This window comes from Bacillus cereus (assembly GCF_002561295.1).
Classification (GTDB): Bacteria; Bacillota; Bacilli; order Bacillales; family Bacillaceae_G; genus Bacillus_A; species Bacillus_A cereus_S.
In genome coordinates, this window is the sequence record NZ_NTUG01000005.1 from 1 (window position 1) to 57671 (window position 57671).

The window sequence follows — 57671 nt, forward strand, 5'->3', positions numbered from 1 at the left end:
ACAAAGGGTACAGATTAGAAAGGCTAGGATCTTTTTTATTGATAATATGGCGAAATCATTAAATACACGATAACACCTGAAAGGCTTACATATAACCAAATTGGCATCGTCCAACGTACAATCTTACGGTGACGAGTCAATTGATTTGTAAAACCATATACAAGTGCAAATAATGCAAGTGGTACAATAATTGCTGCAAGGAAAATATGCGTAATTAAAATAAAGAAGTACACATATTTAATAATCCCTTCCCCGCCGAAATGCGTCGCTGGTGCCAAATAATGATACGATAAATATGAAACACAAAATAGCAATGTTGTTGTAAATGCCGCAAGGATAAAACCTCGGTGCATCTTTACATTCTTTTTAATAATAGAAAATAATGCTGCCAATAAAAAAACAAATGTAAAACTGTTAAAAATTGCATTTAACATCGGCAATATTGTTACATCAAAATGTACTTCTCCCTTGTACCCAACAGGTCCAAAAAACAAAAATAAAATAATCGCATTGACGATCACAGAAAGCGTTATCACAATAGGAGCATAGCTCTTCTGATTATTTAATCGATCCGTCAAATTGTTCACTCCCTTTTCCTCTTCTACATATGTATAGTTAACCTCACTATTTTAACATATTATTCATAGTGCAAATGTGACAATACTTTGACACCGTCAAAGTAAACAAAGAAAAAAATCCTTCTTAATCATACTTCTTAAGAAGGATTTTATCGCTTTATTATTAAAATAGCAATTCGTTTAGTTTTTGTTAAAAAACATGTCACTATATGCTTGATAAATCTCTGATACTTGATATCCCATTAAAGAAATCGCTGTTAGCGAAAAGAAACCGATCATAAAAAAACGAAACCACATAGTATTTTCCTCCTTGTATTTAGCTTATAAACAATACGCTGCATTACAAGTCGGATCGCAATCTCCTTCTTCAGCTTCTCTTTTCTTAACGATAGCCGTTATAAATCGAATCATAAAAAATGTAATAAATGGAAATTCCGTCTGTTTTACATTGGTATAGCTGAGCACCGGCTCCCGTTCTAAATCGGACAGAGATGAAAAGGAATAGAACGTCCCTTGCTCTTCCATATATACAATTACGATTTTTAAACAAAATAAAATTCCAAGAAATGAAACAATATCTTGCCACTCTGTTGTATACAATACATTATAAAGATCCAATACGTACTCTTCCATTATCATCCCCCCTTCCTTTTTTACCATTTTCCTCGCCTGCATATAAAAAGTCAAGAAAAATGTTTTATATACACTGTGTCAATAGTGGTTACATGATTTCTACCCGTACTTCTTGTTCTTGTAATATTTGAACGACTAGCTCCAGCACCATTTTTTGCAACAATTGATACCTAACTGATTCGTTACTTTTCTCATTAGAACCTCTCACTATATATTCAATGCGCTGCACAACATAGCCTTCTACCAACAATTTCCCCTTTTCAATTGTTACTAAATGCTCTTTGGCTTTTAAAACCTTTCGAGTGAAAAATTTACTATCTGTCACAACAATCTCTTGTGATACTTCTTTAATCTCTACTTCTTCTTGGAATATCACTCTTTCTTCTAAACTAAATTCCGTTTTATACTTACCTATTTCAACTGGCAACCTCGTCGTTACATAGTTGCTGCTTTTCTTGTCGTTTTTCTGCTTTACATTCAAATTGTGTATAGGAACCCATACAGATTGCTCTAACTGATTTTTCCCGCTATATTTTATATAAGTCTCACTCAAAAATTCTAGAAAAACCCTCTTTTCAAAAAGTTTTGAAGAAATGAAACGACAATATGGCTGTTCGTTATAATGACGTACTGTAGCTAACAACTTTGTGTCTAACTCACGAAATGTTTCATTCACTTCGTTTTGAAACGCAAATACTTCTTCATTCGTGTTACCCAAAATAGGCGGGTTTACAAAATCAGTCACTTCAGCGATTGTGGAAAAAGGGATTCTAACTATCATAAAGCGTGTTATCTTTCCTACTTTTATTTCAGGAGGTGAATTACCTTCTTCCTCGATCTCTGAAGGTGACTTTTCCTCTACCCCATCCAAGGATAAATTTTCTTCTACCTCCATCTCTGAAGATGAACTTTCCTCTCCCCCATCCAAGGATAAATTTCCTTCTACCTCCATCTCTGAAGGTGAACATTCCTTCATCTCATGCTCTAAGGACAGATTTTCTTCTACCTTCATCTCTGAAGGTGAACATTCCTTCACCCCATGCTCTAAGGAGAGATTTCCTTCTATTTCCATCTCTTTAATCCTTTTATGCTCAGAAAAAATTTTATCTATCATTTCATTTCCAATCCATGGCTTATTCATCGTCAATCACTTCCTAACTGATGAATTGAAAGACACATGTATTTTATGAAACCCATAATCGTGTCAACATTATATATGTTTTATAACAATAAAAAAGACATCATCTTTCGTATGAAAGATGATGTCTTTCTATTAAGAAACTTCTACTTGTTGAACTTGTAACACTTTCAAAGTAAGATCTAATACGATTTTTTCACGAATTTCAAAAAACTCCTCATTTAAAGGTGTAGGGCATGGTGAAAAATCTAGTTCATAGAAATCTGCACGTATTAATTCACAATACGGTTGTTCATTATAGAAAGTAGTATTTTCAAAGAAAAACTTGTCCAAACGAGGTAAATCACCGTTTTTCGGATTAATGAATTGTGATCTGCTTGCTGCGCCAGCAGCAAAAAGTGGAAGAGTTAGGAAATCATCTTCAGTTAAGTCAACAAAACCATGGAAGTGGACATTTGCAGTTGTAAAGCGAACTTCTCCATTACAGTCATCAGTAGCATATTCGATATTTTTACGAATATAGCCTTCTACAAATAATTTTGCTCGTGTTACTTCACGGTATCCTGTTTCATTAAAATCTTCGAACGCAACAGGTACAAGTTTACATTGTGTTAAAAATACATCTTTTAGCACTCGTTTAATCTCTACTGCTCCATCTTCAAGTTCAATATTTGCTTCTACGACAATTTGAATTACTCGCTCTGCCAAAACAACTGGGACTTTCACCCGTGCACTTTGTCTAACAATAGCTGGTGCATCTGCATCGTTCAGTTGAGTTTGAGTTTTTGCTGGCACCTGACATGGTACATTAATTGGACATTGTTCACTCATATTTTACATTCTCCTTTTTATAACATTTTTTGAGTTTTAAAAACTCGTTATGCTATAACTTATGTAAGTTTTCTATTAATGGTGTAGGTTTGTATAATAGTCAGTTTTATTATTTTTGCGAGAAAATAGACTGCTTATAGTTATTTACATATTAAATGAAAAAATTATATATCTATCATTTTTTCATTTAATATGCTAGTTTCCATTCGACCTATTTACCATGAATTGACAAAATTATTCAAATTATGTAACATGAATTTATCGACATGATATGCAATGCATATACTTTTTATTGATATTTTATTGTTGATAAAAGATTCTACAGAGCTACTCTAAGTAATTTTTACTTTTACTTACCAAGATGAGGATCATTTTTGGTATTTTTGTGTTCATTCCGAAAAAAGCCTCATCTTCATGTTCTGAGAACAGAAAATGCTTAATCGAGGGATTTTTCTCGTTCCCCCGAATTTATCAATTTAACCATTAATGAGACAGAAAAATTCATTAATGGAAATGGAGTAATGTATCAAAATATGGAGGGGTTATTTATGTCTGTCTATGCACCACAAGAAATTGCTGAATTGGCCGCGAGTTCAGGTCAAAAAAAAGCGCTTTTACCACTACTATCTATGTTGATTTTAGGTTTTTTTGGCGGCGCTTTCATCGCACTAGGTTATTTACTTGATATTCACGTCATTGGAACAATGCCCAAATCCTGGGGATCCTTTACTAGTTTTCTAGGAGCCGCTGTTTTCCCAATTGGCCTCATTCTAGTTATTCTTGCTGGTGGTGAACTAGTGACCGGTAATATGATGACCGTATCAATCGCGTGGTTTTCAAAAAAAATCGCTTTCTCTAAAGTATTAAAAAATTTACTAATTGTTACAATAAGTAATTTTATTGGTGCTGTATTTGTAGCTTATTTTTTTGGCCACATCGTTGGACTAACAGAAGGACAATTTTTAGCAAAAACTTTATCTATCGCTCAAGCAAAACTACATGATACGCCATTGCAAGCATTTGTTTCTGCTATCGGTTGTAACTGGCTTGTTTGCCTAGCCGTTTGGCTCAGTATGGGTAGCAAAGAATTTGCAGGAAAAGTGATTGGTATTTGGTTTCCTGTTATGACTTTCGTTGCAATTGGCTTCCAACACGTTGTTGCAAACATGTTTGTCATTCCAGCTGCTATCTTTGCGGGGCATCTAACTTGGATGGAATACTTACCAAACTTCATTGTGGTCTTCTTTGGAAACTTAGTCGGCGGTATGCTATTTGTAGCACTTCCTTACTTCTTGGCTTATAAGAACCGAGAGCAGTCAACGAACAAAACAACTGAATTAAAGAAGAAAACTGTAACGGCTTAACAAAAGAATTTAAAAGAAAACTTACAGTACACTTGTTCTCTTCTCTTTTATACGTTATAATAACAACTTAAATAGCATTATTTACATATGAGGTGAAGATATGAATAAAACAGAATTAATTAAAAATGTAGCACAAACAGCTGAAATTTCTCAAAAAGAAGCTACTGTAGTTGTACAGTCTGTAGTAGACTCAATCACAAATACGTTAGCTGCTGGTGAAAAAGTACAACTTATCGGATTCGGTACATTCGAAGTTCGTGAAAGAGCTGCTCGTACAGGCCGCAACCCACAAACAGGTGAAGAAATGCAAATCGCAGCTTCAAAAGTACCTGCATTTAAAGCTGGTAAAGAATTAAAAGAAGCAGTAAAATAATAAAAAGAAGCAGTAAAATAATAAAAAACCTTCTCTTATGAGAAGGTTTTTTCAATATGTCAAAAAACAAGCCAGTTAAACTACTAGCTTGTTTCATTACGCTTTTGAGAATCGCTCAAATACAGTCATTAACTCTTCGATTGCTTCATCTCCATTACCATTTTTAATAGCACCTGAAACACAATGATTCGTATGGTTTTTCAGTACACCCATACCTACCTTTTTCATCGCTGCATTAATCGCCGAAATTTGTACTAAAATATCCACACAATAACGATCATTTTCAATCATATTTTGAATACCACGAACTTGCCCTTCAATTCTCTTTAATCTATTTATAATTTGTTCTTTTTCCTTTTGTGATCTATGCGTATGCGTAGCACCTGCTTCATTTTCATTATGATTCATTTTATCACCTTCTTAAAGTTTATCTTTATCCGTATAAACATCATGTCTCCACGAGTATAACAATTATAGCATTAAATATCCACAGGAGGATACCCCATATAAGTATCAACTAATAATCTTCCTCCTCTTTGTTCATTGCTTTTATCCCGCATTAACGGATAGTGCGCCCACTGATTACAGTTTCCATTTATCAGTTTTCGCAAATACAGCTAAAAAGGCTATGAAGAGAAATTCCCCAAAGCCTTTTTGTTACTATAATCAGCATACAACCATTTCATCATGTTTAATTTTAAGAGTTTCAATAACTAATACTGCTATATGACAAATTAGATTTCAAATAGAACGAAACTATTATCAACAGATTTTTATTACTCACAAATAGTAGCATGTAATGATAAAAAAAGAATGTACCCCTCTCATAAATTACCTTAAAGGGATACATTCTAAACAAGAAAAGTTTTTATTTACATTCTTTCAAATCAAAACATCTCTTTTCGTTATGAAAATAATATATCTTTACTATATTGATTTCCAATCAATAAATCATATTGAATTAATTGATACTGTTTTAACATTTCTTTTTGCTCTGCATTTAAGTCTATCTTTTTTCCATCCCGATTCACTTTTAAATCATCTTTCATCACGGGAATTTCTTCTTGAAGTCGAGATAAAAACTGATAAAACGGCGATTTTTCCATTCCTATATAATCAAATACCATATTTGAAAAATAAATCGGACTCATCATTCCTAAGTCATCATTTTGCAATGGGAAATTAGCATAAACTAATAATGGAGTTTCTGACATTGCTAACCTTTCCTCGACCGTTTCCTCTGTATTTATATACCCCGCCTCTTTATAAATCGATTTATTTACTCCTAATGCTGGGAGATGGTCGCCAAAGAACACCAGCAAAGTTGGTTCGGATAAAGTATTTATCTCTTCAATTAAATATTGAAGAGCTTCATCTGAACGTCTTACGCCTTCTGTATATTCTTCTAATTCTGCTTTCGATGCTTCATTTAACCCTTCAATCTTTGTTCTTGTCTCTTCACCGTACTTTCCTGTAGAAAACGGAAAATGATTTTGCATAGTCACAGCATGAACAAAAGTAGGTTTCTTTTCAGCTTTTAACTCATCCATAATTTCCTTACTCATAGATAAATCGCTAATATACTCTTTTCCATCTGTTTCCGTATGCTTCATCGTATCCTCTGCATTAAATTTATCAAATCCTAATATATTATATACATACTCACGCTTGAAAAAACTCCGGTCAAATGCATGAATTGCTGTCGCATAATACCCATTCCTCTTCAGTTCACTAACGATAGATGGTACTTCCTTTTTTTTCGGAATCGCTTGCTGATATGGAATAGATCCTGGATTTAAAAAGCTCATAGAATAACTTGTTAACGCTTCAAATTCAGTATTTGCAGTATTACCACCGAATGTTGGCGAAATTGTTTGTCCTCCTGGCCACTCAGCTACATAGTGGTGAAGATTTGGCAAAGGATCTTCACTAAAAGTAAGATTTGTTAATTTCGTTGGATCCCATAGCGCTTCACTCATTACAAAAATCACATTCGGCTTTTTCTCTTGTTTCTCACTTACAACATTTTGCTTATAATTATTCTTTATATCATTTGCGATTTTGACAACGTTTTCTTTTGTATATCCTTCAGGCTCTTTAGCAACAGAGGTATCTAAATTACTTATAAACCCTAAAATGGAACCATTTTCATTATAGTTGCTCCCTTGATCCCACACAATAAAGTTTACACCCCATTTTTGAAACCATTTCCCTACTACATTATCAGCATAGTTCGCATAAACATAGATAACAAACAGAGAACTGATACTTACAATCAACCTTACTCCTATGTGAATTTTTATAGGTTTAATATGCTTACGAAGATACATGATAAGTACAATCCCAAGTATTATTCCTAATATTATTATCCATATAGCCTTTGTATTAATAGTTTCCATAACCATTGGTATTACAGATTGTAAATGAGCAATTTGGGTAAGATCAGATGGATAAAATGGATCTCCTCTGAAGAAAATTTTCAAATAATTAACTATAGCAAATACAAGAAACAAAATACTTGTAAAAACACTGCTAAAAAATAAACTACCACTCAAAGCGTACGTCAAAATATATATGACATAAATGAGTAGAAAACTAAATATAAAATGTGCAACATGTCCATATAACCAATCGATGGTCTTGAATATATCTAATTCATTTTGCATATACATAAGAAGAACACTCATAGTATGTGCCAATGTGAATAGTATAGCAAATGCATAAATTACCGATTTCACATTCTGTCTTTCACCTAGTCCTTTGTGAGAAATCATTACATAGATTGTCCCAATCCACAAAAGAATGTAACTAATACTTAAAGGTAGCTTTTGATTCATAAAAACCTTAGCTTCATCTAAGCTAAATGTCTTTAAAAATAAAAAAAGACAAACGATTGATAGCAGTGCAATCATACCGCTCACCACAAATTTTACCACTATATTTCTCTCTGGCTTACGTAACAATTGTATTCTTTCCAATGTTCCCTCTCCTCTCAGATGCGAATACACAGTATATGTATTGTACTACATATTCCCGTCACTTTAAAATTCTCGCTAACTATTACTTAAAAACTAGATGCTAAATTGTCATATCATTCTTTCAGCTGAAAACATAAAGAAAACTTTAATTAGCGGAAATAGACGCTCTATTTCATCAAACAAAAAACCCTATAGAGGAGACCATTTCAATTGTCTTCTCTATAGGGTTCATTTTATTTTCCAAATCCCTTTCTAGCCTTTTCTAACATCCATCATGTAACAAACCTTAGCGCTCTACCCAAAACTGTTGGTACTACCGATGCATGATTTTCTTCCTCAGCTTCATAAAATGCAAATCGAAATTTATTATGGTGCAAATTTAGTAACCGCTCTGATAATGTATTTGCATCTCGAACCATATGCTCTCTTTCTAATGCTCCCACTGTCAGAAAGACCCCCACTTCAGAACTCGATCTGCCCAATTCATTTATAAGCTCTGCTTCATTTTCAAGAACAGACTGGTTATTCCACCAAATAGATGGGCTACTGATAAAATAATTTTGAAAGGCATTTATATGTGTAAACAATACATGTAAAGCAAATAATCCACCAAGTGAATGTCCAAATATTGTTTGCTTTTCTCTATCAATCTCAAAATTCTGTTCGATTTGCGGCTTCAATTCCTCTTCAATAAACGCTAAAAACTCACTTGCTCCTCCTGATTTAGGCCATGGTTTCCCATCCGGTTTCGGCGGCGCATCTACCGAAGGCGAAGAAGGAGTAAAATCGTAGCATCTTTCAGAAGCCGCAAAAGTTCCTTCGATTGGATAACCAATGCCAACAATAATTGATGGTGCAACCCCAGTTTTTTCTGCCCTCACGGATTGAATCTTAATAGCTTCTTGAAACGTTTGAAAAAAAGCATTTCCATCCAATACATAAATTACAGGATAGCCCCGATCTGGCGCAGGTTGTTTTGGCTGTGAAATATAAATTCGATATTCTCGATTCCCTTTTTTCGAATATATCTTCCATTGCTCCGCACCAGAAATGGTAACATCTGTTTTTTCCATACTAAAATTCATATATCGTTCTCCCTCCTTTTATTATTTTAACTCGTTACATAGATTTCAGTATTCTCTTCTCGCAATACACTATCGTAACCAAAACATACAGGGGCACCATTATATGGATCTATCATGACCCGCGCATCAATATGAAATACATCTTTTAACACTTCATTTGTAATAATGTCTACCGGACTTCCTGTTGTAACGATTTTCCCTTCTTTCATTGCAATAATCTCATCTGAAAATCGTGCCGCATGATTAATATCATGTAAAACCATAATAACTGTACAATTATGATCCCTGTTTAATCGTTCAACGATTTGCAATACTTCTAATTGATGAGACATATCAAGGTATGTAGTTGGCTCATCTAATAATAGAATTTCCGTTTTTTGCGCTAAAGCCATTGCTAGCCATACTTTTTGTCTTTGTCCACCTGATAAATTTCCGATTTGACGCGTACGAAAAGCAGATGTTTTTGTAATATCCATCGCCCATTCAATGATTTCTTTATCTTGAGATGATATTTTATTTACATTGTTACGATGTGGATATCGCCCGTAAGAAATTAGCTCTTCCACCTTCAGTTCTCCTGGAGCAATTGGATTTTGCGGAAGTAATGCTAGCTGCTTCGCAATCTGTTTTGTAGGAATTGTATGTAAGTCCTGTCCTTGCAAATATACTTTTCCATTTTTTTGTTTTAAAATTCGGCCCATTGTTTTTAACAAGGTAGATTTCCCGCATCCATTCGGTCCAATAATTGTCGTTACTTTTCCTTCTTGTATTTCTACATTTAAATCACGAAACACTGTCAATTTCTCGTATCTTGTTTCTAAATTCTTTGCACTTAGGACATTCACTTTCTATCACTCCTTTTACGCCTTCGCTTTATATAACAAATAAAGGAAGTATGGTACACCAACAATGGAAATTACAATCCCAACAGGTAATTCAGCTGGTGCAAAAATAGTTTTTGCAATAAAGTCCGAAGCAATTACTAGTAGCATGCCAATTGCTCCACATACAGGAATGACATGATTATGATGAATACCCACCAAACGTTTCGCAATATGTGGTGCCATAAGCCCAATAAATCCAATGCTTCCTGAAACAGAAACACAAGCACTCACTAACCCAATACTACTTAATAATAAAATCGATTTTTCTCTTTCTACCGAAACTCCTAAACTCGTTATACTTGATTCCTCTAATTGAAATAAGTCTAGTAAATACGCCTTCCTTTTAATAATGGGAACTAAAATAATAATCCAAGGTAGCATTGCAATAATATACTTCCAGTTTGCATTATATATACTTCCCGAAACCCATACGGCAGCCATTTCAAAGTCAGTTGCTTTCATTTTCAATGATAAATACATGGAAAATGCTCCGAATCCTGAACCTATTGCAATCCCTGTTAACAAAAGACGTTGTGAATCTAATTTTCCATTTCGCCACGAAAACATATAAATTAATATAGCAGCGCCTAATCCGCCGGCTAGACCAAATAATGGCATCATCATGATAGAAATCCAATCTGTGCTTTTTATTTGTCCTTGAAAGAAAAACATAAAGATGACAACTGCAGTTCCCGCTCCTGCATTAATCCCTAAAATACCAGGATCAGCTAATCCGTTTCTTGTAACCCCTTGAATAACAGCACCAGCAATTCCAAGTCCTAATCCTACTAATCCTGCGATTATGATTCTCGGAAGCCTAAAATCAAATATAACTAAATCGTGTTCAGGTACAGGATCAATTCGAAATAGCGTTCGAAATACATCTGTAATCGTCATATCAAATGTACCATTCGTTAAACTAATATAAATTGCGCTCAAAATTAATAGTATGATAATCCCCATCGTTATTACATAACGCGACAGTGAGCCTCTAAGCATGCTTTTCTCCTCCTCTTGTTCTAATTAAGTAAAGGAAGAAAGGAATTCCAATTAATGATGTAACGACCCCTATTGGTGTTTCAAATGGATAGTTTACAAATCTACTTAACACATCACATAAAGCTAGAAAGATTCCACCAATTACACCCGCACAAGGTACAATCCATTTATAATCAACCCCTATTAAAAAGCGAGTAATATGAGGAATAATGAGTCCTACAAAACCAATTTTCCCAACTAAAGCGACCGCAGTTCCTGTTAAAAACACAACAGACAAAATCGCAATAGCCTTTACAAGCTTTGTACGCTGTCCTAAATTAATAGAAACTTCTTCTCCTAACGATAGGATCGTAATAGATTTTGAGACAAGAAGTGCCAGAATAACGCCCACTAAACCAAAAGGAATCGCTAACTTAAGTATATTAGGATCTACTTGATGTAACTTCGCGTTATACCAAAAACTAATGTTTTGAGAAACTTGAAAATAAGATGCAATTGCAGCTGAAATACTGCTTAAAAATGTACCTATAACCGTTCCAATAATCGCTAACCTAACAGGTGATAATCCATTGCGGAGTAATGAACCAAAACCAAAAACAATTCCAGCGCCTAATGCTGACCCTATCATAGAGCATAGAATCATATTTACTGAAGACATTCCTGGCAGAAACACCATACAAATTGTAATCATAAAAGCTGAGCCATCTGTCACACCCATAATAGAAGGGGATGCAAGATAGTTTCTTGTCATCCCCTGCATAAGTGCTCCTGATATGGCTAGAAATGCTCCTACTAAAAGAGCCGCAACTACCCTTGGTAAACGAGAAGTAATAATAATATTATGATCTACATTGCTTGAATCGAAATGAAATAGTGCATTCCAAGTTGTTTCAAAATCGATATTTTTCGCCCCATATAAAATAGATAACATAACTGTAAGTAAAATAAATATGGGTGCCAAACATAAAATGATCATTGGTACTGAATTTATTTTCCGCATATCATTCAACGCACCTTACTTATTTAGATAAATTTTTCACCGCTTCTTTTAAGAAAGCTGTTTTACTCCAAGCAGTGCCACCTTGCGCCATAGGATCAACAGAGTTTACAAATACGTTTTTATCCTTTACAGCATTCATACTTTGCCAAATTGGATTACTTTCTAATTCTTCTAACGCTTTTGGTTTATCTTTATTTTCACTTGCTTCAAATTGCAAGAAGATATAGTCTGGATTGCTTTCAGCTAATTTTTCTAACGAGATTGCTTCTTGTGCTTTTACAGCTTTAATTTCTTCCGGAACCGTTAATCCTAAATCTTTATAGATAACAGGATTGAAGTATACGCCTTCTGGATACAGATACAAGCTACCCGCTCTCAGTCTCACTACAAGAACTTTTTTATCCTTTAACTTATCTCCAATCTTTTCTTTAGCTTTTTCTGCATCCGTTTTATAATCCTTAATAATTTTTTCTGCTTTATCTTTTTTACCAGATAGCTCTCCCATTAACTTCAAGTTCTCTTCCCAATTTGTAGAAATATGTGATACCGGGAACGTTGGAGCTACCTTCGCGAATTTTTCAGCCGTTTCTGGTGGGAATTTTGAACTAGATGTAATTACATCTGGTTTTAATTGAAGTAACGTTTCAAAATCAGGTTGCATTTTCTCACCAACAGATTTTGCCCCTTCCAAATCTTTCGCTAAATAATCAGGCAATTTCCCACCTACTGTAATAGCTCCTACTGGTTTAATACCAAGCACCGCTGCATCTTCCATAGATTCTAAGCTAGCAGTTACAATATTATTTACTTTTGCAGGCACTGTATATTCTTTACCTAAGTATGTAATCTTTTGTTTCTCATCTTTCTTCGTTTCAGTTGCTTTCGTTTGCTGTTTTTGTTCTCCTGAACTTTTATCTGCGCTGTTACATGCTGCAAGGCCTACGCTTAATACTGTAACCATTCCTAATGTGAATAATTTCTTGTTCATACTTATAAATACTCCTCTCTAAATTAACAACCTTTAAATATATTATTTTAATAAAATCCTCTTTCTGTTTATGTATCCACTTACAATACATCTATTTAAAATTAAAACTCATTTACTTCACTTCCCCTGATACTAAATTATCTTCCACCACCAAACGATAATCATTATCATTGATAATGATTATCGTTATTAAGTATATAGCTATAAATAAATTATTTCAAGAATGATTTGAAAAATTTTAACAAAATAAAAAAGTCGTATCTATCTTGAGAATAGATACGACTTTTTATTTTTTCTAAAGTTCCATATTCAATTCTACAGGACAATGATCCGATCCCATTACTTCACTATTGATTTTCGCATCGACAATTTTATCCTTTAATCTTTCAGAGACAATGAAATAATCCAGGCGCCAACCAATATTTTTCGCTCTTGCATTCATACGATATGACCACCATGAATAAGCACCTTCTCTATCAGGATATAAATAGCGGTATGTATCAATAAACCCCTCATCCAAAATCTGGGTGAATCTTTTTCTTTCTTGATCTGAAAATCCTGGATTTTTCCGATTTGTTTTCGGATTTTTCAAATCAATTTCTTTATGTGCCACATTTAAATCCCCGCAAAAAATAACGGGTTTCTTTTTATCTAATTTCGTAATATACGATAAAAAATCTTCTTCCCACTTCATGCGATAATCTAAACGTTCTAAGCCTCTTTTCGCATTTGGCGTATAAAGTGTTAGCATATAAAAATCTTCAAATTCTAATGTAATGAGTCTTCCTTCTTGATCATGTTCTTCAATTCCTAAACCATATGTAACAGAAAGCGGTTCTTTTTTTGTCAAAATAGCAGTACCTGAATACCCCTTTTTCACAGCATAGTTCCAGTACACGTAATACCCCTCAGGATTTAAATCAACTTGTCCACTCTGTAATTTAATTTCTTGCAAACAAAAAATATCCGTATCCGTTTCTTCTAAGTATTCTATAAAACCACCCTTTGCAATAACTGCTCGTAAACCATTTACATTCCACGAAATAAATTTCACTTTATGTTCCTCCTCTTGATGTTATAACATTCCTACTCGCCTCATATTTCCATTTTCTGCTTACATGCTAACATAAAATAAAAAGACTATCATTTTTCACCTTTGTATTCTTGCTCTTACATTCATAACTACGTACATACTTACTTGTTTCAAGGTATACTAATTTCGGAGGTGATTTCATGCAAAATGAGAGATTACAATTCGAAATAAGTGTAAATCATTTGACAGATGAACGCTGGCAAGCGATTATACACAACGATTCTTCTTATGATGATAAATTTTTTTACGCCGTAAAGACGACAGGTATTTTTTGCCGCCCATCATGTAAATCTAGAACCCCTAACAAAGACAATGTACGAATTTTTCTCAATACAAAACAAGCACTATCCGAAAATTTCCGTCCTTGTAAACGTTGCAAGCCAAATGGATTAAAGTTACCTAATGAAGATTGGGTAACTCAAATTATAGATTACATCGATACAAATTATCACGAACCATTAACCCTTGAAATACTTGCAGATATGTGTCATGGCAGCCCCTATCATTTACAGCGCACTTTTAAACAAATGAAAGGCATTACTCCGTTAGCGTATATACAACAATTAAGGATTTCCAAAGCTATGCAGTACCTTATAAATACAAATCAAACAATTATAGAAATAGGTTTTGCTGTAGGTATCCCCAATACTGCACATTTTGCAACATTATTTAAAAAGAAAACGGGGTATACCCCTACTGAATTTCGAAACATAAATCATATAAACGAGGTAATATAACATGGCACCTAAAACAAACCAAATTATATATTGGACGCTATTTATTCATGAAAATTGGCATATGTATATTGCTGCAACATCAACTGGATTATGCTTTATAGGATCTCAAAAAGAGAATTTTGAAGAATTAATAACTTGGGCAAAAAAGCGTCTTTCAAACCATACTTTAATTGAAAATCCATTAAAGCTACAGCCCTATGTTCAGGAACTAGTAGAATACCTAAACAAACAACGGGAAGTATTTACATGTCCCATTGATGTTCACGGAACACCTTTCCAGTTAGCTGTCTGGAATGCATTACGTGAAATTCCTTATGGAAAAACCTATTCCTACTCGGATATTGCAGCGCTCATTGAAAAACCAAAATCAGTACGTGCTGTCGGTACCGCAATTGGAGCCAATCCTTTATTAATTACAATCCCTTGTCATCGTGTGATCGGAAAAAATGGGAAACTATCTGGTTTTAGAGGGGGGTTAGCAATGAAAAAAGAATTGTTAACATTAGAAAAAATAATACTGTAGGTGGTTGAAAATGAATAATACTGCAATTTCTCTTGAATGGGATGCTCCATATTTTATAGGTAACAAAGCAATGAAAAACTATTGCTTCCCTTGGTGTGAACAAAAGCATTCCACAGAAAGCAATATAAAATTTCAGTCTAGAAAAGAGGCAGAGCAGACTGGTTACCACCCCTGTAAATATTGTTGTCCTATTCTTCCCAATAGAGCATGGAAAGATGAAAATAAAAGTATAACAGTAATTGCTCCGAAAGAATTTAGCTTTAAACAAAATTTACACTATCTTTCACCTTCCAAAAATGAATGTATGTTTCACATTGAAAACAACAAAATTTATAGAGTCGTTCCGATTGAGGGGAAAAACCCGTTAATCGAGACAAGTGTAAATAATGAAGGGAATATCCATGTTCGTTTTTTAGGTGATGAGATGCCGCCTGAGAAATGGGTTCGCGCTGCAGTAGCGAGGTATGTAAGAGAATGGTTTGATTTAGATACGGATTTAACCCCATTTTATGATGTAGCAAAAAACGATGTACTTCTGTCTAAGCCAATCAACGAATATTACGGACTTCGTAATATGGGAATTCCTGATTTATTTGAGGCACTTTGCTGGGGTATTATTGGCCAACAAATTAATCTCACATTTGCCTATACATTAAAAAGACGCTTTGTTGAATCCTTTGGTGAACATATCGAATGGAATGGACAGAAATATTGGATATTTCCAGCACCAGAGGTTATCGCCAACCTATCTGTAGAAGATCTAACCGAATTAAAAATGACCATAAGAAAATGCGAATACCTTATTGGTGTCGCAAAACTGATAACACAAGGTGTCTTAAGTAAAGGCTTGTTCATAAACAGTGACCTAAAAAATGCTGAGAAAATATTAACCGACATACGTGGCATTGGACCATGGACAGCAAATTATGTTTTAATGCGTTGTCTAAGGTTCCCGTCTGCTTTTCCAATTGATGATGTCGGCCTACACAATGTGATTAAACTTTTAACAAAATCAGATCAAAAACCAACAAAAAAAGAAATAAGAAAGTATGCTTCAGCATGGAGAAATTGGGAATCCTATGCAACCTTTTATTTATGGCGAGTTCTGTATTAAAATCCGGGTAGTAATCAATAACTACCCGGATTTCTTCTTTATGCTTGCTCTTCAAATAATTGTACGATTTCTACAATAACCTGCACAGCCTTCTCCATATTATCTACAGAGACATATTCAAATTTACCGTGATAATTTTCCCCACCAGTAAAAATGTTAGGCGTCGGCAAGCCCATATATGATAATTGAGATCCATCAGTTCCCCCGCGAATCGGTTGAATATTCGGCTCAATATCTAGCTTTTTCATCGCTTCGTACGCAATATCAACAATTTCCCTAACCGGTTCAATTTTCTCGAGCATATTATAATATTGATCATTCATCTCAAGAATAATATTTTCCTCGCCATACTTTTCTTGCATCTGCTTCGTAATATGCGCAATTTTGTCTTTACGATTCTCAAAGTTTTCACGTTCAAAATCTCGAATAATGTAATGAGATTTACTTTGCTCTACATCACCATTTACAGAGATAAGATGATAGAACCCTTCATATCCCTCTGTATATTCCGGTGCCTCTTCTGCTGGTAACTGCGCATGAAACTCCATCGCTAACTTACTTGCACTTATCATTTTATTCTTTGCTGTTCCAGGATGCGTATTGTTTCCTTTAAAAGTCAATTTTGCACTTGCTGCATTGAAACTCTCATACTCTAATCCTCCAAGTGGACCTCCGTCCATTGTATAGGCAAAAGATGCTCCAAAAGCATTCACATCAAAGTGAGATGGCCCACGGCCGATTTCTTCATCAGGTGTAAATGCCACCCTAATCTTTCCGTGTTTAATTTGTGGGTTATGTAATAAATAATTCATAGCAGTCATAATTTCTGTAAGGCCCGCTTTATCATCTGCCCCAAGAAGCGTTGTTCCATCCGTTGTGATTAAAGTATGGCCTTTATATGATGGTAATTCTGGAAATTGCTCTGGCGTCAAAATAACATTCAATTCCTGATTTAATGTGATTGCCTTCCCATCAAAATTCTCATGAATTTGTGGTTTCACATTTTCCCCTGTAAAATCAGTTGCTGTATCTAAATGAGCTAAAAAACCAATTACAGGAACATCTTTATCTGTATTTGCAGGAAGGGTTGCCATAACATATCCATTTTCATCCATCGTTACTTCCGTTAAACCAATTTGTTTTAATTCTTCTACTAGTAATTTTCCAAACTCAATTTGCCCCGGTGTTGATGGTACTGTATGACTTTCTTCATTCGATTGTGTATCTATCTTCACATATCTTGTAAATCTTTCTATAAGCTCTTGTTTCAAAATATTCCACTCCTTTTTCATGAATCTCACTCTATTATAATCCTCTTGGTGAAATTTTGTGAACTCCCCCCACTTAACGACCTTACAGTCTGTTTGAAGTGGGGGCTTCACTATTTAGGTTGCTACGGACACTTATTCCCCTATCCTATTCCTTGTTTCTTTCTGAATCTTACTGCCCGTAAATAGCGGAATACATTCCGGGAATTTTCTTGTTACACTAAAGATCTTCTTTTCATCCACTGCGTTGCAACCCATTTTTCACCTTTAATAACAGGTGCACCGCCATGAAGTGTCAGTTCATTTAATGATTTATCATTATAAAAGTATTCAAAGTATACGGCTGAACCTTTTTTCGGAGCTATAGAAAGATTGAGTTTTGGAAAGAACGTCTCTCCGCCTTCTTCTACATCGTTTAAATACATCACAAGCGTACTAATACGATTGTTTTCTGCTGCTCTGCTATGTTCTGCAAAGTAATCATAGTGTGCCTTATATTCTTGTCCAGGGGTGTATTTTAAAATATGAAGACCTTCACCATGTTCGACAGGAATATTCATAATCGAAGACACTCGTTTTTCGATTATGGCAACGGTTTCATTCTCTTCTAAAAATGTACCGCTACTTGTTCGGATGTTGTCTACTTCACGAGAAGCGCCGATTTTCGAACGTTTCATTGAATCTTTCGACAATTCAATTAACGATTCACATTCTTCATCACTTAATACATTTTCTAAAACGACAATAAGAGGCTCTTCTACTCTTGAAATAATTTGTATTTCCCTGTCTTCTGTCACAATCGTATCCCCTATATGGTTAAAAATCGTTAGTTCTTTATTTTCATCTTGATTTTTCATTGTCATTTCCCCTATCTCCATTAAAAAATAATTAGATAGCATTAATATATCATATTTTCTTATCATTCACCCTTTAATAAAAATTACAATAATTAACATTCTAATATACTATAATGACTGAAAAAAAGAGATATGATTTTAAGTGCTTTAGTGAGGAAAAAGACAGACCACATTAGTGCAAATCCCCAAAAAACTGTTTACATGTATTCAGAGTGTATGTAATAAAATGATGATAACCGTTCTATTAGACTATTTTAGAAATTCATGTTAACGGAGGGAAACAAAATGGATGAAAACAACCGAGAAAGGAAATGGAACGGGTCTTCCAAAGCGCTTCCACTTTCTCTTTTAGATATAAAAAATGAACTAAAGAAAAAATGTAAAAGCAGTACTGCTTCCTTTAAAAAGGCTGCATTAACCATAGAAGAGAAAATACTTATTTATAACATTAAAGAAAAAACAAAACAACTAAACAAAAATAACGTGACGAGAACACGTGCTTATTATCAATTTTACCTTCAGCATCCTGAAATACACTGGTCTTTACTTGGGCATATGGTATCACGTAATGGCGGTTGGAATATGACAGATTTAAAAGGAGATCTATATACAAGGCTGTTATCAGAAAACGATCAACTTATCTACTATTCTTTTTTAGAACGGGGAAACTGGTTAATCTTCCAAGATGTGTATCCACAATTTTTACTATATGAACAAAGCCTGAAAAAATCCAAAACTCTCTTCTACCTTCTCCCCCATCTCAATGTATCAACGTTTATGGAAACGATGTGGAACCATTTTTTGAAAACAGGTAATCACTATATATTAGCTATAGCAACAATTATTAATGAACAAAACTATTTAGAAAAAAGAGTCATTCAAAATAATCACTTTCAAAAGACCGTGCTAAATAGTATTGGATTTAAGCTCTTTGACTTCTTACGTTTTAATCATATCCTTTTTCCATACTATGAAGATGGGACTAAACAAAAAACATTGTTATTTGGCGATACAATGAAACACTTTACCTCCTTACATGAACGAATCCTACTAGGTAAACGATTATACTCTCTCTTGTTTCGCAACGAATATATGTTATCCAAAGTAATAAAATGGGTTCACGATCGTCCGCATACTGCTTCACGAAAAGACTACTGGCCTCATTTATTTTCCGATGTAAACGAATCATTTTCTCGTGAATTTTATAAACGTAGAACAAAGAACTGTCAACTTAGAAAAGATGCAAATCGGTTATATAGCCCTCAATTAATATACGCATGGAAAGATTTAAAACATGAAGAGGCAGAGAATGGTGACTGGTTTGAAGACTGGCGTATTATAGACTATTTCATTGACAAAGGAGAAAATCCAAATGGAAAAATTGAGAATGACTATTGTAAAACGATGGAAAAAATCGAACTCGCAATCCTTACGAAAAAAAACATCCTTCTCAGAGAAGAAGAAACAAAAGAGTAATTACCTAGCATTTATAATCACCATCATTTCCTCCTGTTTTATCGGAACATATTTAGACTACCTATTCGTTAGTAAACAAATGTATGCTTTTCCAGTGAGGCCCTTTCCAAATGTTTTTTCGGTAAATATCGCCTTTACATTATTAATATTACCTATTTTCACCGCTTTCTTTTTACATATCGCAAAGAATTTGTCTACATTTTCAACAATTCTATTTATTATACTAATTGGCATTAGCGCAAGTATATCAGAACAATTTGCTGAAAACTTAGGATGGTTTACTCATAGTGAAAATTGGCATCATGCTTATTCTTTCTTCGGATATATGATTTTCGTGTTTTTTATGTGGAAGGTTTATCGGTGGCTACAATATTAGAGGATGGTTGTAGAGTAGCAAAACAACGCTACTAGATAAAGAAAAAAGCAAATTAGAAACTAACTTCTAATTTGCTTTAAAAGTTCCTCGTTGTAAATAGTTTTTAGGCAATTCGTTAAACTACATCTCCCGCTACTAACATATTACGGTGTTGAAGTGTTTTTGAACGTAGGGTATACGCAATTACTTTCTTCTTATATTGTTTAATCACATCAACATGATCATCGAAACTGTAAATCAAAAACTTAACATCATGTTTGCCTCTCTTTGTTTCAATCACTAATGGAATCCCTTCGTGCTGTGGGGGAAAATAGTATTTCTCTAAAAATATTGCTTCGTTAAACTGATTAATTATTTGAATTTTATCTTCCACATCTAAACGTTTTCCATCAACAGTTACAGTGGCAACTTCCTCATTAAGTTGTGGATGTAGTTCAAACCTACTAACAAAAGACTCCACAACAGAGGTTGGAATGCTTGAAACTAATATTTTAAGTCCACCGAAAAGAGCTAACATAACTACAAACCAAGTTGTCATCTTTTATCATCTCCGTTACGTTCTAAATTCATATTATTCTATGAATCACACATATTATCATTGTGTAGAGCATTATTTTTTCTAGCAATTACATACTTTAGTCAGAGTAACAGTATGTCTGGACTTTAAAAACTTGATTATCCTATGATTCAAAATAAAAACTTCATTCCATAAGCTTTTTGAATTGGAATTCTAAAAATACCACTCTTTAAAACTATTCATGTAGCACATGAATCTTCCTTTATTACGCGAAATGATTTCAGATCATAATCCTCAGCACCTTGAACAGGAAGACCTACTTCTTTATTTTTTTTCATATATTTTAGATTTTCTTCCGTAATAATTTCACCAGGGATAAAAATAGGAATTCCCGGTGGATACACCATGACAAATTCGGCTATAATTCTTCCAACTGCTTTGTCCAATGGAATGATCTCCGTTTCAGCATAAAACGCTTCTCGTGGCGTTAATGCGAGTACTGGGATATCTGGCAATAATACAGATGTATTTACATTTGAGTTTGCCTGATTTCCAAACGTAGCGGACATTTCTTGCAACGCATGAACAAACTTTAATAATTCTTGCTCTGTATCACCTGATGTAATAATACAAAGAATGTTATACAAATCTGACAGTTCAACCTCTATATTAAACTTTTCACGGAGCCATTTTTCTGCATCATGTCCAGCGATACCAAGGTCTTTTACTGAAATAAGAAGTTTTGTTGGATCCATAGCAATCGCAGCATCTGTTCCTAAAACCTCACGTCCGACGCAATACAAATATTCAATTTCATTAATTTGTGCACGAGTTTGTTCAGCTAAACAAATCGTAGTTTCTAGTAAAGTTTCTCCCTCCGTCGCTAGTCGTTTTCTGGCCACATCTAAAGAAGCTAGTAAAATATAAGAAGTGGATGTAGTTGTTAACATACTTAAAACTGTTTGTACACGCTTCGGTGAAATACGATTTCCTTTCAAATTCAAAATGGAAGTTTGTGTAAGTGATCCTCCTAATTTATGAACACTTGTAGATGCCATATCAGCGCCTACTTGCATTGCAGAAAAAGGAAGTGCATCGTGAAAATGAATATGTGCACCATGCGCTTCATCTACTAGAACTGGTATATCACGTATATGAGCGATATCCACAATTTTTTTCAAGTCTCCAGAAATCCCAAAATAGGTAGGATTAATTACAAGTACAGCTTTAGCATCTGGATGCTGTTCTAATGCTTTTTCTACAGCCTCAGGTGTAACTCCGTGTGAAATACCCAGTGTTTTGTCAACCTCAGGGTGAATGAAAATCGGAGTTGCACCTGAGAGTATAATACCGCTCATTATCGACTTATGAACATTACGTGGTACTAGAATTTTTTCTCCCGGCCCACATACACTCATGACCATCGTCATAATGACACTACTTGTCCCTTGAATAGAAAAGAAAGTATGATCGGCCCCAAATGCTTCAGCAGCCAGTTGCTGCGCCTGTTTAATAATCGCTTTTGGATGATGTAAATCATCCAATGGCTCAATATTAATCAGATCGGTGGAAAGAGCATTTTCACCAATAAACTCTTTGAATTTAGGGTCCATCCCTCTGCCTTTTTTATGACCTGGAATATGAAATTGGATTGGTTGTTTTTGAGCATGTTCTACAAGTGCCGTAAACAATGGGGTTTTAAATTGAGAACACATTTTCGTACTCACCTCTCAATTGTTTTTTAAAATAAAAAATATTAAGATTTAATAATGGTTTTTCTAGGAGAGAATAGTGAGTTTCCAAAACATAACTATGCATAGGACCAACTCCCTTAGCATAAACATCTCTCTTATTGATTTAGTTATGCATATAATTACCGGATACTGTCTAGAATCTCCACAAACCTTGTAATACCTACATGGATGAAATCCGTTTTCGCCCTTCCAAAAGTAAAACGTACATATTCTTTTTTCGAACCTAAGACACTTCCAGGAACAAAAGCTATACCATTTTGTATTGCTTTTCCTAATAATTGATATTCATGAATTGGATCTTGCACTTTACACCACAAATGGATTCCACCTTCTGGAACAAGAAATTCAACACGGTCACCTAACAATTCATCAAGACTTGTAATTAACCGATCTCTTCTCTGTTTAAGTTGCTTACGAAGCATAGAGATATGAACATGAAAATTTTCTGATTCTAAAAATTGATTTGCTATCCATTGCGGAAAAACACTATGCCCAAAATCTACCTGTTGCTTCGCATCCGCTAAACGTTCAATAACCCTAGGGGGACCAATAATCCAACCAATTCGCAGTCCAGATGCTACAATTTTCGATAACGAACTAATATACAGAACGTTCCCATTAAGATCCATCGATTTTAAAGTTGGGTTTACTTCTCCATTGAAAGAAGTTAGGCTATAAGGATCATCTTCCACAATTGGTATGCCAAATTCAGATGACAATTCCAAAATCCTTTTGCGACGAGACAATGAAAGGACCGTTCCAGTTGGATTTTGATAATCTGGATTTAAAAATACCATGCGAATTCGGTGCTTTTTGTGTAAATTTATCAAATCATCCGGATTCATACCGTGTTGATCTACAGGTAAATGGAATATTTTTAATCCAGCAGATTTAAACATCGGAAGCGAAAAACAATAGGATGGATCCTCAATTGCAATTGCATCTCCTGGCTTAAGTAAGCATTGTACGATAAGATTAAGTGCTTGCTGGGCTCCTGATGTAATCAGAATCGAACGTAAATCAACATTTATGTTTTTATATTGATCAACATGTAAAGAAATTGTTTTCCTTAATGTTTCATTCCCTTGTGGATGATCATAACCAAGATTCCCCATAAATGTTTGTTCCGATAGAATGGTACGAAACTGATCAACCGGAAACAAATCTGGGGACAATTCACCGCTTGCCAAATTGACCAAATCATCCTTCTGCGTTTCTGCTCGAATGTGTTGAACTAGTGGTAGATTTGGGAGGAATGAGCCATCTTCTACATATCTTCCCCAGTTTGGCGTTCGTTTGCGTGCTATCCCCCATATATCTGTATTTACACGTGTCCCGCTTCCTTTTGTTCTCTCGACTACCCCAAGTGATTTCAATTCTTCATACGCTGCTACTACTGTACTACGGTTCACTTGCAACTCTTTTGCTAAAGTGCGTTCTGAAGGTAACATACTATCTGAAGAAAATTCCCCCGAAGAAATTCCACGTTCTATATAATCAGCAATTTGTTTGTAGATTGGCGTCTTATCTGCACGATTGGGTCTCCATTCCACTCTGTTTCCCCCCTTACCGTCAGAGTCTTTGCTACTGTGTTTCATCTCTGTTTCATATATACTTGGCACTTCTGTAAGAAAAATAATTATTTACAAGAAAGTTAGTTTGAAGTCATTATTCTTTTTTGGATTTCATATAGTTTTCTCTATTCACCATCATTTATTACTTACCATATGAATACGAGTAACTAACCACACGGACAACATGCCTTCCTAGCTTAACAGCCTTATAAGAAATACATATTGATGTGAACCGTGCCCTATAGGGCCGCAACTGCATACCATGTAACTCCTACAAGAAGACCTAAAAGAAGGACCATATAAATAGCAGACAAGTTCGTCACATTCTGCTTCGTAGACTGTCCATAGTTCTCCTCCACATTTCTTGCAACAAATACCGTTCCCAAAAGTGAGACGATGACAATTATAATAACTAATAAAATTGCAAATTTCATTGGCTATCCCCTCTCTATAACCAGTCTATTTGAGAAAAAATCTAATTGTTACAATGAAAAATATTGTATTTTCGAGACAAAAATCACTATGGAGCAGGTATACACTAGATTTATTCTCTCTTTAATCACATCGCCAAGATATGAAAAAACATGTCATTTCCTTCTTATAATAAGGGATATTTGTCAAAAAAGGACCATCCACTTTTAAACCTTTTTACTCATCCACTTTACCCATACTACTCCCCATTCTAAAGAATTACGATTACAAAAAAGCAAACAACCTACTGAGATTTTCTCATTCGTTGTTTGCTTTTGGTTCACATTGTCAAATATTCCATTATCGTTGGTTTATTTCCCTTTATTTTTCTTATTTAAACGTCAAATTTGAAATACGTGAAAAAGACATTTATTTAATATCTTCTAAAGTATTTATCGTTATTTTAGTCTGTTTACTTGTTGTCCGCATTGCGTTTAAAATTAATTGATTGATGTAGGTCCATTAAGCAGTATGTTCTTCTTACTCGCTTTTGCTATAATTGTCTCTTAGAGAATTGGTCTGTACTGTTCGTTTATGAAAGTACAGCGTGGAATGCGTTCACAGGAAAAATATTCAATTAAAAAGAAGCGATTTATTACAATCGCTTCTTTCTGTTAATTCTTCTACATCACTCTCTTAAACATCTTCTCTAGTTCATAAGTCGAATGATGCACAAGAATTGGTCTACCGTGCGGACATGTATAAGGATTTGTTGTTGTACGTAGCTTTTCTAATAACGCAAAGATTTGATCGTTCGTTAAATATTGATTTGCTTTAATTGATGCTTTACAGCTCATCATGATTGCTGCTTCTTCACGTAGTTTTTTAATGTCAACTTTTTTTAGTTTAACGACTTGTTGCATCATTTCATCAATAATCTCTGTTTCTTTCCCTTTTGGGAACCACGTTGGATGTGAACGAACGATAAAGGATTGATGACCGAATTGCTCTAGGAATAACCCTACCTTTTTCAATTCTTCTAATTGTTCTTCGACACGCAAAAATTCAGTAAGAGACAAATCAATGCGATATGGTACAAGTAGTTCTTGTACTTCTTGCGTAACTTGTCCTACTTTATCACGGAAATACTCATAATTGATACGCTCTTGTGCTGCATGCTGGTCAATCATATATAATCCTTTATCATTTTGAGCAAATATATAAGTTCCGTGCATTTGTCCAATTGGATAAAGCGGTGGTAAATCGTTGCCGTTCATTTCGATTTCTTGGATTTCTTCTATTTCCTCTAATTCAAAGTCTTCATCGCTACTATCCCATTCTTTTGCTTCTTGAACACTTTTTTCTATTATCGGTTTAGAAGATGGCTGCCAGCTTTCTTCTTCTCTTACTAATGACTGCGGTGGTTGCCATTCTTGCTTTGGTTGTTGCCAAAGTTGCGGCGCTGGCGTTTGTTTTCTTATACTTACTTCTTCTTGCTTTTCATCCATTCCAGTCGGTAAGACAATGTTAGGCATCGGTGATTCTTTCGGCTTTGTATGCTCAAAATGGAATTGCTCTTGAACACTTTCATCTTTTTCTTTTTTCTTCGTTGTCACGCCAGCATCCGGAATCAGTTGTATTTTTTTAAATGCGTCTTGTAATGTTTTCTCAATTAATTGCAGGAGTTCCTGCTCTTTACTAAAACGCACTTCTAATTTCGCCGGATGAACGTTAACATCGACTAACATCGGATCCATCTCGATTGATAAGAACCCAATTGGATAGCGGCCAACTGGCAGCAATGTGTGGTACCCTTGCTGAATAGCTTTCATGAGTACATAGTTACGAACATAACGGCCATTCACAATCGTTGACATATAGTTACGAGATGCTCGCGTTACTTCAGGTAACGTTACATAACCACGAATCGTAAAGTCTAACGATTCCGCTTCAATTGGAATCAATTTTTTTGCAACTTGAATGCTATAAATGGCTGCAAGTACTTGTCTCACATCACCATTTCCAGATGTATGCAGCAACTTTTTCTCATTATGAAACAGCTTCAGCGATACTTCTGGATGCGACATCGCAATGCGGTACACGATGTCTGTAATATTCCCAAGCTCTGTATGAATAGTTTTCATATATTTAAGACGCGCTGGCGTGTTAAAAAACAGGTTTTGAACCGTAATGTCCGTTCCTTTACGGCTCGCTGTTTTTTCCTGCTTTATAATGTCTCCACCTTTAATAACAAGGTGTGTACCTGGTGCATCTCCCGTGCTTGTGATTAACTCTAATTCACTAACAGATGCGATACTTGGCAATGCCTCACCACGGAAACCAAGCGTCCGAATGCGAAACAGATCATTTTCATCTTTAATTTTACTTGTTGCATGTCGTTCAAAGGCAACAATACAATCTTCTTCAGCGATGCCATCCCCATTATCGATGATGCGAATTTTCGATAACCCAGCTTCTTCTAAGTGGATTTCAATAGATGTACTATTCGCATCGATGGAATTTTCGACAAGTTCTTTTACAACTGAAGCAGGGCGTTCGACTACTTCCCCTGCCGCAATTAAATTGGAGAGTTGGTCATCGAGTTTGCGAATTTTCCCCATCTACTTACTCATCCTTTCTTTAACTTTTTCTGTAAACGATACAATTCATTTAATGCTTCTAGAGGCGTCATATCAAGTAAATCAATTTTTTTAATTTGCGTTAACACAGCCGTTTCTTTTGAATCAAGTACAGGCTTGTCTTGTTTTTCCGAAGAGCGTTCTGTAGCAAAGAAAGATAGCTGAGATTCTTCGTTCTTCTCCAGCAGCGTCTCTACCTCTTCTTTTATTACAACTGATTCTTCAGCAACTGGCTCTTGAACCATTTCTTCTTGGACGTTAACTTCTGTACGTTTCGGAATAATGATTTCTTCTTGCCCTTCTAACTGCGCTAATACTTCTTTTGCACGAGCAATTAAGCTATCTGGAAGCTCTGCAAGTTGTGCAACGTGAATACCGTAACTTTTATCTGCTGCCCCGTCTTGAATCTTATGCAAGAAAACAACTTTTCCGTTTTCTTCAATAGCCGAAACATGCACATTCTTTAGTTGCTCTAAGCTGTCTTCTAGTACAGTCAATTCATGGTAATGTGTTGAGAATAGTGTTTTTGCTCCAATTTGATCATGAATATGTTCTATAATTGCTTGTGCGAGTGCCATACCGTCATACGTAGATGTACCGCGTCCAATTTCATCAAATAAAATTAAACTTCTTTCTGATGCATTCGCAATTGCATTTTTCGCTTCTAACATTTCAACCATAAACGTACTTTGACCTGAAATTAAATCATCTGCTGCACCAATTCTCGTAAAGATTTGATCGAACACTGGTAATACAGCTTCTGTCGCTGGTACAAAACAACCGATTTGCGACATAACAGTAACAAGTGCTAATTGACGCATATACGTACTCTTACCAGACATGTTTGGGCCTGTAATTAAAAACATATCCATATTTTCTGGCATCACACAATCATTCGGCACATACAATTTGCCGTTCAAAACTTTTTCTACAACAGGATGGCGACCATCTTTTATAAAGATTTCACGCTTATCTGTTAAAACTGGTTTTACAAATTGTTCTTCTTCACTCACTGTAGCAAAACTTTGCAGTACATCTAGTTCACTAATTACTTTCGCTAAGTGCTGCAGTTTTGGAATAAATACTTTTACTTCTTCACGAAGTGCAGTAAATAGATCATATTCTAGCTGTACAATTTTTTCTTCTGCTTCTAAAATCAATGTTTCTTTTTCTTTTAATTCATCTGTAATGAAACGCTCCGCATTTGCAAGCGTCTGCTTACGCTCATAACGCCCTTCCGGGAGCGCAGCAAGGTTTGCCTTGGTCACTTCAATATAGTAGCCAAAAATACGGTTGTAGCCGATCTTTAACGATTTAATTCCTGTAATTTCACGCTCACGTTTTTCAAGCTCTGCAATCCATGTTTTTCCGTTTTTACTCACATAGCGATATTGATCGAGCTTATCATTGTAACCATCTTTTATAATATCTCCATCTTTAATAGAAAGTGGTGGATTTTCTTGAATACTTCTTCCTAATAACTCCGTTAAGCTTTCACATGGATCAGCACCTTGGATTAATCTTGCTGCATAAGAATTATCTAATAAGCTAATCGCTTCTAAAATAGCTGGTACTTGTAGAAGTGAACGTCTCAATTGCAATAAATCACGCGCATTGACGTTACCATATGCGACTTTTCCTGCCAAACGCTCTAAGTCATACACTTCTTTTAATTTTTCTTTCAAATCTTCCCGTAAGAAATAGTCATTTACAAATGTTTCAACCATTTCTAAACGCTCTTCAATCTTTTCTTTTTGTATAAGCGGGCGTTCCATCCACTGTTTTAGCATACGTCCGCCCATTGCTGTTTTCGTTTTATCTAATAGCCATAAAAGAGATCCCGTTTTCTCTTTTGTTCGAAGAGTTTCAGTTAACTCTAAATTACGCTTTGAATGCACATCAATTTTCATAAATTGATTAGTATAATAAATATCTACCGGCTGCAGGTGATCTAATGAACGTTTTTGTGTTCTTAATACGTAATTCAATAAGCGTCCTACTGCTGCAACTAATTTCGTTTGGGTGACATTTTTCACAAGATGCTCTAATCCTTCAGGTACTTTCGTTTCATCTTCATAAGAGATTGTCATCTTTAATGTTTCCGTCAGCTTACTTAGCTCATCTTTTGAAAATGTAGAATCCACAACGATTTCTTTTGAACCTGTTGCGTAGACTTCTAATAAGACATCTTCTACAGAACCTGTTAACAGTGTTACTGTATTTTGCCCTGTTGTTAAATCATTACAAGCTAGCGCATAAGAGCCATCTTCAAAATGCGTTAACGCCGCTAAGAAGTTATTTTCTTTTTCATCAATCGTACGCCCCTCCATCATCGTTCCTGGCGTAATTAATTGAACGACTTCACGACGTACAACACCTTTTGCTGTTTTCGGATCCTCTACTTGTTCACAAACCGCAACTTTATATCCTTTTTCAACGAGCTGTTCAATATAATTTTTCGCAGCATGGTATGGAACACCGCACATTGGTATACGATCACTACTACCACCATCTCGGCTTGTTAATGTAATTTCAAGTTCATGAGCTGCCTTAACTGCATCTTCAAAAAACATTTCATAAAAATCACCTAATCTAAAAAATAAAAAGGCATCTTGATAGTCTGCCTTGACCTTTAAATATTGTTGTATCATTGGGGTATACTGAGCCATCTGCTTCCTCCACACTTCATAAAAATATACTATATATTATATATGCCGCACTTCACGGGCAATTTGCTCTCTACTTATATGCTTATAGGAGCCTCTCTTCATTATAGCACATTTTAGGTACAAAACAGTTCCATTCAGCATCGTTCATACTATGTAAAAAAGCTAGGAAGAATTTCTCCCTAGCTTCCTATTACTCTTCTTCTGCATCTACAATGAAGTTGGGATCTAACTCTTCAAATTCATCATCATCTACTTCAAAATTATTCTCATCCTCTGGACATCCATCTGGATTTACATTTACACAAATTTTTGTTTCACCGACAACTTCTGTTACAAATTCACGCTCTACAGTTACAACAATGTTGTTACCAGTTGGTGAAACAATTGCCTCTAAACAATTTGGATGTTGAATAACGCGCGCAATGATTTCTAAATCTTCACCTGAAAAGTTTTTGTCACGATAGCCAACGTTCACTTCATCCGTATAACTAACACGTTCTGTTACAACTTCTGTTTTTGTGTTTTCATCAAATGAGTACCACGTATTTACATCGTAGTATCCTTCAATTTCTACAGACTTCCCATTCTTTCTCGCTTCATATGTGTGATTAATTACCCAACATCCGAGAATACTTGTCGGCTCATGATTTGATTCACATGTATGCGTTGACTTTGTATACTTACGTCCTTTGCCCACTACTGCTTTTGTAATAATCTCTCTAAATTCGGACATTCGGAACCCTCCTCAATCAATATTCACTTAATCATATGCGTGACAATAGCGGAATGTGTCATTCTTTTTTTGACAAAAGACTGTAGAACAAAAAAAAGATGCCTATAAGACATCTCCTTTAACAACCACAATTCCCTTTTTTACTCTCTACTTCAGCACCTGTTTCACCTTTTAACACATTACCACCAGTTGAAATTAAAATTTCATCTGTTACATTATTAGAAATGGTACTTGCTACAAGTTGCAGTAAGTCATTTACATATGTTTGTGAAGATTTGAATTCCTGTACAACCGGAATACTATCAAGTTTATCTTGCAGAGCATCTATTTCTGCTTCTACTTTTTTCAATGCTTCCCACTTACCATAATGTTGCAAGTTTACAGCTTGTTTTTGCAGTGTCTTAATTTCATCAATTGCACGTTTCACATTTTCATTTTGATGAATTTGTGCTTCCGCACGTTTAAAGAAATCCACTTCTTCTGTTTCAGAAATCATTTTCGCTAATTCTTTCGCTTGCTCGACAATTTCATCTTTTGTATACATCTTCATCTATTATTTCACCTCAATCGGCTCCTCAACCAATTCCCCGTTTAGAGACCAAGTTTTTGCTTCCGTTACTTTTACTTTTACAAGCTGAGCGATTGCAGATTTGGGAGCTACGAAGTTTACAAGTTTGTTAGCACGTGTATAACCTGCAAGTACATCAGGATTATTTTTACTCTCTCCATCAACTAATACTTCAACAATTTGACCTACATATCGTTTATTCTTTTCTATAGAATATTCATTCACTAATGCATTTAAGCGTTGTAAACGCTCTTTCTTCACTTCCATCGGAACATTATCCTTCATTTTTGCAGCAGGTGTACCTTCACGTGGAGAATAAATAAATGTAAATGCACTATCAAAACCTACTTCACGATATAACGACATCGTTTCTTCAAACTGTTCGTCTGTTTCATTTGGAAAACCAACGATAATATCAGTTGTTAATACTGCATTTGGAATCGCTTCTTTAATTTTACGTACAAGTTCTAAATAATGCTCCCGTGAATATTTACGTGCCATAATTTTCAGCATATCTGTGCTTCCAGATTGCACTGGTAAGTGAATATGTTCAACTAAATTACCGCCTTTTCTAAGCACCTCAATTAAGTGATCGTCGAAATCACGTGGGTGACTTGTCGTAAAGCGCACACGTGCTATATCAATCTTACGAAGTTCATCCATTAAATCACCAAGACCATATTCTAAATCTTCAAAGTCTTTACCATATGCGTTTACGTTCTGACCAAGCAACGTAATTTCTTTATACCCATTTGCCGCTAAATGACGAATTTCATTAATAATATCTTCCGGGCGGCGACTACGTTCTTTACCACGTGTATATGGTACAATACAATATGTACAAAATTTGTCGCATCCATACATAATATTTACCCATGCTTTAATATCACCGCGACGTACTTTTGGAAGGTTTTCAATTACATCTCCTTCTTTAGACCACACTTCAACAACTGTTGCTTTTGAGAACATCGCATCTTTTAAAATGTACGGCAAACGATGAATATTATGTGTGCCAAATACCATATCTACATGCTGGTTTTTTTGCATAATTTTGTTTACAACAGATTCTTCCTGAGACATACAACCACACACACCGATTAAAAGATCGGGGTTTCTTTGCTTTAATGGTTTTAAATGACCAAGTTCCCCAAATACTTTATTCTCAGCATTTTCACGAATGGCACAAGTATTTAATAGAATCACATCTGCATCTTTTGTCGAAAATGTTGGTTCATATCCAAGCGCTGTAAAAATACCAGCCATTACTTCCGTATCATGCTCATTCATTTGACATCCGTAAGTACGGATATAAAACTTTCTTCCAGCACCAAAGTTACGAAACTCTTCTGGCAAACCAAAATCACGTTCAATTTTAACTTCTTCTTTCCCGCGTTTTTTCGCATCTTTCAAAGAAGGCGGCTGATATACACTTTCAAAGTATTTACTGTAATCTTTTTCTCCTTTTTTCATAGAAGAATTGGCTTGTTGACTTGCTAATCGTTGTTGCTCGTTCATGGGTAATCTCCTTTCAACCTTAACTATACACACTCTGTAGTCCATTCTAACGACAATCAGACCCATCTTAAAGATTAGGATAGTTTGAGAGATAGCTTGCCCCTTTGAAACTCGAGTAATCGATCTAACCATCCGTAAGAATGGAGTCTTCTCGACACCAATAGACATTCCCTTTTTTGTTGTTTAACCTTGTCCTAAAAACATATTACTTTATTCCTATACACACTATTATAGTATAAGATGTTTAGCTAAATTTAACAACAAAGAGACCCTATCCTACCCACGTACTTCAGCGCACAAACCTATTTTTCTAACAAGACGATACACTTATTATTTTAACATTCTGAATTTTGTAGGTAAACAAAAAAGCTGCTGTTAAGCAGCTTTTTATTACGATCACATAAATTCAGCAACGAGTTCATCGAACATTTTTTGATCCATTTGTAAATCAGCTTGCACTAAAGGTTTTTCGCTATATCCCTTTACAAGCTCTTGGTAAGAAGGTTGCTTAGTATTTTGATAAATTAAGCCCGTTACTAAACCTTTGTTTTCCATCAACGTTTGCATAGCAACCATGCGATTAGATGGATCGTATCCTTCTACTGTGCTTAGTTTTGTTAAATTCTCTTTAAACCAATCATACGTATTTACTTTATTATAAGTGACACATGGGCTAAATACGTTAATTAAAGAAAATCCTTTATGCTGAATACCAGCTTCAATCAGCTGTGTTAATTCTTTTAAATCACTAGAAAAACTTTGGGCAACAAATGTCGCACCAGCTGTTAATGCCATTTCCATCACAGATAATGCCGGCTCAATTGAACCTTGTGGTGTACTTTTCGTTTTAAACCCAGCTTCACTACGTGGTGAAGTTTGACCTTTTGTTAAACCGTAAATTTGATTGTCCATAACGATGTACGTAATGTCAATGTTACGACGAATGGAATGAATCGTATGTCCCATACCGATTGCAAAACCATCTCCGTCACCACCAGATGCGATAACTGTTAAATCACGGTTTGCCATTTTTACACCTTGTGCAATTGGAAGTGCACGTCCATGAATACTATGAACGCCATATGAATTAATATAACCTGAAATACGACCTGAACAGCCAATACCTGAAATAACAGCTAACTCATCCGGATTTAAACCAACGTTCGCAGCTGCACGTTGAATAGCTGCTTGCACGGAGAAGTCACCGCAACCTGGACACCAGTTTGGTTTTACGCTGTTACGAAAGTCCTTAAATGTTGCCATTTAATACAACCCCTTTTTTGCATTCGTTGTAAATCTCTTTTGGTAAGAATGGATTCCCGTCGTATTTTAACAGACTAGAAATTTTCTCACCATTGCCAAGATTCATTTTCATAATATTAGCTAGTTGACCAGTCGCATTGTTTTCTACTACAACAACACGCTTCGCACTTTTCACAAGTGGATCGATTTCAGTTGTTGGGAATGGGTGAATTAAACGAATATGAGCATGATTTACTTTCAATCCTTCTTGCTCTAGACGCTCCATCGCTTCCTCGATCGCACCGCGAGTTGAGTTAAAACCAACTAACAATACATCCGCATCATCATACTTAGCATTTTTGTATACAGGGGTATTAAACTTCAAATTCTCCATTTTACGGAAACGTTTGTCCATTTGCGCTTTACGATTTAACGCTGATTCAGATGGTTTACCAGTTTCATCATGTTCTACACCTGTAACATGATGAACACCATTTTTCATACCAGGTAAAACGCGTGGTGAAATACCATCTTCTGTTACTTCATAACGTTTAAAGTAAGCTTTATTTTCACGCTCTGGTAACTCTGCTTGTAAATCAAGCTTACCGCGGCGAATTTCTACTCTATCTAACTTCAATGGTTCTACTGTTTGTTTCCCTAAAGAAAGCTGTAAGTCCGTTAAGAAAATGACAGGAACTTGATATTCCTCTGCTAAGTTAAATGCTTCAACAATGTCATAAAACGCTTCTTCAACAGTACTTGGCGCCATTACGATTTTTGGGATTTCACCATGCGTACCGTAAATCATTGCCATTAAATCTGATTGTTCTTGCTTTGTTGGTAAACCAGTACTTGGACCACCACGTTGTGTATCTATGATAACAAGAGGTGTTTCTGTAATACCAGCTAAGCCGATTGCTTCCATCATTAAAGATAAACCTGGTCCTGCTGACGCAGTAAGGGTACGTACACCCGCATAGTTTGCACCAATCGCCATTGTACAAGCAGCAATTTCATCCTCTGTTTGGATGACTGTTCCGCCTACTTTTGGAAGTTTTTTAATTAAATATTCCATGATTTCAGATGCAGGTGTAATTGGATATGCTGACATAAAGCGTGCTCCACCAGCTACTGCTCCAAATGCAATTGCATCGTTACCAATCATAAACATACGTTTTTGACCATCAGCTTTTTCAAGCTGCATCATGTTTACTTTCTCACCAAGCAATTCTTTCATATATTGAGAGCCTCGTTTAATTGCTTCCATATTCTTTGCAACAACTTGCTCTCCTTTGCGTCCGAAAATTTCATCAACAACTTCTAAGTATACAGTTTCATCTAATCCTAATACTGCACTAGATGCCCCAACAGCTACCATGTTTTTCATTAATGATGTTCCTAATTCCGAAGCAATATCTGTAAACGGTATTGCATATAGACTTGCATCTGAATTTTCTGGTATAGTTGGATTAAATTTTGCATCCGCAACAACAATTCCACCTGGTCGTAGTTCATGGAAGTTAAAATCAATTGTTTCTTGATCAAAAGCAATTAAAATATCTAAGTCATCTGATATTGCGCGTACTTCAGTTGTACTCACGCGAATTTTATTATTTGTATGACCACCCTTAATTCGTGATGAAAAGTGGCGGTAACCATATAGGTAATAACCTAAGCGGTTTAATGCAATACAGAAGATTTCTCCTGTACTTTCAATTCCTTCACCTTGTTGTCCTCCAACTTTCCATGAAAGTTGACTAATCATCTCCTACACCCCTTTTGGCTGCATTCATTGTAGTGTATTTTTTTACAGTAATAGTGTAGCACTTTTTATACAAAGAAACTACAATGGACGCAAATTATACCTCTTCAGATTTCCCTGAATGTTTTGTGTAATCTTAATTCGTCTACAATTCTAGCCTTACAATGAAAAAAATGCAATAATTTGGCCTAGGTTTTTATTTGAATTTTTTAATTTTTCTAAATTTTAATACTTACATTAAAAATACAATATAAAATCAACAACTAGAAAGCAATATGATTAATGAAATTATTATATAAAAAACTTTGAACATGTTCTTCACTGTACCGTTTACTCAATTCATTGATTACATATTCATAATGTCGATATGCTTCCACACCGATTACCGTTTCTGTGATACCATCAAAGTCCGAACCAAACCCTATATTCCGTTCCCCTCCAAGCGAGCAAATATGCTCTACATGCCGTAATATATCATCCATATAAACAGGTCCATGATTAGCTAAAAATGCTGGTACGAAGGTTACACCAATTACACCATCTTTTTCAATCAATGCTTGTACTTGTTCATCTTTTAAATTACGTGGATGCTGACAAAGCTCATAACAATTTGAATGTGATGCAATTGGATATTGCGCACTTTCCATCACATCCCAAAATCCTCTTTCATTTAAATGCGACACATCCGTCCATAAACGGAAGGAATTCAATTCTTCTACAACCTCCTTACCAAACGTAGTAAGCCCCGCTCCTCTCGTTTCCAACGCTCCATCAGCTAATAAATTCGCATGATTCCACGTGAGTCCCATAGATCGAACTCCTAAACGATAGAGTGTGCGTAATTTCACCATATCTTTTCCAATCGCTTCGCCACCTTCTAATGTTAAAATGGCCCCTACTTCATTTGATTCTAACTGCTCTATATCTTTTTTTGTCCGAATCAATTTCATACCTGGTAAAGATAAAACCTGCTTATAAAATATATCTACCATATTTAACGCAACTTCAAAACGCTGTTCATATGGTATTGTTTCGGGTACATATATCGCAAAGCACTGTATACTACCCGTCCTTTTTTTCAATTGTTCAAATGTAATATGTAAAGACGGATCATTTTGAAAATTCTTCTTCCCTTTTGCATTCCATAGTTGCCATAGCACATCACAGTGCGCATCAAACACTTTCATTTCCATTCCCTCCTACCTCATAAAAACAACCTGTTCGCATAGAAGCAAACAGGCTGTTCAAACTTAACGAGGTTCTACAATTAATTTTATTGCTGTACGTTCTTCACCATCAATCATAATGTCTGTAAAAGCTGGTATACAAATCAAATCCAAACCACTAGGCGCTACAAACCCTCTTGCAATTGCTACTGCCTTCACGGCTTGATTTAATGCACCTGCGCCAATAGCTTGGATTTCTGCTGTTCCGCGTTCGCGAATAACTCCAGCAAGTGCACCGGCTACAGAGTTAGGGACCGAAGTTGCTTTAACTTTTAATATTTCCATTCCTCGTTTCCTCCTCGTTTCTTATAAAAGTATTAGCGATTATTTCACTTTAACTTATATTCACGAGGAAAGACATGTATTCCTGCTAAATTTCTGCAATTTTTCTAAAAAATTAAAATATATTGTTTTTTCTAAAATTTAAGTGGTTTTATTCAAAAAATGGCTGATCATCATTAATTAAAATACGCTCAATCTTTTTCGCTTTCCCTGTATTTGGATCCACATCAATTAATACTGCACTTAACTGTGTTCTTCCATTCGTTACTTCAAAACGTACAGGTAAATTTGTTAAAAACTTTTTCAGTACAGCTTCGCGATCCATACCTAAAATCCCATCATATGGACCTGTCATTCCAACATCTGTAATGTAAGCTGTTCCGCTTGGTAAAATACGATTATCTGCCGTGGGAACATGTGTATGTGTCCCTACAACTGCTGTAGCACGTCCATCTACGTACCAACCAAGCGCTTGTTTTTCACTCGTCGTCTCAGCATGAAAATCAACAAAGATAATATTTGTACGTTTTTTTGCAATGTTAATTAATTCATCCACTTTTCGGAATGGACAATCAATTGGCGGCAGGAACGTACGTCCTTGTAAGTTAATGACAGCTACTTCTGTACCGTTACAATTTACAAAAACAAGTCCTTTTCCTGGTGTTCCCTCTGGGAAGTTAGCTGGTCTTGCAAGATATTTTGCATCATCGATAAATTCAAATACTTCACGGTTATCCCAAGCATGGTTCCCTAGTGTAACTGCCTGTGCACCGCACTCTAAAAAGTTCCGATAAATTTTCTCTGTAATACCGCGACCACCTGCAGCATTTTCTCCATTAATAATTGTTACTGTAGGTGTATATTTTTTCTTTAATGCTGGTACGTATTGCTGAATCATACCTCTACCAGGAGATCCTACTACATCCCCTACAAATAATATTCTCATATCTATTACCCTTCCTATGTACAATATAAATACAAATTAAAAAACAACATAAAACCCTTCTTTTTAGATGGGAGAGCGCATCCTGCCATGCATAGAAGCAGTCAGATCCTTTTCCTGTCCCATATGCCAAGTGAAAACAAAAAGAAAAACGAGTACAGATTACCTTTTGTTATCCATAGCCGTGGCTCATACGTCGAAAAATCAAAATGGATTTATATACTTATTTTATTACTACCTTACAAGTTGTTTACTTATAAGAAAAACAAACTGCTCATTTAAATTTCCCTTCTATTCTAGCCAATTAAAATTGAAATCGAATAAAGGTGATTTACAAACGCTTTATTTTATATTACCCCATTCCAACACAAAAAAATAAAGTGGTATTTCACCACTTTATTTTGCGTATTCCACTGCACGTGTTTCACGAATAACTGTAACTTTAATATGTCCTGGATAATCCAGTTCATTTTCAATACGTTTTCGAATGTCACGCGCTAAACGATGAGCTTCTAAATCATCGATTGTATCTGGTTTTACCAAGATGCGAACTTCTCTCCCTGCTTGAATTGCAAAGGATTTCTCTACTCCTTCATAGGATTCTGAAATCTCTTCTAGCTTTTCAAGACGGCGAATATAGTTTTCCAGTGTCTCGCTACGAGCTCCTGGTCTTGCAGCTGATAACGCATCTGCTGCTGCAACTAAAACCGCAATGATGGAAGTTGGTTCTGTATCACCATGGTGAGATGCGATACTGTTAATAACAACTGGATGCTCTTTATATTTCGTTGCGAGTTCAACACCAATCTCAACGTGACTGCCTTCTACTTCATGATCAATCGCTTTTCCGATATCATGCAATAGACCTGCACGTCTCGCTAATTTCTCGTCCTCGCCAAGCTCCGCTGCCATAAGTCCTGCTAAATATGCTACTTCCATAGAGTGTTTTAACACGTTTTGGCCATAACTTGTACGGAATTTCAAACGACCTAAAATCTTGATTAAATCTGGATGTAAGCCATGTACACCTACTTCAAATGTCGTTTGTTCTCCTACTTCACGAATATACTCATCCACTTCACGTCTTGACTTTTCAACCATTTCCTCAATACGCGCTGGGTGAATACGTCCATCCTGTACAAGCTTATCAAGAGCGATACGAGCAGTTTCACGACGAATTGGATCAAATCCTGATAGGATTACCGCTTCTGGCGTATCATCAATAATAAGATCAATACCCGTTAACGTTTCTAACGTACGAATATTACGTCCTTCTCGTCCGATGATACGTCCTTTCATTTCGTCATTTGGAAGATTTACAACCGAAACGGTTGTTTCAGCAACATGATCAGCCGCACATCTTTGCATTGCAAGAGATAAAATTTCTTTTGCTTTCTTATCCGCCTCTTCTTTCGCACGAACTTCACTTTCTTTTACCATAACGGCAATTTCATGAGAAATTTCACTTTCCACTTTACCTAAAATGATTGCTTTCGCTTGTTCGCGTGTCAGATTGGAAATGCGCTCTAATTCCGTTTGTTGCTTTTGAACTAACTCTCCCACTTTGCTTTCCAACTCTTCAATCTGTTGTTGTCTCGCTACAAGAGATTCCTCTTTCTTTTCTAACATTTGCTCGCGTTTATCGAGCGTTTCGTCTTTACGATCAAGGTTCTCTTCTTTTTGCATTAAACGATTTTCTTGTTTTTGTAATTCGCTTCTACGGTCACGAATTTCTAATTCAGCTTCTGTACGAAGTGTATGAATTTCATCCTTTGCTTCTAAAAGCGCTTCTTTCTTAAGTGCCTCTGCTTCACGATTCGCATCTTCTAAAATACGTCTCGCTTCGTTTGCTGCACCATTAATCTTCGCTTCTGCAATAGACTTTCGAACAAAAAAGCCAACAACTGCACCGACTGTTGCAAGCAAAATGGAGATGAGTACCCAAACTGTACTACTCATGATTTCACCTCCCCTTGCTATGAATGAAAAAAGACTGTCGGCATGTACATTGATTTTCAACGTACAGCAAAGACCGTCGCCCCGCTTTTTTAAGGGATTTTCTTCATTTCACAATTAAAATGTCATATTATTATTTCGAAAAGGTATAGAACCTACTCCGAATGTTACTTCTCTTCTAGAGAAGAGTGTATCGTATATAAGAAAAAATATACATTCTCATTGTATCTATCGCATTTTTCATTGTCAAGCGTTGTCTACTTTTACTTTCTTTACCTTTGTCATAAAAATCTTCTTTTAACGAAGAAAGTTTATATTCACCAATGATGCCAGCCCTTACCAAATCAATTTTCACAAGCGAGAATACTGTAATGAGAAACCCTCACTACATATTATTTTGGGATAAAAAATAAAAGACACGAAATCGTGTCTTTTATTAGTCAAGAAGATTCCCTTCTTCTGTACCCTCAGATGCAGAATCTTCTCCAATCCCATGATGCTCACGGATAAAGAAGGCAATTTCTTCCCTTATATCTTGATTTTCTTTTAGGAACTGCTTCGCATTTTCGCGCCCTTGTCCTAAACGTTCTTCATTATAAGAATACCAAGCACCACTTTTTTGAACGATATCAAGTTCAGAAGCCATATCTAAAATCTCGCCTTCTCTTGAAATTCCTTCTCCGTACATAATATCCACTTCAGCAACACGGAAAGGAGGTGCTACTTTATTTTTTACTACTTTTACTTTTGTTTTGTTACCAACAATGTCGTTACCCTGCTTTAATTGTTCAGCACGACGCACTTCAAGACGAACTGTTGAATAGAATTTTAACGCACGACCACCTGGAGTTGTTTCTGGCGTAATCTATAGATTTTCCATTTCTATAGTATGGACTATCTCTTCATCTCCTCATAGAGAGCCTTGCACTTCCAGCAGGAGCCTATCTTCTGCCGTACCCTACTCAGTTAACTAAAAAGTCCTTTTCGGTAGTCTCTACACCTTCCTCATATAAACATGAAGCTTGGCACGGTATTACCCTAATGGTATGGAGGGCTTCACCGTTAGCAGCTACTTACATAGCTACACCCTTAGGCAATAAGGTTCACAAGGTTTTTTAACATGCTATCACTAGCAAGGGAAACCCATAGTAAACTCCTTAATCTTTTACGATTAAGCAACTTGTAGTTGATTTCCGAACATAACCCCAACTTTTTCACGAATTTGGTTAATGAAAATTGCAATTGTTTTTGATTTGTTAATCGCACCAGAAAGCTTACGAAGTGCTTGTGACATTAAACGCGCTTGTAAACCGACGTGAGAGTCACCCATTTCCCCTTCGATTTCTGCTTTTGGTACAAGAGCTGCTACAGAGTCAATTACAATGATATCAATCGCACCGCTTCGTACTAATGCTTCTGCGATTTCTAAACCTTGTTCTCCTGTATCAGGCTGTGATAATAGTAACTCATCAATATTAACACCTAACTTTTGTGCATATACAGGATCCATCGCATGCTCCGCATCAATAAATGCCGCTTGTCCACCTTGACGTTGCACTTCTGCAATCGCATGTAAGGAAACCGTTGTTTTACCTGAACTTTCAGGTCCGTAAATTTCAATAACACGACCTCTTGGATAACCACCAACTCCAAGGGCTACATCAAGTGCTAACGAACCACTTGGAATCGTTGAAATTTTACGCTCCGCTTGCTCCCCCAATTTCATAATTGAACCTTTACCGAATTGCTTTTCTATTTGTTTTAACGCCATATCTAATGCCGCTTGACGATCACTCATTCAAAATTCCTCCTTAACTGAATTGCTAATCTTATTATACCTATTTCCATATCAATTTGCCAACAAAAATCGAACATTTATTCGATTTTTTTGTTTTCCATGGAAAACATTTCATTTTTCATCACAAAAAAACTAGAAGAAACTCACATCTCTTCTAGTTTTTTATATAAATGATAAAATCCATATTTTGCAGAGCGTTCTCTAATTTGCTGACGACTTCCACTCAAAATAAGAGGAAATACCACTGCCGGCTCATCCTTTATTGCTAACCCAACAAATACAGTTCCTGGTTTTTTATTTTCTGAAGCATCCGGTCCTGCTACTCCAGTGAAACTAATACCGATATCTGCATTTAAAAGTGTTTTAACATTTTCAGCAAGGTAACGCGCACACTGTTCACTAACTGCACCAACTGTTTGTAATGTCTCTTCAGGTACATGTAATATATGTTGCTTCACATCGTTATGATAGCAAACCACACCGCCCTTAAACACAGAAGACACGCCGGTATTTTCTGTTACTTGATTTCCAAACAGACCGCCTGTTAAACTTTCTGCACAAGCTAAAGTTAAACCTTTTTTCTTTAATAAATCAATCGCTTTATTATGAAGAAAATCTTGATTATACCCATAGAAGAATTCCCCTACTCGCTCTAAAATCAAATCTTCTACATGTTGAATGAGCACTTCTGCCCGCTTTACATCGTGATGTTTTGCGGTCAAACGAAGCGTTACCTCTCCATCTGAAGCTAGCGGAGCAATTGTTGGATTTGTCTGTCCGTCAATTAAGTCTTGAACTTTCACTTCTAATTGGGATTCTCCAATGCCGAAAAAGCGAAGAACACGAGAATATATACGCTCTTCCGTTGTAAAATTACGCAAAAACGGCTCTACGTAACTTGTATACATCGGTTTCATCTCTTTTGGTGGACCTGGTAATAAAATATATACCTTCTCGTTCTTAGCCAATCCCATTCCTGGCGCCATCCCGTGATCATTTGCAAATACAGTTGATCCTTTTAAAACAAGCGCTTGTTTCTTATTATTTTCTGTGAATTCACGTCCTGTGCGTTTAAAATACTCGCCAATTGACGTCAATGCCACTTCATCGTAAACAAGTTCTTCTTGTAAAGTTGAGGCAATCGTTTCTTTCGTTAAATCATCTTTTGTCGGTCCTAATCCACCAGTAAAAATGAGAATGTCTGCACGTTTCTCAGCAATTTGAATCGCCTCTTGTAAACGGTGATTGTTATCACCCACGACAGTATGATAATACACATCGATTCCGATGGAAGCTAACTTTTCAGATAAAAATTTCGCATTTGTATTTGTAATTTGTCCGAGTAACAATTCTGTGCCAACCGCAATAATTTCGGCATTCATTCCGATTCCCCCATAAGCTGTTATTTTGAATTTACAAAAGCAGCTCTATTTTTCCAGAAATAGTCCCATCCAGAAATAACCGTAAAGATAAGTGCAATCCATATGAAAATATCCGCAACCGGAATATGAATTAAATTTAATGGCACATCATGTAATAGATATGCTGAAATTGCAATAATTTGTGTCCATGTTTTAATTTTTCCTAGCATATTAGCTGCAACAACCTCACCAGTTCCAGCCAATATAAGACGTAATCCTGTTACAGCAAACTCACGGCTAATGATTACGATAACAATCCAAGATGGAACATATTGCATTTCTACTAGCGTAATGAGCGCCGCTGAAACAAGTAACTTATCAGCTAACGGATCAAGAAACTTCCCTAAATTTGTTACAAGATTATATTTTCTTGCATAATGTCCATCAATCCAGTCTGTAGCTGAAGCAACGATAAAAATGATTGCCCCTACTAAATGTTGAATTGGTAAATCTACATTTCCAACTGTATATGTTCCCCAGTTAAAAGGAGCTAACATAATTACTAAAAAAATTGGAATTAAGCAGATTCGAGATATTGTAATTTTATTTGGTAAATTCACAGCTATTCCTCCATCATGTAAAAAACATTTGTTCATCGGAAAAAAGTCATCGAAGCGATGACTTTTATTGTGCGGGTTGCCCTCCACCTAAATTTTTAATCACTAATCTTTGGTGCATCGCCTCTTCAGTACTTATACCATAATCAACAACTTTACCATTTACTTTGATTTCAATATTAGGTGTATTTCCAATATTAAGTCGTACTTCTTTTTCAGCCGTTAAGTTTTGTGGTACTGTTTGACCCGCTTCTAGCGTACCATTATAAATTCCCTTACCACCCTCATTTTTAATATCTACATAACTCGTGCCTTTCGCTATAATTTCCAGCTGTAATTCTTTATTATTATGAACTTCATATGTAGATACTTTCCCACTCGTCCCAACTAATTTCAATTCTTCTTGTCCAGCCGGTGGTTGTTGTACTGGTGGTTCCTCTTTCTTCGGTTCTTCTGCTTTTACTTCATCTTTCTTTGCATCTAGCGGCGAATCTTTCGCTTTTTGTACTTCTATCTGTTCGCTTTTCGTTTGTTTTTCTTGTCCTTCATCTTTTCCAGTTAACCATTGGAAAACAAACCACACAGCTACTCCAAATGCAATTACCAATAGTACAATCAATATTTTAGGCATATGATCTGCTATTGGAAGCGAAGCCGCTTTTTGCATCGTTTCTTGTGTCTTTTGACTTTTGGATACTTGTGGTACATCATGAGATTCCGATTGTGGTATTACACTTTGATACTCTACAAGCAACTCTTCTCCGTTCAGACCAACCGCTTCCGCATATTGTTTAATAAACGCACGTACATAAAATGCACCGGGCAATATACTATAGTCGCCCTCTTCAATTGTTACTAAATAACGTTTTTGAATTTTCGTAACCTCATGTAGCTGATCAATAGACAAGCCTTTCGCTTCCCTTGCTTCTTTCAGCTTTTGTCCTAATTCCGTCACTGCTAACACCTCAATATTTCATTAAAAGTCAAACATAGAGAAATTATTTTGCGCTCCTTGCTCAATTTCATCTACTAAATTATATTGAATTTCTTCATCATAATCGTTACGCAATTCAATAATATAATCAAAATCATCAAGTGTATATTCTGATTGACTCACAAATACATCTGGATGCTCGACAACTTTAGTTGCAGGTAATCTCATAATTTCACGAACGAGCTGCCAATGCCTTTCATTCGCACGCTTTGTTGAAACAATGCCATCTAATATAAAGATATTATCGTCACTATACTCATCTTCAATCAATTGGCTTCGTACCGTTTGTTTAATAAGAGTAGACGACACAAAAAGCCAACGCTTATTCGCACAAACGCTTGAAGCAACAATAGATTCTGTTTTTCCAACGCGAGGCATCCCTCTTATTCCGATGAGTTTATGCCCTTCTTTTTTCATTAGTTCTGCCATAAAATCAACGAGTAACCCGAGCTCATCACGTACAAAACGAAATGTCTTTTTGTCATCTGCATCTCGCTGTATGTACCTACCGTGTCTAACTGCCAACCTATCTCTGAGCTTTGGCGGACGATATTTCGTTACCGTTATATTATCCATCGTATTCAAAATTGATTCAAGTCTAGAGATTTGCTCTTGATTATCACACATAAGCAACAGTCCACGCCGCGCATTATCTACACCATTAATCGTGACAATATTAATGCCAAGCATACCGATTAACGAAGAAACGTCACCAAGCAAGCCAGGTCGGTTTTTATGTATTTCATACTCAAAATACCATTCAATCATTCAAGATCACTCCCTTGCTTACTTTACACCTACGTACTATATTATATGATTTTACGTTAATAGGGAAGATAAATGTATAATTGAAGCATTGTATTTTCAATACCTAAAAAAAAGAGAGGATTTCTCCTCTCTTTTTTACTTATGTTGTACAAACTTTACCATTAAATTAGCGATTGTATGTTGTTCTTGTTCATCAGCAACTTTCCAAAGCTCCGCTAATAATTTTTCTTGATCATTTCGAGCCTCTACTTCATTCGCCAAATAGTCCCCTACACGAAATGCCATGTCTGAAACTGCACCACCATTAAGTCCTTTTCCTTCTGCCTGGTCTAAACGCTCTCCTAAGAAGCTTTTCCACTGATCAAAATTATCTAGCACTGACATAATTAAGCACCTCACTATTAAGTAATCGAATCATGCTTAATTTGTACACTTTCTCATTTTTTATGTACCCATTTTTATCCCTTACTAACAAGTAAGAGCCACCTGCCTCAAAATGCAACAAAAATTAAGGAATCTGGTACAGAAAATTTTTTAATAAAAGCCAATTTACGAAAACGAATCATCAATGTGGGATAAATTCCTTACTGCTTAAAGTTTCACTCGCTGTTAACAATGCCAGCCACCATTCACCCCAATAATCTGCCCTGTTATATATGAAGCGGATGGTGATACGAGGAAAGATACAGTTTTTGCAACTTCTTCTGGCAATCCAATCCTTCCAATTGGAATTTCCTCTGCAATTCCCTGTTTATCTTCTTCTGAAAACACGCTTAACATTTCCGTCTCTATCGCTCCTGGTGCCACTGCATTTACACGTATACCACTTAGTGCAACCTCTTTGGCAAGTGCCTTTACATATGAATTTTGTGCACCTTTTACCATAGAATACAGTACCTCACAAGACGCTCCAACTTGTCCCCATATAGATGAAATAATAACGACATTTCCACTTCGCAGGTGAATCATCGATGGCAGCGCAAGCGAAAGAAGGTTATAAACACTCTTCACTTGCAATTCTACCATCTCATTTAATTGCTCATTTGTCACATCTGTTACCAATCCAAATATACTCTTTCCAGCTGCATACACAATAACATCAATAGGATGATGAATTTGCTCCCACAGTTTTTGCGCGCCACCTGCCATCGCTAAATTAGCTTGAACTGGAATAATTGAACCAATCCTATTCTTTAACTCTTTTATTTTTTCTTCACTCTCATTGTAGTGAACATACACGGTATAACCATCTTCAACTAACTGTTTTGAAATTGCAGAGCCGATTCCTCCGCTTCCTCCAGTCACTAATGCAAACTTTGTCATATGTATCCTCTCTTCTCTTTCTTCTACGGAGAAACTTTTTTCAGACCGCTAATTCTATCATATTTATAAACAAATCACCCCCGTATCTAACCATTTGCTAATAATAAAATAGTTAAATACGGGGGATAACCTCCACTTATGGAAGTTTCACTTTATTTTTTTGGCAACACTTGGCAAATACTCATTCTGTCTTCAGATAAAAATACTTTTGCCGCTTCTTGTAAATCTTGAACAGTTAAGCTCTCTAAAACAGAAAGGGCATCAAATAAACTTGATTCATTAAATGCATACCTTGTGAATTGATTTGCAATATATTCAGGTGAGTTAAGCGAACGTAAAAAACCACCGATTTTCTTTTTCTTCACCCTTTCAAGTGTTTCTTCATTTAATTCATTATCATTTACTTGTAATAAAATACTTATTAAGCGATTTGCTAATTCATCTGGTTGTTTTGTATCACCGCCGACCATAGCAAAACCAAAGTTATTCTCTTCTGTATAATCGTAAGAGAACGTATCATCAATAAGGCCTTCATTATATAAAGATTCGTAATGGGTAGAACCTTTTCCAAATAAATAATCTAAAAGCAACGTCAAAGCAATTTCCTGTTTTAACAGCTCATCGCCTTGTTGTTTTAAGTTGGTCGCCTTTACACCTACCAAACATTTTGGTGTTTGAACAGGCATAGAAATAATTTTTTTCTTTTCATTTACTACTTCAGGTTCCTCTTCAAACGAACGTACGATTTCTGGTTGATTTTTATAGTCTTTTTTCGCCTGGTTTTCACATATTAACGCCATTGTTTTTTCTGGATCAATTGCCCCAACAACAAATAATAACATATTACTCGGATGATAAAATGTTTCGTAACATTCATACAATAAATCTTTTGTAATTTTACTAATGGATTCAATTGTCCCAGCGATATCAATTTTAATCGGATGCTTAACAAATAAACTATCAATTAACCCAAAATACAACCGCCAATCTGGGTTATCTTGGTACATTTGAATCTCTTGGCCAATAATTCCTTTTTCTTTTTCAACTGTTTTTTCAGAAAAGTAAGGTTCCTGAACAAAATTTAACAATGTGTTTAAATTTTGTTCTACATTTGATGTACAAGAAAACAAATAAGCCGTTCTTGTAAATGATGTAAAGGCATTTGCAGAAGCTCCTTGTTTACTAAACAACTGAAATGCATCGTGATCTTCTTTTTCAAATAATTTATGCTCAAGAAAATGAGCAATTCCATCTGGCACCCGAACCATTTCCTCGTTCCCAAGTGGAACAAACGTATTATCCACGGAACCATATTTTGTTGTAAACGTCGCAAATGTTTTATTAAATCCTCGCTTCGGCAATATATATACATCTAGCCCATTTGGAAGCTTTTCATAATAAAGCGTTTCTTTTAATTGTTCATAAGAAATTTTCTCCATCTATTCTCCCTCCGTTCCGTGTAAAAAGTAAATTGTATCTAGTTCAATATTATTCGCAACCTTTATAATTTCCTCTTTCGTAACACGCTCAATGCCAGTTAACCACTCCTCTACTGGGCGCGTACGCTCTGCAATAACACCATGATAAAGCATTTCCACAAAGCCACGCGGCGTATCAATTGCCTCTAAAATTTGATTTTGAATAACACTCTTTGTTTGATGAATCTCTTCTTCTGAAAAATCGCCATTTTGCATCGCTTTCATTTGCTCTTTAATAATCTCAACCGCTTTTTCATAATTTTTCGCTTCAATTCCTGACATAACGAAAAGTAGACCTTTATGACTTTCAAAGCGCGATGCCGCATAATACGCTAAACTATTTTTTTCCCGTACATTCACAAATAATTTCGAGTGCGAGAATCCCCCAAATAATCCATTAAATAGCTGCAGCGCAAAATAATCTTCATCGCGGTACGTAATAAATGTACGATATCCAATATTTAACTTACTTTGCTTCAATTCTTGTTTTTCAACAATTTCCTGTTCCTCATTATTTCGCTTATGAAGAATGACATTTTTCTCTTTTACTGTACGAGGCGGAATTGAAAAATATTTACCTACTAGATCAATCGCATCCTCAGCTACATCACCTATAATATATAGATCCATTTCGTCTTCCGCTAACACCTTTTGATAATAGCGGTATAACGTTTCATTGGTAATAGAATCAACACGCTCTTTTTGACCATTTGCACTTAAACGATACGGTTCTACTTTGCACATTTCTTCAATTAATCGTTCATTCGCATAGCGCATTTTATCATCATATGTAGCTTCAATTCGTTGTACGAGCGCTCTTTTTTCACTTTCTACAATTGATTGTAAAAAACCACTACCTTCCGTTGCTGGGTGTAATACGATATCGGACAGCATAGAAAGTGCTTTTTCAAAAAGTGGCGGTGCATCCTGTAAATATATTTCATTGGCAATATCAACATAGATAGAGATGATATGATCCTCACCTTTTTTACTTACATCTACAGCCAAGGAAGAACCGTACAATTCCTCTAAATATTGACGAAGCCGAATGACAGACGGTAATTTTTCTGTCGCACTTTGCAATACATATGGTAATAAAGCACGCTCTGTCACCGTTTCTTCATTCAATGGTGCTTTGAAACGAAATACAAATGTATTTGTTTTATATTTATCTGTCGGAATCATATGTACACGCAAACCACCTAATTCATGCATTTGCTGTTCCATCAATTTCATTAATAGCCCTCCTTTACGTATATAGGAATATTCCTCTTCAATATACAGTTTTTAGAAAAGAAAAATCAACTTTTCTTCCTTATACACTTTTCCTTTAAACAGTTTATTCATTAAAAAGGGAAAGTAAATTTCTGTATTAAGCATATTCTATGTAAAAAAGCCCGCACTAATGTGCGAGCTTTATCAATACTTATCGTTTTCCTTTTTCATACGGTGTCCCCAGTGCCTTTGGAGCTTCTGAACGTCCAACAAACCCAACAAGTGCTAGAATCGTGAACACATATGGTAATATCGTTAAGAAAACACTTGGAATTTCTTTTAATACAGGAATTGTCCCACCAGTTACCCCAAGAGATTGAGCAAACCCAAAGAATAAAGCTGCTCCAAGCGCTCCGAGCGGATTCCATTTACCAAAGATCATAGCTGCTAATGCCAAGAAACCTTGTCCTGTAATTGTTGCTCCTGAGAAGTTATTCGAGATCGATAGTGCAAAAACGGCCCCCCCAACTCCCGCAAACATTCCTGAAATACAAACGGCAATATAACGCATTTTATACACATTAATTCCCATTGTATCTGCTGCCATCGGATGCTCACCAACCGCACGTAATCGAAGACCAAATGGCGTTTTATAAATAATGTACCAAACAACAAATGCTAAAATAATGGCAATATACGATGTTAATGGTACATTTGAGAAAAAGATTTCTCCGATAACCGGAATATCCGAAAGTCCTGGCACATCAATTTTTTCAATACGATATTGAATAAAATCAGTTTGTCCTTTACCAAAAATCTTCTTAATTGCAAAAACTGTTAAACCAAGAGCTAAAAAGTTGATGGCAACCCCACTAACAACTTGGTCCGCACGGAATGTAATAGATGCAACCGCATGAAGAAGTGCAAATAATCCGCCACCAATTGCTGCAAAAACAAGCGCAATCCAAGGAGTCATCGTTCCCCATGTATCTCCCATTAACAACGTTGTTACTATACCAGTAAATGCACCAAATAACATTAATCCTTCTAATGCGATATTTACAACACCAGAACGCTCACTAAACACTCCACCTAGCGCTGTAAAAATAAGAGGTGCTGCCGTATATAATGTACCTGTTACAAGAATGGCTAAAATATCTAGGAAGCTCATTTATTTCCCCTCCTTGCTCATGCGAGTAAGTGCCCATCTTAAAACATAACTACATGCAACAAAGAAGATAATACATGCAATAATTACGTTAATCAGTTCTGATGGAACATCAGCTTCAAAGTTCATTTGTGGCGCTGCACTTTTTAAACCACCAAATAATAAAGCTGCAAGTAAAATACCAAATGGATTATTTCCACCCAGAAGTGCTACCGCGATTCCATCAAATCCAATTCCAGTAAATGAAGACATCGCCGTCATATTTTGAAATGTCCCAAGCCCTTCCATCGCACCACCAATTCCAGCAAATGCACCTGCAATTGTCATAGATAACACAACATTCCGAGATACTTTCATACCCGCATATTGAGAAGCGTGTTGGTTAAATCCAACTGATTTCAATTCATATCCTAAAGTTGTCCGATCTAATAAGAACCACATCAAAATCGCAACTAAAATTGCAACAACAATCCCCCAATGAAGACGGGATCCATCTGTAATAGAAGCTAACCATTCTGATGCTAATGAAGCACTAGCCTGAATATCATATGATTTCTCATTTGCTTCATGTAAAAATCGCTTAATCAAGTCATACGTAACATAAAGAGCAATATAGTTCATCATAATAGTAACAATAACTTCATTTACTTTAAATTTACCCTTTAGGTACCCTGGAATAAATCCCCATAATCCACCAACTACTGCTGCAACTAATATAGATAATGGGATATGTAAAAATGCTGGTAAAGACACCGCATACCCAAACCAAACAGCCGCAAGCCAGCCAACTAATAGTTGCCCTTCTACTCCGATATTAAATAATCCCGTACGGAATGCGAATGCAACAGATAAACCAGCTAAAACAAGCGGAATCATCGTCCGAAGCGTTTCACCTATAGCTTGCGGATTTCCAACCATCCCTTCCCATAACGCTGCATAACCAACAATTGGATCATATCCACTAACTACCATTACAATGGCTCCAACAATCAAACCAAAAATAACGGACAACACAGGTACTAGAATATTAATTGTTCGCTCCGTTAAAAACTTTTTAGCCATTTGTATTCACCTTCTCTTCCCCTGTTCCACCAGCCATTAACAGACCCAGTTGCTGTTCATTTGTTTCTTTTGCATCCACAATCGCAACAATTTTCCCTTCATAAATAACAGCAACACGGTCACTCACATTTAAAATCTCATCGAGTTCTAAAGATAAAAGTAGCACCGCTTTCCCTTTATCTCTCTGCTCAATTAATTTTTTATGAATAAACTCAATTGCCCCTACATCTAAACCACGTGTTGGTTGCGCTGCAATTAATAAATCAGGATCACGATCCACTTCACGTGCAATAATTGCTTTTTGTTGGTTTCCACCTGAAAGCGCACGAGCTAATGTGTGTTCACCTGGTGTACGCACGTCAAATTGTTGAATAAGTGCTTTAGCTTTTTTTGTAATTTCACTAAAATTCAAAATCCCCTTAGTGGAAAATGGGTTCTTATAGTACGTTTGCAATACCATATTATCTCTAACAGAAAAATCAAGAACAAGCCCATGCTTATGACGGTCTTCTGGAATATGACCAATTCCTTCTTCTGTAATACGTCTGACTGGCCAATTTGTTATTTCTTTCCCTTTAATTGCAATAGAACCTGACTCAACTTTTCGTAAACCAGTAATCGCTTCTATAAGTTCACTTTGTCCATTCCCATCAATCCCTGCAATACCGACAATTTCTCCTGCACGAACAGTTAAGTCAAGGCCTTTTACAGCAGGTAATTGGCGTGCATCATGAACCGTAAGGTTTGCAATGGAAAGTACCTCTTCCTTAGGTGTTGCGTCTATTTTTTCTGTTTTAAAATTCACTTGACGTCCGACCATTAATTCTGCAAGTTTATGTTCATTTGTATGTGCAACGTCAACAGTTCCAATGCCTTTTCCTTTTCTAATGATTGTACAACGATCACAAACTTCCATAATTTCTTTTAACTTATGTGTAATAAGAATGATAGATTTACCTTCTTTTACAAGTTTCTTCATAATTTGAATAAGCTCATGAATTTCTTGAGGAGTTAACACTGCCGTTGGTTCATCGAATATTAAAATTTCCGCCCCGCGATAGAGCGTTTTCAAAATCTCAACGCGCTGCTGCATACCGACTGAAATGTCCTCAATCTTTGCGTACGGATCTACCGCTAAACCGTATTGTTCAGATAACTGTTTAATCTCTTTGGCAGCATCATCAACAGCAATCTTCCCTTTTTTCTTCGGTTCATTTCCAAGAATAATATTCTCTGTAACTGTAAAATTATGAACAAGCATAAAATGTTGATGAACCATACCAATTCCATAGTCATTAGCGATATTAGGATTGGTAATTTTCACAGGATTTCCTTTAATTTTAATTTCTCCCTGCTCCGGTTGATACAAACCAAATAGTACATTCATTAACGTTGATTTCCCTGCACCATTTTCTCCAAGTAAAGCATGTATTTCTCCCTGTTTTACTTGCAGCGTAATATTATCATTCGCTACAATTCCTGGGAATACTTTTGTAATATTATTCATCTCGATTACGTATTCCATATTGTTCCTCCTTTTAACTGGGAACATTCCCCTATTGCACTCTATTAAAAACGACTATATATATCTAATTTGATTTTCCAGCATATAAATTACGGCTATAAAAAACAAAAAGAAACTTCCACTCATGTTCTCCTCCTATTTTCACTTGATACGGGGCGAGAACAGGAACTAACCGCTTCTATCCACAGGCGGACCCTCTCTACCGCCTAAAAGGAATTGTTATGTCGATGTATTTATATATACAAAGGTTAGTTCTAAGAACTAACCTTTGCTATTTCTCTATCATTATTTCTTTAGAGAAGCCTCATATGCTTTGTACTCATCTGGAGTAGCTGGTACTTTAATTTCACCATCAGTGATTTTCTTTTCAAACTCTTCTACTTTTGTTAAAATTTCTGGATTTACTTTCTTCACATTATCAGTTGTTTTCGCAATACCAACACCATCATCTTTTAAACCAAACTCTTCTGTTTTTCCACCTTTTAACTTACCATCTTTTGCTTCTTGTGCTACTTTTGCAACTGCAACATCAACACGTTTTACCATAGAAGTTAAAGTTACATTTTCAGGCATACCTTCTTGATTTTGATCACGGTCAACACCGATTACCCAAACATTTTCGCCTTTTTTCTTACGGTTTTTCGCTTCTGTAAATACACCGTTACCAGTTGCACCTGAAGCGTGATAAATTACGTCAACACCTTGGCCATACATTGCTGATGCTAATACAGACCCTTTTTCCGGTTTATCAAATGCATCCGCATATTGTGATACGATTTCAATATTTGGATTCACAGCTTTCGCTCCAGCTTTAAATCCTGATTCAAATTTCTCAATTAATGGGCTTTTCACTCCACCAATAAAACCAACTTTATTTGATTTCGTTGTCATCGCTGCTACAGCTCCAACAAGGAAAGAACCTTCGTGATCTTTGAATGTAATGCTCGTTACGTTTGGCTTATTCACAACAGTATCTACAATCGCAAATTGTTGTTTTGGATATTGATCCGCTACCTTTTCAATTGAATCTTGCATTAAGAATCCAATACCAAACGCTACATCATAATTGCTTTTAGCAAATTTTGTTAAGTTCGGAATATAATCCGCATCCTTAGTTGATTGAATATAGCGGTATCCTTCATTTTTTTTCAAATTGTTATCTTTACCGAATTTCGTTAAACCTTCCCAAGCGGATTGGTTAAATGATTTATCATCAACGCCCCCAACGTCTGTAACCATACCAACCTTGAAGTCTTTATCCCCTTTTTTGTCACTATTTTCCTTGTCAGAATTACCACATGCACCTAAAACTGTACTTGCTGCTAACGTTAATGATAATAAAATACCTGCTTTTTTCTTCATACTAGAAACCCCTCCTAAATGATATATGTATCTATTAATATGCTAGTGTTCCTTTCTTCTTGCTGTCACCTCCCTAAAAAGGAACGAATTACATACGTTTTCGTAATACGTGGAAGCTAAATTTATCTGCTCTAAAATAATTAATAGAATATAAAATCGGCTCATCATTTTGATCGTAATGCATTTGCTTTAAAATTAGTAACGCCGTCTCTGGCTCGCATTGCAAAATTGGTGATATTTTCGGATGATAACCAATTGGTTCAATATGAGCAACCGCATATGTAATACGTTTATGCGTGTTATTATGAATTACAGTTAGCAATGATTCTTCGTTGTAATCGGATAAATCCGGTAATACTTCTTTCGCTAACTTGTCAATACAATAAACAACAGGTTCCCCGTCTGCTGTACGAACACGCTCAATCATGACAGCCTCAAAGCCTTCATCATTATTAAACTTTTCTTTTTCTTCTTCTGTTAGATTCGTAGTAGATGATGATAAAAAGATAGTTCCTGGTGTTTTCCCCACACTAGAAATCATATCTGTAATACTAGAAAGCTGTTCAATACCAGATGAGAATAGTGGTTTTGCATTCACAAAAGTGCCAACACCATGTCTGCGAATCACAACATTCTCCTCTTCTAAAATACGCAATGCTTCCCGTAAAGTCGCTCTACTTACGCCAAGTTCTTTCGCTAAATCAAACTCGGAAGGCAACTTTTGTTTCTCTTTATATGCCCCGCTTTTGATTTTTTCTTTAATGTGATCGATCACTCGTAAATATAAGTGTCGACTATCAGATTTAACTGACATAAGACTCCCCCGCATTCCAATTATTCGACCTCTGATGTAAGACTTCTGTTCTCTTTTTTCAAGCCAATAACATAGTAATGCCACAATTCAATTTGTCGAATAAATATTAATAATTTTTCAAAATGAAATTTTCTATCTTTATTTCATAAAAAAAACTTTGTACCACAACATTCCTCATATAGAGAAAAAGTTAGATACAAAGATTCCTTACATCCTTTGTTACACACTTTTCCCCTCATAGTCTAGCAATTCATGGTTGCCAGGTAGAAACTTATGGACCTTATCTCCAAGATTATATGAGGCAGTGATTCTTTTCGAAGTAATCGTAACACTTGCTCTCATACGTGTCAACACAATTCATCGCTTTTATTCCGAGAATATCGAACATTTTTCAAAAATAACATTATAACCATTCGTATTCTAAAGGATACCCGAAAATGAAAGCCCTTTCTTTACGTTTGACTATAGTATATAACAAAAACACTATATAAAAAAGCCTAATTGTGAACAATTAGGCTTTTTATTAAGAACTTTTTTCTTGTATATCTTTAATTAGTACTTCTCTCGGCTTACTACCTTCATAGGGTCCAACTACACCGTTCATTTCCATCGCATCAATCAGACGCGCTGCACGTGTATATCCTACTCGGAATCTACGCTGCAACATAGAAACAGAAGCTGTTTGCATTTCTACAACGAGCTGAACCGCTTCATCATATAATTCATCTTCTACTTCTTGCTTTGTCTCTGGCACATCTTGCGGTATCATATCTTCTTGATATTGCGCTTTTTGTTGTCCAATCACATATTCTACTACTCTTTCCACTTCATCATCTGATAGAAATGCTCCTTGTACACGAACTGGCTTTGATGCACCAATTGGTATGAATAGCATATCCCCGCGTCCTAATAACTTTTCTGCACCCCCGCCATCAAGAATCGTTCGAGAGTCAGTTTGCGAAGAAACAGCAAAAGCAATACGAGATGGAATATTTGCTTTAATAACACCTGTAATAACATCAACAGACGGACGTTGCGTTGCGATAATTAAATGAATGCCAGCAGCACGTGCCATCTGTGCTAAACGCATAATTGCATCTTCTACATCTGAGGAAGCAACCATCATCAAATCAGCCAACTCGTCCACAATGACAACAATGTACGGTAACTCAGACTGTTTTGCTTCTGATTGGTCATTATGCTGTCTAATGTATTCATTATACCCTTCAATATTACGCGTTCCACTATGAGCAAACAATTCATAACGGCGCTCCATCTCACTCACAACTTTTTTCAAAGCTTGCGATGCTTTTTTCGGATCTGTTACAACTGGTGTTAATAAATGAGGAACACCATTGTATACATTCAACTCTACCATTTTCGGATCAATCATCATTAATTTCACTTCATGTGGTTTAGCACGCATTAAAATACTAACAATAATCCCGTTAATACATACACTCTTTCCGCTACCAGTTGCTCCGGCTACTAGTAGATGAGGCATCTTATTTAAACGCGCTAACACTGCTTCACCTGTAATATCACGCCCAAGACCAATTAATAATTTTTCTTCCGGGTGATTGTTTGCTTTCGAATCAAGTACTTCTCTAAGCGTTACCATTGAAACTTCTGAATTTGGAACTTCAATCCCTACTGCTGATTTCCCTGGAATAGGAGCTTCAATACGAATATCTTTCGCAGCTAATGCAAGCGCTAAGTCATCACTCAAACTCACAATTTTACTTACTTTCACTCCCATATCAGGATACACTTCATATTTCGTAACTGCAGGTCCTCTATGTACTTTCGTTACTTTTGCCTTCACACCAAAACTTTGGAAAGTACGTTCAAGCTTACGAGCATTTTCATAAATTTCCTCATTTTCATTTGTAACCTGTTTGTTTTTTGGAAACTTCAATATATCGAGAGCAGGAAGCTTATAATCTTTATTTTCCACATTTGAAAATTGCATTGGAGGAGCTTTCGCTTCCCCTTCTAAGGATTCAACAATTTTTTCTCCTCGTTTCTTTTGTGGCTGCTCTTTTGATACAGATGGCAGTTCATCTTCCATTACAGGCGATACAATCAAATCATCACCAA

Annotated in this window: 51 protein-coding genes, 2 pseudogenes and 1 riboswitch (1 of these 54 running past the window's edge); of the genes and pseudogenes, 8 read left to right on the top strand and 45 right to left on the bottom strand. The window is 35.9% G+C overall.

Annotation, left to right across the window (positions count from 1 at the left end; translation table 11 throughout):
- Nucleotides 1–35 precede the first annotated feature (35 nt).
- From CN373_RS03480 to CN373_RS03500, 4 genes are all read right to left on the bottom strand, one after another.
- Complete coding sequence (locus tag CN373_RS03480; RefSeq protein WP_000132156.1) at nucleotides 36–578, bottom strand: DUF420 domain-containing protein; 543 nt, start codon at nucleotides 576–578, stop codon at nucleotides 36–38.
- Nucleotides 579–899: 321 nt separating this feature from the next.
- On the bottom strand, nucleotides 900–1211 hold the full coding sequence (locus CN373_RS03490) for a hypothetical protein (protein WP_000393469.1): 312 nt from the start codon (nucleotides 1209–1211) through the stop codon (nucleotides 900–902).
- 88 nt (nucleotides 1212–1299) lie between these two features.
- A complete protein-coding gene (locus tag CN373_RS03495) occupies nucleotides 1300–2352 on the bottom strand; it encodes a BC_2427 family protein (RefSeq protein ID WP_098358843.1) in 1053 nt (350 codons plus the stop codon).
- Nucleotides 2353–2484: 132 nt separating this feature from the next.
- Nucleotides 2485–3180, bottom strand: a complete 696-nt coding sequence (locus CN373_RS03500) for a CsxC family protein (protein WP_001294997.1) — start codon at nucleotides 3178–3180, stop codon at nucleotides 2485–2487.
- A 548-nt stretch (nucleotides 3181–3728) separates the two neighbouring features.
- On the opposite strand from CN373_RS03500, the gene CN373_RS03505 reads away from it, so the two are divergent.
- Both CN373_RS03505 and CN373_RS03510 read left to right on the top strand, forming a co-directional pair.
- Entirely contained in the window at nucleotides 3729–4544 is an 816-nt protein-coding gene (locus CN373_RS03505; protein WP_000118068.1) for a formate/nitrite transporter family protein, read from the top strand.
- 100 nt (nucleotides 4545–4644) lie between these two features.
- Nucleotides 4645–4917: an HU family DNA-binding protein gene (locus CN373_RS03510; protein ID WP_001043910.1), complete on the top strand. Its 273-nt coding sequence runs from the start codon at nucleotides 4645–4647 to the stop codon at nucleotides 4915–4917.
- Nucleotides 4918–5013: 96 nt separating this feature from the next.
- Here CN373_RS03510 and CN373_RS03515 read toward each other — a convergent pair whose 3' ends face one another.
- From CN373_RS03515 to CN373_RS03550, 8 genes are all read right to left on the bottom strand, one after another.
- Nucleotides 5014–5325, bottom strand: coding sequence for a metal-sensing transcriptional repressor (locus tag CN373_RS03515; RefSeq protein ID WP_001016279.1), 312 nt, complete (start codon nucleotides 5323–5325; stop codon nucleotides 5014–5016).
- Nucleotides 5326–5822: 497 nt separating this feature from the next.
- Complete coding sequence (locus CN373_RS03520; protein WP_240519104.1) at nucleotides 5823–7829, bottom strand: LTA synthase family protein; 2007 nt, start codon at nucleotides 7827–7829, stop codon at nucleotides 5823–5825.
- A 338-nt stretch (nucleotides 7830–8167) separates the two neighbouring features.
- Nucleotides 8168–8980, bottom strand: coding sequence for an alpha/beta hydrolase (locus tag CN373_RS03525; protein WP_001011718.1), 813 nt, complete (start codon nucleotides 8978–8980; stop codon nucleotides 8168–8170).
- A gap of 26 nt (nucleotides 8981–9006) precedes the next feature.
- The gene (locus CN373_RS03530; RefSeq protein ID WP_001101848.1) at nucleotides 9007–9825 is read right to left on the bottom strand and encodes an ABC transporter ATP-binding protein; all 819 of its coding nucleotides are present in this window, start codon (nucleotides 9823–9825) and stop codon (nucleotides 9007–9009) included.
- 15 nt (nucleotides 9826–9840) lie between these two features.
- A complete protein-coding gene (locus CN373_RS03535) occupies nucleotides 9841–10863 on the bottom strand; it encodes a FecCD family ABC transporter permease (RefSeq protein ID WP_000943851.1) in 1023 nt (340 codons plus the stop codon).
- On the bottom strand, nucleotides 10856–11863 hold the full coding sequence (locus CN373_RS03540) for a FecCD family ABC transporter permease (RefSeq protein ID WP_098358844.1): 1008 nt from the start codon (nucleotides 11861–11863) through the stop codon (nucleotides 10856–10858). Before CN373_RS03540 ends, CN373_RS03535 begins: the two co-directional genes overlap by 8 nt.
- Before the next feature lie 19 nt (nucleotides 11864–11882).
- A complete protein-coding gene (locus CN373_RS03545) occupies nucleotides 11883–12851 on the bottom strand; it encodes an iron-hydroxamate ABC transporter substrate-binding protein (RefSeq protein ID WP_001035492.1) in 969 nt (322 codons plus the stop codon).
- Nucleotides 12852–13146: 295 nt separating this feature from the next.
- Entirely contained in the window at nucleotides 13147–13905 is a 759-nt protein-coding gene (locus CN373_RS03550; RefSeq protein WP_098358845.1) for an exodeoxyribonuclease III, read from the bottom strand.
- A 179-nt stretch (nucleotides 13906–14084) separates the two neighbouring features.
- On the opposite strand from CN373_RS03550, the gene CN373_RS03555 reads away from it, so the two are divergent.
- Genes CN373_RS03555 through CN373_RS03565 form a run of 3 tightly spaced genes read left to right on the top strand, consistent with a single transcriptional unit; the run spans nucleotide 14085 to nucleotide 16318 of the window.
- On the top strand, nucleotides 14085–14681 hold the full coding sequence (locus tag CN373_RS03555; protein ID WP_098358846.1) for a bifunctional transcriptional activator/DNA repair enzyme AdaA: 597 nt from the start codon (nucleotides 14085–14087) through the stop codon (nucleotides 14679–14681).
- A gap of 1 nt (nucleotide 14682) precedes the next feature.
- The gene (locus CN373_RS03560; protein WP_000035335.1) at nucleotides 14683–15204 is read left to right on the top strand and encodes a methylated-DNA--[protein]-cysteine S-methyltransferase; all 522 of its coding nucleotides are present in this window, start codon (nucleotides 14683–14685) and stop codon (nucleotides 15202–15204) included.
- A gap of 10 nt (nucleotides 15205–15214) precedes the next feature.
- Nucleotides 15215–16318 carry an Ada metal-binding domain-containing protein gene (locus tag CN373_RS03565; protein ID WP_098358847.1) on the top strand — a complete coding sequence of 368 codons (1104 nt, stop codon included), beginning with the start codon at nucleotides 15215–15217 and terminating at the stop codon, nucleotides 16316–16318.
- Nucleotides 16319–16356: 38 nt separating this feature from the next.
- Here the strand turns inward: CN373_RS03565 and pepT are convergent, their stop codons facing one another.
- Nucleotides 16357–17589 (bottom strand): peptidase T, encoded by a 1233-nt coding sequence (gene pepT, locus CN373_RS03570; protein ID WP_098358957.1) that lies wholly within the window; start codon nucleotides 17587–17589, stop codon nucleotides 16357–16359.
- Between the two features lie 212 nt (nucleotides 17590–17801).
- Nucleotides 17802–18449, bottom strand: coding sequence for a 2OG-Fe(II) oxygenase (locus CN373_RS03575; RefSeq protein WP_033664202.1), 648 nt, complete (start codon nucleotides 18447–18449; stop codon nucleotides 17802–17804).
- Between the two features lie 279 nt (nucleotides 18450–18728).
- Here CN373_RS03575 and CN373_RS03580 point away from each other — a divergent pair, with 279 nt between their 5' ends.
- Nucleotides 18729–19919: a DUF2515 domain-containing protein gene (locus tag CN373_RS03580; protein WP_000344176.1), complete on the top strand. Its 1191-nt coding sequence runs from the start codon at nucleotides 18729–18731 to the stop codon at nucleotides 19917–19919.
- Nucleotides 19816–20295 (top strand): CBO0543 family protein, encoded by a 480-nt coding sequence (locus CN373_RS25785; RefSeq protein WP_232297255.1) that lies wholly within the window; start codon nucleotides 19816–19818, stop codon nucleotides 20293–20295. Before CN373_RS03580 ends, CN373_RS25785 begins: the two co-directional genes overlap by 104 nt.
- A 115-nt stretch (nucleotides 20296–20410) precedes the next feature.
- On the opposite strand, the gene CN373_RS03590 is transcribed toward CN373_RS25785, so the two are convergent.
- The 4 genes from CN373_RS03590 to CN373_RS03605 form a co-directional block, all read right to left on the bottom strand.
- Nucleotides 20411–20833 carry a YfmQ family protein gene (locus CN373_RS03590; protein ID WP_000214647.1) on the bottom strand — a complete coding sequence of 141 codons (423 nt, stop codon included), beginning with the start codon at nucleotides 20831–20833 and terminating at the stop codon, nucleotides 20411–20413.
- 218 nt (nucleotides 20834–21051) lie between these two features.
- Nucleotides 21052–22527, bottom strand: coding sequence for an aminotransferase class I/II-fold pyridoxal phosphate-dependent enzyme (locus CN373_RS03595; protein WP_098358848.1), 1476 nt, complete (start codon nucleotides 22525–22527; stop codon nucleotides 21052–21054).
- A gap of 158 nt (nucleotides 22528–22685) precedes the next feature.
- Nucleotides 22686–24119: a PLP-dependent aminotransferase family protein gene (locus CN373_RS03600; protein ID WP_098358849.1), complete on the bottom strand. Its 1434-nt coding sequence runs from the start codon at nucleotides 24117–24119 to the stop codon at nucleotides 22686–22688.
- A 260-nt stretch (nucleotides 24120–24379) separates the two neighbouring features.
- Nucleotides 24380–24574, bottom strand: a complete 195-nt coding sequence (locus tag CN373_RS03605; RefSeq protein ID WP_000666528.1) for a hypothetical protein — start codon at nucleotides 24572–24574, stop codon at nucleotides 24380–24382.
- 302 nt (nucleotides 24575–24876) lie between these two features.
- Between CN373_RS03605 and CN373_RS25385 the strand changes: the two genes are divergently transcribed.
- A complete protein-coding gene (locus CN373_RS25385) occupies nucleotides 24877–25059 on the top strand; it encodes a CcdC protein domain-containing protein (protein WP_235674857.1) in 183 nt (60 codons plus the stop codon).
- 175 nt (nucleotides 25060–25234) lie between these two features.
- Here the strand turns inward: CN373_RS25385 and mutL are convergent, their stop codons facing one another.
- The 27 genes and pseudogenes from mutL to CN373_RS03745 all read right to left on the bottom strand — a co-directional run.
- Nucleotides 25235–27172, bottom strand: coding sequence for a DNA mismatch repair endonuclease MutL (gene mutL / locus CN373_RS03615; protein ID WP_000516497.1), 1938 nt, complete (start codon nucleotides 27170–27172; stop codon nucleotides 25235–25237).
- A gap of 8 nt (nucleotides 27173–27180) precedes the next feature.
- Nucleotides 27181–29859, bottom strand: a complete 2679-nt coding sequence (mutS, locus tag CN373_RS03620; protein WP_000090039.1) for a DNA mismatch repair protein MutS — start codon at nucleotides 29857–29859, stop codon at nucleotides 27181–27183.
- Nucleotides 29860–30049: 190 nt separating this feature from the next.
- Nucleotides 30050–30592, bottom strand: coding sequence for an outer spore coat protein CotE (cotE, locus tag CN373_RS03625; protein WP_001288797.1), 543 nt, complete (start codon nucleotides 30590–30592; stop codon nucleotides 30050–30052).
- A gap of 118 nt (nucleotides 30593–30710) precedes the next feature.
- On the bottom strand, nucleotides 30711–31142 hold the full coding sequence (locus CN373_RS03630; protein WP_000784965.1) for a RicAFT regulatory complex protein RicA family protein: 432 nt from the start codon (nucleotides 31140–31142) through the stop codon (nucleotides 30711–30713).
- A gap of 3 nt (nucleotides 31143–31145) precedes the next feature.
- Entirely contained in the window at nucleotides 31146–32675 is a 1530-nt protein-coding gene (gene miaB, locus CN373_RS03635) for a tRNA (N6-isopentenyl adenosine(37)-C2)-methylthiotransferase MiaB (protein WP_098358850.1), read from the bottom strand.
- A gap of 396 nt (nucleotides 32676–33071) precedes the next feature.
- Complete coding sequence (locus CN373_RS03640; protein WP_000190151.1) at nucleotides 33072–33938, bottom strand: 2-oxoacid:ferredoxin oxidoreductase subunit beta; 867 nt, start codon at nucleotides 33936–33938, stop codon at nucleotides 33072–33074.
- Nucleotides 33925–35682 (bottom strand): 2-oxoacid:acceptor oxidoreductase subunit alpha, encoded by a 1758-nt coding sequence (locus CN373_RS03645; protein ID WP_098358851.1) that lies wholly within the window; start codon nucleotides 35680–35682, stop codon nucleotides 33925–33927. Before CN373_RS03645 ends, CN373_RS03640 begins: the two co-directional genes overlap by 14 nt.
- Nucleotides 35683–35942: 260 nt before the next feature.
- Nucleotides 35943–36866 carry a dipeptidase gene (locus tag CN373_RS03650; RefSeq protein ID WP_098358852.1) on the bottom strand — a complete coding sequence of 308 codons (924 nt, stop codon included), beginning with the start codon at nucleotides 36864–36866 and terminating at the stop codon, nucleotides 35943–35945.
- Between the two features lie 63 nt (nucleotides 36867–36929).
- Nucleotides 36930–37190, bottom strand: a complete 261-nt coding sequence (spoVS, locus tag CN373_RS03655) for a stage V sporulation protein SpoVS (RefSeq protein WP_000404341.1) — start codon at nucleotides 37188–37190, stop codon at nucleotides 36930–36932.
- A 148-nt stretch (nucleotides 37191–37338) separates the two neighbouring features.
- Nucleotides 37339–38133, bottom strand: coding sequence for a TIGR00282 family metallophosphoesterase (locus CN373_RS03660; RefSeq protein ID WP_098358853.1), 795 nt, complete (start codon nucleotides 38131–38133; stop codon nucleotides 37339–37341).
- Between the two features lie 393 nt (nucleotides 38134–38526).
- Nucleotides 38527–40089, bottom strand: coding sequence for a ribonuclease Y (gene rny / locus CN373_RS03665; protein ID WP_000099780.1), 1563 nt, complete (start codon nucleotides 40087–40089; stop codon nucleotides 38527–38529).
- 433 nt (nucleotides 40090–40522) lie between these two features.
- Nucleotides 40523–40945: pseudogene (locus tag CN373_RS03670) on the bottom strand (recombinase RecA); the annotation flags it as partial.
- Nucleotides 40946–41275: 330 nt separating this feature from the next.
- Nucleotides 41276–41884 (bottom strand): annotated as a pseudogene (gene recA / locus CN373_RS03675) (recombinase RecA); the annotation flags it as partial.
- A gap of 143 nt (nucleotides 41885–42027) precedes the next feature.
- Nucleotides 42028–43266 (bottom strand): competence/damage-inducible protein A, encoded by a 1239-nt coding sequence (locus tag CN373_RS03680; protein ID WP_000990735.1) that lies wholly within the window; start codon nucleotides 43264–43266, stop codon nucleotides 42028–42030.
- Between the two features lie 20 nt (nucleotides 43267–43286).
- The gene (gene pgsA / locus CN373_RS03685; protein ID WP_001052962.1) at nucleotides 43287–43865 is read right to left on the bottom strand and encodes a CDP-diacylglycerol--glycerol-3-phosphate 3-phosphatidyltransferase; all 579 of its coding nucleotides are present in this window, start codon (nucleotides 43863–43865) and stop codon (nucleotides 43287–43289) included.
- Between the two features lie 64 nt (nucleotides 43866–43929).
- Nucleotides 43930–44817, bottom strand: a complete 888-nt coding sequence (locus CN373_RS03690) for a helix-turn-helix domain-containing protein (RefSeq protein WP_098358854.1) — start codon at nucleotides 44815–44817, stop codon at nucleotides 43930–43932.
- A gap of 21 nt (nucleotides 44818–44838) precedes the next feature.
- Nucleotides 44839–45624, bottom strand: a complete 786-nt coding sequence (locus CN373_RS03695; protein ID WP_000574108.1) for a DUF3388 domain-containing protein — start codon at nucleotides 45622–45624, stop codon at nucleotides 44839–44841.
- 135 nt (nucleotides 45625–45759) lie between these two features.
- Complete coding sequence (locus CN373_RS03700; protein ID WP_000114445.1) at nucleotides 45760–46008, bottom strand: DUF3243 domain-containing protein; 249 nt, start codon at nucleotides 46006–46008, stop codon at nucleotides 45760–45762.
- Nucleotides 46009–46233: 225 nt separating this feature from the next.
- Nucleotides 46234–46947 (bottom strand): elongation factor P 5-aminopentanone reductase, encoded by a 714-nt coding sequence (ymfI, locus tag CN373_RS03705; RefSeq protein ID WP_000159923.1) that lies wholly within the window; start codon nucleotides 46945–46947, stop codon nucleotides 46234–46236.
- Nucleotides 46948–47099: 152 nt separating this feature from the next.
- Nucleotides 47100–48386 (bottom strand): EF-P 5-aminopentanol modification-associated protein YfmH, encoded by a 1287-nt coding sequence (yfmH, locus tag CN373_RS03710; RefSeq protein ID WP_000411784.1) that lies wholly within the window; start codon nucleotides 48384–48386, stop codon nucleotides 47100–47102.
- On the bottom strand, nucleotides 48387–49661 hold the full coding sequence (gene yfmF, locus CN373_RS03715) for an EF-P 5-aminopentanol modification-associated protein YfmF (RefSeq protein WP_000772439.1): 1275 nt from the start codon (nucleotides 49659–49661) through the stop codon (nucleotides 48387–48389). It abuts the gene before it with no gap.
- A 190-nt stretch (nucleotides 49662–49851) separates the two neighbouring features.
- Entirely contained in the window at nucleotides 49852–50811 is a 960-nt protein-coding gene (locus tag CN373_RS03720) for an ABC transporter permease (protein WP_000008849.1), read from the bottom strand.
- Nucleotides 50812–51870, bottom strand: coding sequence for an ABC transporter permease (locus CN373_RS03725; RefSeq protein ID WP_001074491.1), 1059 nt, complete (start codon nucleotides 51868–51870; stop codon nucleotides 50812–50814).
- A complete protein-coding gene (locus CN373_RS03730) occupies nucleotides 51863–53395 on the bottom strand; it encodes an ABC transporter ATP-binding protein (RefSeq protein WP_000456944.1) in 1533 nt (510 codons plus the stop codon). The genes CN373_RS03725 and CN373_RS03730 overlap by 8 nt, the downstream gene beginning before the upstream one ends.
- A 285-nt stretch (nucleotides 53396–53680) precedes the next feature.
- Complete coding sequence (locus CN373_RS03735) at nucleotides 53681–54757, bottom strand: BMP family lipoprotein (protein WP_098358855.1); 1077 nt, start codon at nucleotides 54755–54757, stop codon at nucleotides 53681–53683.
- Nucleotides 54758–54845: 88 nt separating this feature from the next.
- Nucleotides 54846–55571, bottom strand: a complete 726-nt coding sequence (locus CN373_RS03740; protein ID WP_098358856.1) for a GntR family transcriptional regulator — start codon at nucleotides 55569–55571, stop codon at nucleotides 54846–54848.
- Between the two features lie 218 nt (nucleotides 55572–55789).
- Nucleotides 55790–55891: riboswitch (purine riboswitch) on the bottom strand.
- A gap of 203 nt (nucleotides 55892–56094) precedes the next feature.
- Nucleotides 56095–57671, bottom strand: partial view of a DNA translocase FtsK gene (locus CN373_RS03745; RefSeq protein WP_098358857.1) — the 3' portion only. Its footprint extends 817 nt past the window's final position; the window shows 1577 of its 2394 coding nt (coding positions 818–2394); its start codon lies beyond the right edge, outside the window — the gene reads right to left on this strand; it ends in the stop codon at nucleotides 56095–56097.

Bases quoted from the DNA above. Each gene is read 5' to 3' on its own strand.
- CN373_RS03540 (WP_098358844.1), bottom strand. From the start codon at position 11,863: ATGCGGAAAATAAATTCAGTACCAATGATCATTTTATGTTTGGCACCC.
- CN373_RS03645 (WP_098358851.1), bottom strand. From the start codon at position 35,682: ATGATTAGTCAACTTTCATGGAAAGTTGGAGGACAACAAGGTGAAGGA.
- CN373_RS03720 (WP_000008849.1), bottom strand. From the start codon at position 50,811: ATGAGCTTCCTAGATATTTTAGCCATTCTTGTAACAGGTACATTATAT.
- CN373_RS03535 (WP_000943851.1), bottom strand. From the start codon at position 10,863: ATGCTTAGAGGCTCACTGTCGCGTTATGTAATAACGATGGGGATTATC.
- CN373_RS03630 (WP_000784965.1), bottom strand. From the start codon at position 31,142: ATGAAGATGTATACAAAAGATGAAATTGTCGAGCAAGCGAAAGAATTA.
- rny (WP_000099780.1), bottom strand. From the start codon at position 40,089: ATGAGTAGTACAGTTTGGGTACTCATCTCCATTTTGCTTGCAACAGTC.
- miaB (WP_098358850.1), bottom strand. From the start codon at position 32,675: ATGAACGAGCAACAACGATTAGCAAGTCAACAAGCCAATTCTTCTATG.
- CN373_RS03730 (WP_000456944.1), bottom strand. From the start codon at position 53,395: ATGGAATACGTAATCGAGATGAATAATATTACAAAAGTATTCCCAGGA.
- CN373_RS03520 (WP_240519104.1), bottom strand. From the start codon at position 7,829: ATGATTGCACTGCTATCAATCGTTTGTCTTTTTTTATTTTTAAAGACA.
- yfmH (WP_000411784.1), bottom strand. From the start codon at position 48,386: ATGGAGAAAATTTCTTATGAACAATTAAAAGAAACGCTTTATTATGAA.
- CN373_RS03640 (WP_000190151.1), bottom strand. From the start codon at position 33,938: ATGGCAACATTTAAGGACTTTCGTAACAGCGTAAAACCAAACTGGTGT.
- CN373_RS03680 (WP_000990735.1), bottom strand. From the start codon at position 43,266: ATGAATGCCGAAATTATTGCGGTTGGCACAGAATTGTTACTCGGACAA.
- CN373_RS03660 (WP_098358853.1), bottom strand. From the start codon at position 38,133: ATGAGAATATTATTTGTAGGGGATGTAGTAGGATCTCCTGGTAGAGGT.
- CN373_RS25785 (WP_232297255.1), top strand. From the start codon at position 19,816: ATGGAAAAATTGAGAATGACTATTGTAAAACGATGGAAAAAATCGAAC.
- CN373_RS03545 (WP_001035492.1), bottom strand. From the start codon at position 12,851: ATGAACAAGAAATTATTCACATTAGGAATGGTTACAGTATTAAGCGTA.
- CN373_RS03650 (WP_098358852.1), bottom strand. From the start codon at position 36,866: ATGAAAGTGTTTGATGCGCACTGTGATGTGCTATGGCAACTATGGAAT.
- mutS (WP_000090039.1), bottom strand. From the start codon at position 29,859: ATGGCTCAGTATACCCCAATGATACAACAATATTTAAAGGTCAAGGCA.
- CN373_RS03555 (WP_098358846.1), top strand. From the start codon at position 14,085: ATGCAAAATGAGAGATTACAATTCGAAATAAGTGTAAATCATTTGACA.
- CN373_RS03725 (WP_001074491.1), bottom strand. From the start codon at position 51,870: ATGGCTAAAAAGTTTTTAACGGAGCGAACAATTAATATTCTAGTACCT.
- CN373_RS03510 (WP_001043910.1), top strand. From the start codon at position 4,645: ATGAATAAAACAGAATTAATTAAAAATGTAGCACAAACAGCTGAAATT.
- CN373_RS03740 (WP_098358856.1), bottom strand. From the start codon at position 55,571: ATGTCAGTTAAATCTGATAGTCGACACTTATATTTACGAGTGATCGAT.
- CN373_RS03595 (WP_098358848.1), bottom strand. From the start codon at position 22,527: ATGTGTTCTCAATTTAAAACCCCATTGTTTACGGCACTTGTAGAACAT.
- CN373_RS03735 (WP_098358855.1), bottom strand. From the start codon at position 54,757: ATGAAGAAAAAAGCAGGTATTTTATTATCATTAACGTTAGCAGCAAGT.
- CN373_RS03575 (WP_033664202.1), bottom strand. From the start codon at position 18,449: ATGACAATGAAAAATCAAGATGAAAATAAAGAACTAACGATTTTTAAC.
- spoVS (WP_000404341.1), bottom strand. From the start codon at position 37,190: ATGGAAATATTAAAAGTTAAAGCAACTTCGGTCCCTAACTCTGTAGCC.
- CN373_RS03495 (WP_098358843.1), bottom strand. From the start codon at position 2,352: ATGAATAAGCCATGGATTGGAAATGAAATGATAGATAAAATTTTTTCT.
- CN373_RS03565 (WP_098358847.1), top strand. From the start codon at position 15,215: ATGAATAATACTGCAATTTCTCTTGAATGGGATGCTCCATATTTTATA.
- CN373_RS03500 (WP_001294997.1), bottom strand. From the start codon at position 3,180: ATGAGTGAACAATGTCCAATTAATGTACCATGTCAGGTGCCAGCAAAA.
- ymfI (WP_000159923.1), bottom strand. From the start codon at position 46,947: ATGACAAAGTTTGCATTAGTGACTGGAGGAAGCGGAGGAATCGGCTCT.
- CN373_RS03700 (WP_000114445.1), bottom strand. From the start codon at position 46,008: ATGTCAGTGCTAGATAATTTTGATCAGTGGAAAAGCTTCTTAGGAGAG.
- mutL (WP_000516497.1), bottom strand. From the start codon at position 27,172: ATGGGGAAAATTCGCAAACTCGATGACCAACTCTCCAATTTAATTGCG.
- CN373_RS03515 (WP_001016279.1), bottom strand. From the start codon at position 5,325: ATGAATCATAATGAAAATGAAGCAGGTGCTACGCATACGCATAGATCA.
- CN373_RS03560 (WP_000035335.1), top strand. From the start codon at position 14,683: ATGGCACCTAAAACAAACCAAATTATATATTGGACGCTATTTATTCAT.
- CN373_RS03695 (WP_000574108.1), bottom strand. From the start codon at position 45,624: ATGATTGAATGGTATTTTGAGTATGAAATACATAAAAACCGACCTGGC.
- yfmF (WP_000772439.1), bottom strand. From the start codon at position 49,661: ATGAAATTGATGGAACAGCAAATGCATGAATTAGGTGGTTTGCGTGTA.
- CN373_RS03505 (WP_000118068.1), top strand. From the start codon at position 3,729: ATGTCTGTCTATGCACCACAAGAAATTGCTGAATTGGCCGCGAGTTCA.
- CN373_RS03490 (WP_000393469.1), bottom strand. From the start codon at position 1,211: ATGGAAGAGTACGTATTGGATCTTTATAATGTATTGTATACAACAGAG.
- CN373_RS03525 (WP_001011718.1), bottom strand. From the start codon at position 8,980: ATGAATTTTAGTATGGAAAAAACAGATGTTACCATTTCTGGTGCGGAG.
- CN373_RS03590 (WP_000214647.1), bottom strand. From the start codon at position 20,833: ATGACAACTTGGTTTGTAGTTATGTTAGCTCTTTTCGGTGGACTTAAA.
- cotE (WP_001288797.1), bottom strand. From the start codon at position 30,592: ATGTCCGAATTTAGAGAGATTATTACAAAAGCAGTAGTGGGCAAAGGA.
- CN373_RS03605 (WP_000666528.1), bottom strand. From the start codon at position 24,574: ATGAAATTTGCAATTTTATTAGTTATTATAATTGTCATCGTCTCACTT.
- CN373_RS03580 (WP_000344176.1), top strand. From the start codon at position 18,729: ATGGATGAAAACAACCGAGAAAGGAAATGGAACGGGTCTTCCAAAGCG.